45 protein-coding genes, 1 pseudogene and 1 riboswitch (2 of these 47 cut by a window edge) are annotated in these 57,671 nt (G+C 51.4%); of the genes and pseudogenes, 13 read left to right on the plus strand and 33 right to left on the minus strand.

From position 1 onward, the window contains the following. From FE783_RS07895 to FE783_RS07905, 3 genes are all read left to right on the plus strand, one after another. On the plus strand, nucleotides 1–227 hold the end of the coding sequence (locus FE783_RS07895; RefSeq protein WP_138878819.1) for an extracellular solute-binding protein. It extends 1,285 nt beyond the left edge of the window; 227 of the gene's 1,512 nt are visible here — the last part of the coding sequence; its start codon lies off the left edge, out of view; it ends in the stop codon at nucleotides 225–227. A gap of 70 nt (nucleotides 228–297) precedes the next feature. Then, nucleotides 298–1,893: a sulfatase family protein gene (locus FE783_RS38190; protein WP_238402935.1), complete on the plus strand. Its 1,596-nt coding sequence runs from the start codon at nucleotides 298–300 to the stop codon at nucleotides 1,891–1,893. 81 nt (nucleotides 1,894–1,974) lie between these two features. Beyond that, complete coding sequence (locus FE783_RS07905; protein ID WP_158301671.1) at nucleotides 1,975–2,481, plus strand: S-layer homology domain-containing protein; 507 nt, start codon at nucleotides 1,975–1,977, stop codon at nucleotides 2,479–2,481. A gap of 151 nt (nucleotides 2,482–2,632) precedes the next feature. Here the strand turns inward: FE783_RS07905 and FE783_RS07910 are convergent, their stop codons facing one another. From FE783_RS07910 to FE783_RS07920, 3 genes are all read right to left on the minus strand, one after another. Then, nucleotides 2,633–3,376: a 3D domain-containing protein gene (locus tag FE783_RS07910; protein ID WP_138878821.1), complete on the minus strand. Its 744-nt coding sequence runs from the start codon at nucleotides 3,374–3,376 to the stop codon at nucleotides 2,633–2,635. Between the two features lie 174 nt (nucleotides 3,377–3,550). After that, a complete protein-coding gene (locus tag FE783_RS07915) occupies nucleotides 3,551–4,318 on the minus strand; it encodes a sporulation protein (RefSeq protein WP_138878822.1) in 768 nt (255 codons plus the stop codon). A gap of 135 nt (nucleotides 4,319–4,453) precedes the next feature. After that, nucleotides 4,454–6,424: a copper amine oxidase N-terminal domain-containing protein gene (locus FE783_RS07920; protein ID WP_138878823.1), complete on the minus strand. Its 1,971-nt coding sequence runs from the start codon at nucleotides 6,422–6,424 to the stop codon at nucleotides 4,454–4,456. A 53-nt stretch (nucleotides 6,425–6,477) separates the two neighbouring features. Continuing rightward, nucleotides 6,478–6,584, minus strand: a riboswitch (cyclic di-GMP riboswitch). Nucleotides 6,585–6,768: 184 nt separating this feature from the next. Here FE783_RS07920 and FE783_RS07925 point away from each other — a divergent pair. The 6 genes and pseudogenes from FE783_RS07925 (at nucleotide 6,769) to FE783_RS38920 (ending at nucleotide 10,635) form a co-directional block, all read left to right on the plus strand. After that, complete coding sequence (locus tag FE783_RS07925) at nucleotides 6,769–7,701, plus strand: hypothetical protein (RefSeq protein ID WP_138878824.1); 933 nt, start codon at nucleotides 6,769–6,771, stop codon at nucleotides 7,699–7,701. Next, nucleotides 7,694–7,969: a CD3324 family protein gene (locus FE783_RS07930; RefSeq protein ID WP_138878825.1), complete on the plus strand. Its 276-nt coding sequence runs from the start codon at nucleotides 7,694–7,696 to the stop codon at nucleotides 7,967–7,969. The genes FE783_RS07925 and FE783_RS07930 overlap by 8 nt, the downstream gene beginning before the upstream one ends. A gap of 184 nt (nucleotides 7,970–8,153) precedes the next feature. Continuing rightward, the gene (locus FE783_RS07935) at nucleotides 8,154–8,741 is read left to right on the plus strand and encodes a hypothetical protein (RefSeq protein ID WP_138878826.1); all 588 of its coding nucleotides are present in this window, start codon (nucleotides 8,154–8,156) and stop codon (nucleotides 8,739–8,741) included. A gap of 130 nt (nucleotides 8,742–8,871) precedes the next feature. Beyond that, nucleotides 8,872–9,483, plus strand: coding sequence for a DUF4304 domain-containing protein (locus tag FE783_RS07940; RefSeq protein ID WP_138878827.1), 612 nt, complete (start codon nucleotides 8,872–8,874; stop codon nucleotides 9,481–9,483). Between the two features lie 99 nt (nucleotides 9,484–9,582). Next, nucleotides 9,583–10,119 (plus strand): DinB family protein, encoded by a 537-nt coding sequence (locus FE783_RS07945; RefSeq protein ID WP_138878828.1) that lies wholly within the window; start codon nucleotides 9,583–9,585, stop codon nucleotides 10,117–10,119. Between the two features lie 56 nt (nucleotides 10,120–10,175). After that, nucleotides 10,176–10,635: pseudogene (locus FE783_RS38920) on the plus strand (shikimate kinase). Between the two features lie 105 nt (nucleotides 10,636–10,740). Here the strand turns inward: FE783_RS38920 and pruA are convergent. Then, the gene (gene pruA, locus FE783_RS07955; protein ID WP_138878829.1) at nucleotides 10,741–12,288 is read right to left on the minus strand and encodes an L-glutamate gamma-semialdehyde dehydrogenase; all 1,548 of its coding nucleotides are present in this window, start codon (nucleotides 12,286–12,288) and stop codon (nucleotides 10,741–10,743) included. 190 nt (nucleotides 12,289–12,478) lie between these two features. Between pruA and FE783_RS07960 the strand changes: the two genes are divergently transcribed. Beyond that, a complete protein-coding gene (locus tag FE783_RS07960; RefSeq protein ID WP_138878830.1) occupies nucleotides 12,479–13,402 on the plus strand; it encodes a proline dehydrogenase family protein in 924 nt (307 codons plus the stop codon). A gap of 160 nt (nucleotides 13,403–13,562) precedes the next feature. On the opposite strand, the gene FE783_RS07965 is transcribed toward FE783_RS07960, so the two are convergent. The 6 genes from FE783_RS07965 to FE783_RS07990 all read right to left on the minus strand — a co-directional run bounded on the left by FE783_RS07965 (nucleotide 13,563) and on the right by FE783_RS07990 (nucleotide 22,523). Next, the gene (locus tag FE783_RS07965; protein WP_138878831.1) at nucleotides 13,563–15,287 is read right to left on the minus strand and encodes a sigma-54 interaction domain-containing protein; all 1,725 of its coding nucleotides are present in this window, start codon (nucleotides 15,285–15,287) and stop codon (nucleotides 13,563–13,565) included. A 111-nt stretch (nucleotides 15,288–15,398) separates the two neighbouring features. After that, nucleotides 15,399–16,484, minus strand: a complete 1,086-nt coding sequence (locus tag FE783_RS07970; RefSeq protein WP_138878832.1) for a sialidase family protein — start codon at nucleotides 16,482–16,484, stop codon at nucleotides 15,399–15,401. A gap of 24 nt (nucleotides 16,485–16,508) precedes the next feature. Then, on the minus strand, nucleotides 16,509–17,411 hold the full coding sequence (locus tag FE783_RS07975; RefSeq protein WP_238402936.1) for a carbohydrate ABC transporter permease: 903 nt from the start codon (nucleotides 17,409–17,411) through the stop codon (nucleotides 16,509–16,511). A 1-nt stretch (nucleotide 17,412) separates the two neighbouring features. After that, nucleotides 17,413–18,330 carry an ABC transporter permease gene (locus FE783_RS07980; protein ID WP_238402937.1) on the minus strand — a complete coding sequence of 306 codons (918 nt, stop codon included), beginning with the start codon at nucleotides 18,328–18,330 and terminating at the stop codon, nucleotides 17,413–17,415. Nucleotides 18,331–18,421: 91 nt separating this feature from the next. Further along, the gene (locus FE783_RS07985) at nucleotides 18,422–19,975 is read right to left on the minus strand and encodes an extracellular solute-binding protein (protein ID WP_138878833.1); all 1,554 of its coding nucleotides are present in this window, start codon (nucleotides 19,973–19,975) and stop codon (nucleotides 18,422–18,424) included. A 199-nt stretch (nucleotides 19,976–20,174) separates the two neighbouring features. Then, nucleotides 20,175–22,523, minus strand: a complete 2,349-nt coding sequence (locus tag FE783_RS07990; RefSeq protein ID WP_138878834.1) for a helix-turn-helix domain-containing protein — start codon at nucleotides 22,521–22,523, stop codon at nucleotides 20,175–20,177. 423 nt (nucleotides 22,524–22,946) lie between these two features. Between FE783_RS07990 and FE783_RS07995 the strand changes: the two genes are divergently transcribed. Beyond that, nucleotides 22,947–24,302, plus strand: coding sequence for an ABC transporter substrate-binding protein (locus FE783_RS07995; protein ID WP_138878835.1), 1,356 nt, complete (start codon nucleotides 22,947–22,949; stop codon nucleotides 24,300–24,302). A gap of 34 nt (nucleotides 24,303–24,336) precedes the next feature. After that, the gene (locus FE783_RS08000) at nucleotides 24,337–27,063 is read left to right on the plus strand and encodes a hypothetical protein (RefSeq protein WP_138878836.1); all 2,727 of its coding nucleotides are present in this window, start codon (nucleotides 24,337–24,339) and stop codon (nucleotides 27,061–27,063) included. Nucleotides 27,064–27,152: 89 nt separating this feature from the next. On the opposite strand, the gene FE783_RS08005 is transcribed toward FE783_RS08000, so the two are convergent. The 15 genes from FE783_RS08005 to FE783_RS08065 all read right to left on the minus strand — a co-directional run bounded on the left by FE783_RS08005 (nucleotide 27,153) and on the right by FE783_RS08065 (nucleotide 36,870). Beyond that, nucleotides 27,153–27,344, minus strand: a complete 192-nt coding sequence (locus FE783_RS08005) for an amidohydrolase family protein (RefSeq protein ID WP_138878837.1) — start codon at nucleotides 27,342–27,344, stop codon at nucleotides 27,153–27,155. Nucleotides 27,345–27,357: 13 nt separating this feature from the next. Further along, nucleotides 27,358–27,810: an SMI1/KNR4 family protein gene (locus FE783_RS08010; protein WP_158301672.1), complete on the minus strand. Its 453-nt coding sequence runs from the start codon at nucleotides 27,808–27,810 to the stop codon at nucleotides 27,358–27,360. A gap of 910 nt (nucleotides 27,811–28,720) precedes the next feature. Continuing rightward, on the minus strand, nucleotides 28,721–29,146 hold the full coding sequence (locus tag FE783_RS08015) for a hypothetical protein (RefSeq protein ID WP_138878839.1): 426 nt from the start codon (nucleotides 29,144–29,146) through the stop codon (nucleotides 28,721–28,723). Nucleotides 29,147–29,275: 129 nt separating this feature from the next. Next, entirely contained in the window at nucleotides 29,276–30,139 is an 864-nt protein-coding gene (locus FE783_RS08020) for an IS3 family transposase (RefSeq protein WP_238402964.1), read from the minus strand. An 11-nt stretch (nucleotides 30,140–30,150) separates the two neighbouring features. Next, on the minus strand, nucleotides 30,151–30,468 hold the full coding sequence (locus FE783_RS37930) for a transposase (protein ID WP_202916154.1): 318 nt from the start codon (nucleotides 30,466–30,468) through the stop codon (nucleotides 30,151–30,153). 246 nt (nucleotides 30,469–30,714) lie between these two features. Next, nucleotides 30,715–31,068, minus strand: coding sequence for a hypothetical protein (locus tag FE783_RS08025; protein WP_138878840.1), 354 nt, complete (start codon nucleotides 31,066–31,068; stop codon nucleotides 30,715–30,717). A 132-nt stretch (nucleotides 31,069–31,200) separates the two neighbouring features. Then, on the minus strand, nucleotides 31,201–31,728 hold the full coding sequence (locus FE783_RS08030; protein WP_138878841.1) for a hypothetical protein: 528 nt from the start codon (nucleotides 31,726–31,728) through the stop codon (nucleotides 31,201–31,203). Between the two features lie 169 nt (nucleotides 31,729–31,897). Then, nucleotides 31,898–32,353 carry a hypothetical protein gene (locus tag FE783_RS08035; RefSeq protein WP_138878842.1) on the minus strand — a complete coding sequence of 152 codons (456 nt, stop codon included), beginning with the start codon at nucleotides 32,351–32,353 and terminating at the stop codon, nucleotides 31,898–31,900. Nucleotides 32,354–32,714: 361 nt separating this feature from the next. Next, nucleotides 32,715–32,942 carry a hypothetical protein gene (locus FE783_RS08040; protein ID WP_138878843.1) on the minus strand — a complete coding sequence of 76 codons (228 nt, stop codon included), beginning with the start codon at nucleotides 32,940–32,942 and terminating at the stop codon, nucleotides 32,715–32,717. Between the two features lie 314 nt (nucleotides 32,943–33,256). Further along, nucleotides 33,257–33,736 (minus strand): hypothetical protein, encoded by a 480-nt coding sequence (locus tag FE783_RS08045; protein WP_138878844.1) that lies wholly within the window; start codon nucleotides 33,734–33,736, stop codon nucleotides 33,257–33,259. A gap of 161 nt (nucleotides 33,737–33,897) precedes the next feature. After that, nucleotides 33,898–34,440: an SMI1/KNR4 family protein gene (locus tag FE783_RS08050; protein ID WP_138878845.1), complete on the minus strand. Its 543-nt coding sequence runs from the start codon at nucleotides 34,438–34,440 to the stop codon at nucleotides 33,898–33,900. A gap of 107 nt (nucleotides 34,441–34,547) precedes the next feature. Then, nucleotides 34,548–35,018, minus strand: coding sequence for an Imm30 family immunity protein (locus FE783_RS08055; RefSeq protein WP_138878846.1), 471 nt, complete (start codon nucleotides 35,016–35,018; stop codon nucleotides 34,548–34,550). A 300-nt stretch (nucleotides 35,019–35,318) separates the two neighbouring features. Further along, a complete protein-coding gene (locus tag FE783_RS08060; protein ID WP_138878847.1) occupies nucleotides 35,319–35,798 on the minus strand; it encodes an SMI1/KNR4 family protein in 480 nt (159 codons plus the stop codon). A 236-nt stretch (nucleotides 35,799–36,034) separates the two neighbouring features. Next, nucleotides 36,035–36,274, minus strand: coding sequence for a DUF6075 family protein (locus tag FE783_RS38925; protein ID WP_420799723.1), 240 nt, complete (start codon nucleotides 36,272–36,274; stop codon nucleotides 36,035–36,037). A 287-nt stretch (nucleotides 36,275–36,561) separates the two neighbouring features. Continuing rightward, complete coding sequence (locus FE783_RS08065) at nucleotides 36,562–36,870, minus strand: hypothetical protein (protein WP_138878848.1); 309 nt, start codon at nucleotides 36,868–36,870, stop codon at nucleotides 36,562–36,564. A gap of 299 nt (nucleotides 36,871–37,169) precedes the next feature. On the opposite strand from FE783_RS08065, the gene FE783_RS08070 reads away from it, so the two are divergent. After that, the gene (locus tag FE783_RS08070; protein WP_338015836.1) at nucleotides 37,170–37,382 is read left to right on the plus strand and encodes a helix-turn-helix domain-containing protein; all 213 of its coding nucleotides are present in this window, start codon (nucleotides 37,170–37,172) and stop codon (nucleotides 37,380–37,382) included. Between the two features lie 590 nt (nucleotides 37,383–37,972). Here the strand turns inward: FE783_RS08070 and FE783_RS08075 are convergent. From FE783_RS08075 to FE783_RS08105, 8 genes are all read right to left on the minus strand, one after another. Next, nucleotides 37,973–38,470 carry a hypothetical protein gene (locus FE783_RS08075; RefSeq protein WP_138878850.1) on the minus strand — a complete coding sequence of 166 codons (498 nt, stop codon included), beginning with the start codon at nucleotides 38,468–38,470 and terminating at the stop codon, nucleotides 37,973–37,975. Between the two features lie 11 nt (nucleotides 38,471–38,481). Further along, nucleotides 38,482–48,264 carry an RHS repeat-associated core domain-containing protein gene (locus tag FE783_RS08080; RefSeq protein ID WP_158301673.1) on the minus strand — a complete coding sequence of 3,261 codons (9,783 nt, stop codon included), beginning with the start codon at nucleotides 48,262–48,264 and terminating at the stop codon, nucleotides 38,482–38,484. Nucleotides 48,265–48,281: 17 nt separating this feature from the next. Next, nucleotides 48,282–49,112, minus strand: coding sequence for a hypothetical protein (locus FE783_RS08085; protein WP_138878852.1), 831 nt, complete (start codon nucleotides 49,110–49,112; stop codon nucleotides 48,282–48,284). A 12-nt stretch (nucleotides 49,113–49,124) separates the two neighbouring features. Beyond that, nucleotides 49,125–50,111, minus strand: a complete 987-nt coding sequence (locus tag FE783_RS08090; protein ID WP_138878853.1) for a hypothetical protein — start codon at nucleotides 50,109–50,111, stop codon at nucleotides 49,125–49,127. Between the two features lie 53 nt (nucleotides 50,112–50,164). Continuing rightward, nucleotides 50,165–53,158: a fibronectin type III domain-containing protein gene (locus tag FE783_RS08095; RefSeq protein WP_138878854.1), complete on the minus strand. Its 2,994-nt coding sequence runs from the start codon at nucleotides 53,156–53,158 to the stop codon at nucleotides 50,165–50,167. A gap of 123 nt (nucleotides 53,159–53,281) precedes the next feature. Beyond that, on the minus strand, nucleotides 53,282–53,449 hold the full coding sequence (locus tag FE783_RS37415) for a hypothetical protein (protein ID WP_158301674.1): 168 nt from the start codon (nucleotides 53,447–53,449) through the stop codon (nucleotides 53,282–53,284). 302 nt (nucleotides 53,450–53,751) lie between these two features. After that, a complete protein-coding gene (locus tag FE783_RS08100) occupies nucleotides 53,752–56,949 on the minus strand; it encodes a fibronectin type III domain-containing protein (RefSeq protein ID WP_138878855.1) in 3,198 nt (1,065 codons plus the stop codon). A gap of 35 nt (nucleotides 56,950–56,984) precedes the next feature. Then, nucleotides 56,985–57,671, minus strand: partial view of a fibronectin type III domain-containing protein gene (locus tag FE783_RS08105; RefSeq protein WP_158301675.1) — the final stretch only. Its footprint extends 3,540 nt past the window's final position; 687 of the gene's 4,227 nt are visible here — the last part of the coding sequence; its start codon lies beyond the right edge, outside the window — the gene reads right to left on this strand; it ends in the stop codon at nucleotides 56,985–56,987.

Below are 57,671 nucleotides of genomic sequence, written 5' to 3' on the forward strand. Positions count from 1 at the left end.
AGATCGCCTCGAAGTATATGGTGCCGAACCTCGTCAACGTCACGACGAACGCCGAGACCGAATTCGGCGGAGTCGTCAAGGAGCTGTACAATCAGACGTTCATGAACATCTTGACCGGCAAAACGGATATCGACGCTGGGATCGCCGAGCTGTCCAAGAAGTGGCGCGATCAAGGCGGCAACAAAATATTGGACGAAGTAAACAAAGCTTATAAGGAAAAGAAATAACTGCTCGGCAAAAGGAAATCGGCAAAGGCTCTCCGCGATAGGGGGGCCTTGACCGGCTGGAGGGAAACGAATGGAACAACGCGGGCAACGACCGAATATCGTTTTTATTTTATCCGATGATCAAGGCGCCTGGGCGATGGGCAATGCCGGCAATCGCGAGATCATCACCCCCAATCTGGACCGGCTGGCAGAGACGGGCATCCGGTTCGACAATTTCTTCTGCGCCTCTCCCGTATGCTCGCCGGCCCGCGCCTCGCTCATGACCGGCAAAATTCCGTCCCAGCACGGCGTGCACGACTGGATCCGGGAAGGCAACGTGGGCGAACGCGCCGTCCCTTATTTGCAGGGCCATCGGACCTATGTCGAGGAATTGGCCGAGAACGGGTACGTGTGCGGCCTAAGCGGGAAATGGCATTTGGGCGACAACCAGAAAGCCGCGCCCGGCTTCTCCTTCTGGTACGCCCACCAGACCGGGGGAAGCCCTTACTACAACGCCCCGATGGTCCGGGACGGCCAGTTGTACAACGAGCCCGGCTACGTGACCGACGTCATTACAGACGAAGCGCTCCGCTTCCTCGACGCGCAGAACGGCGGACAGCCTTTTTATTTGAGCGTCCATTATACCGCCCCGCACAGCCCGTGGATCGGCAACCACCCGGAGGAAATCGTCCGGATGTATGACGATTGCCCGTTCGAGTCGTGCCCTCAGGAGCCTAAGCATCCGTGGTCGATCCCGAACCCGCCGTGGGGCGAAGACTGGAAAGCGAACCTGAAAGGCTATTACGCTGCCGTGACGGCCATGGACCTGCAAATCGGACGGATCCTGGACAAGCTGGAGCAAATGGGAGAGCGCAACAATACCCTCGTCGTCTTCATGAGCGACAACGGCTTCAGCTGCGGGCAGCACGGCTTCTGGGGCAAAGGAAACGGTACGTTTCCGCAAAACATGTACGACAGCTCCGTCAAAGTCCCGGCAATATTCAGCCACCCAGGGCATATTCCGGAAGGCGTCGTCAGCGATGCGCTGCTGAGCGCCTACGACTTCATGCCGACGATACTCGAGTACGCCGGGATCGGCAGACGGAGCGGATCTGCAGTGGCAGCGGCGGGTGATTCTTCGGAGGGAAGCTCCGCTTCAGCGGCAGGCGTACTGACCGGTGCGGGAACAGGTGCGAGAGCAGATACGACGGCGAATACGGAAACTGATGGGGCAGCTGGCACAAAGGCAAGTACGGCTGCAGGAATCCCTGACGGCATGCCGCCGCAATACCGGTCACTGCCGGGACGCAGCTTCTCTCCGCTGCTGACCGGACAGCCGCACGAGGTGCGAGACGATGTAGTCGTCTATGACGAGTACGGGCCGGTGCGGATGGTCCGCTCGAAGACGCGGAAGTACATTCACCGCTACCCGTACGGCCCGCATGAGCTGTACGATCTTGCCGCCGATCCGGTCGAGAAGCGCAATTTGGCGTACGAGTCCTCCTATGCCGAAACGTTGACGGCCATGAAAGCGAAGCTGGACGATTGGTTCGTCCGTTACGCCGATCCGGCCGTAGACGGTACCCGAGAGCCCGTTACCGGCGCCGGTCAGCTCGGCTTGGCCGGTGTGAGGAGCCAAGGAGCCGTCTCGTTCGCGCAGTTGAACCGCGGATTTGCGAAGCCGTAGTGAGCAAGGAGTCGGTCCGATCGTTTGAATGCGGTCGGGCCGGCTCCTTGTTCTTTTTTAGTTTGAGAAATAACAGTCTTTTTGGCCATAGCACGAATTGTAAACAGCGTAGATGAAACATCCTTCAAACCGGATTCCAACATGACGAGGGCACAATTCGTAACGTTGCTCTCCCGGGCCTTGCAATTGCAAAGCAGCGGTACCGTCGGCACATTCAGCGACGTCTCCGCTGACGCCTGGTACAACAAAGCGGTATATGCCGCCCGCGAAGCGAATATCGTGAGCGGTGTAAGCGAGAAGGAGTTCGCTCCTGACGCCTTCATTACCCGCGAACAAATGGCTGTCATGATGGTGAACGCCTACTTGTTCGCGACAGGCAAGAAGTTGTCCGATCTCGTCATCACGCAGGAAGTGAAGTACTCAGACGAAGGCAGCATTAGCGACTGGGCCAGAACCTACGTCCGTGCGTCTTCCGGACTCGGACTCGTGAACGGAACCGATGCGGGGAATTTCGCCCCGGCCGACAACAGTACAAGAGCCCAAGCGGCCGTAGTGCTTCATCTCATGCTGGCCAAACTGAACAAGTAATCGTTCGAAGCGGTGGCGCCTTCTGTGCCATCGACAAAAAGACGCTTTCATCTCCACTTCTAAAGTGGTTTTGAAGGCGTCTTTTTCACCTGGTTTGGATTGCCTTATTGCTCATGCTGACCGCGTCCGATCAGCGTCGCATACACGGAGACTACACGCTGCTCTCCTCGAGCACGAACACCTTCACGTTTTTCTTCACACCGAACTCCACCGCTTCATTCAAATTGTTCATATATACGTCAATGCGCGCCCCGCGGATCGCGGAACCGGTGTCCTCGGCTTTGCGTATGCCGATGCCTTCGATCAATACAGTGGAGCCTAGCGGGATAATGGATGGGTCTACCGCGACCGTCCGGCCTTCCTCCGCCTTGCTGCCGCTGCGCGTTATTCCGTAGGCAGGATGAGCGGGAGTTTTGCCCGTGGACTCCTTGCCGGCCGTGTAGGCGGTCAAGGTGGAGCTCAGCACGCGCTGCACGACCGGCCTTTCGCTGCCGCCGTTCCAGCCGGTTTCGAGCTGTGGAATATCGATCCGTTGTCCGACGCTCAGCCGGTTCGGGTTATCGAGCGAGTTCGCTGCGAGCAGCTCGTCTACTGTAATGCCGAAAGCACGGGATATTTTATACAGCGTATCGCCTGAGTTTACTTGGTATTGCAGTATGCTGATTCCCGGCAGAGCGTTATCCATCCCGGTCGCCTGCGCATCGGCTCCGGCTTTCGCTTCCGCTTCCCGCTCCGCGGAGGTGCGGTACACCCAAGCTTCACCCGCGTACGTCCAGTTGTCGGCTATCGCCAACTCCTCTTCCTGGCTGTTGTACGCCGAAGCTTTCGGACCGGCCCCGGTCATTACCGTTATGGCTGCAACGATGGCCATGCACCATTTCATCCTGTTTTGCATTCTAGCAACATCCTCCTCGTTTCGTCGAAGTGATAGATTTGGATGTTACTAGAGTTGCCCGCAAGCGGCGGTTTTATACGTTAGGCTTTCGTAAGCGGCCTTCGCGCCATCAGGCGCACCAAAAAAGCGGCCCCGCCCCAATGGCGAAACCGCTCGTCGTATGCCGTCCCAGGATTACAGGTTGTCTTCGATCGTTTCCCGGAGGAAATCGGTCAGATGGTCCATATCCTCGATATCTTCGTAAGTCAGCGTAAACCGCGCATACCGTTCATCCAGATCGAACTGCTCCTCCAGCAGACCGAGCAGCCCTCTCGCCCGGCGGTCGATCTCCATGTAGAACTCCACCTCGTCTTCATGGACTACATAGAACAGCTCCAGCTCCTCCAGATTGGACCGATACTGCGGCTTCATCTCGAACTCCTGCACGAACGGAAACTCCAAACCGAGGCGCGGCACGTGCATAAGCGACACTTCCGTCGCTCGCAGTCCGAGACGGCTTAGTGACTCAAACACGGCGCCCACGATCGGATGAGGCTGGATGTGAATGAAGTCTTTGTCCCTTTGGTCGATCGCCTTCTCGACGTCGAGCTCGGTAACGACCCATATTTTCGAAGTGCCGATCGTAATCGGCGTCGACAGCGGAATCGGGAAGCTGAATCCGAACTGCCGCTCCTCGCCGGGCTCGATCGTGAAATGCTCGTCCAGATGGAACCGCGCGATTATACCGCTTTCTTCGACGATTTGCCCTTCCTTCTCCCGGAAATAGTTGGAGTACAGGCAGAAGTGAATTCTCGTAATCTCTTGGGCAAGCTTGCCACCGGTTACATAAACCGTTCCGTGAAGCTCGTCTCCGACCCGAACCCCGTCGGCATTATCCAGAACCGCGTTCACTTTAACGCCGCCGATGCCTACACTGGCCATCATTTTCTTGAAAAACGACATGGACGAACCGCTCCTCTACACATTGGGATAGACTTTAGACCCATATTCTATGGTAAGGGCAATGGGTAAAGTTGGCAACCGTTTTCTAAGTATCCAATTCCGCTATGTACTTCAACACCGTCTCGATGGTCTAATTTAAAATATCGACTTACCTTGAAACAAATCCGAATCCTCGATTTTCCATATCCCTTCCGGCGTCAGCTTAAGCACATACCTCCAGGTGCCGACTTTGTCGAGGATTTGTTTGAAATCAAAGCTCCGGTTCCTCTGCACAGTCTCCACCACATAGTAGTCCGGACCGTCGGAACGAGCGGTCATCGAAACGATATCGCTTCTCCACTGCTTTCGTACGAAAGCTGGAACGAGCGACGGCACCCGCTCGAACAAGTTCAACTCCGAATCGGTCAAGTCGGCTCTCGCTTTATGATCGTCGCCCTGCTCCACATGCTTGAGAAACCGGACGACCGCCTGTCGGGCCAGTTGTTCCGGACTGCCGATCCGCACCTCCCGGTTTACGGCGTCCCACTCCACCTGAAGGCCAAGCGCTTCGCCAACGAAACGGGCCGGTACAAATACAGTTCCATCAATCAACTGGGAAGCGATCGGCAAAGGCAAAGCTTGCCCGTTGACAACTCCGTCGGGCTGGCCGACCTGTACACGAATATTCGTACTTGGCTTCGCCCCGACTACCGTCTGAGTCGCATCGTCCCGTTGTACGTCGAAACCAAGCCGTTCCAAGACCGGTCCGAACGGAACGAACGCCTCCCCGTCCTGCAGGAAAGGCCGGTCTTCGAGTGAACTGGGCTTGCCCTCTATCGTAACGGCGATCCCGCTTTTCGCTATCCGAAACATGCCGATGTTTTCCGTCGTCCCCAGCACACCCCCGTCGGGGGTCAAGCTAAGTTGCACTGTCGTCCTATCCGGGTTATTGCGAATCAGACGGAAGATCTCATTCCCCTCCGAATCCACCCCGTATACATTCCCGCCGTTGTCCGAGAAGAACACGTCTCCGTCCCGGTTGACGATCACGTTGCTCGGGTGGCCGTATTGGGCCTCGGGCGTATAGTAGGTCCACCGCACATTGCCGTCGAGATCCTTCGCAACCAGATTGTTCTCTTCCTCGGTAGTCGAATAGCTGCCTTGGGCCCACTTCACATCGTATTGCGTCCAGTAAGGCGGTTTCGGCCTGTTGTTGTGAACGGCGATCATTTGTTCAGCGGTCAGCCGCTCCTCTCCCCACCAATAGAAGCCGTCCTCCCCTTGCGTGACCACCAGAAAATTCCTTTCCCCGGTCTGCAAACTCGTTTTGCGCGCTCTCTGAACGTCTACGATAGTGCCACTGGCGTTAATCAGTCGGTATACGCCATCCGATGTAAATAGAGCGATAGCGCCATCTTCCCCGCGCTCCAAGGCGTCCACGTTCGTATACCATTGCTTGCCTTCATCCTGCGATAGCCGGACATTGTCGGTAATCGTCCACAGCTTCCGACCGTTCGTGTCATAGCAGACGAGACCTTCCTCTGATTGAAAGACGAGCCGTCCGCCTGCCGTAAGCAGATTTGCGCCCCCCACGTTAGGGTTAAACAGCCATTGATCCAGCAGCTTATTGCCTTCCTTGTCGTATACAATTACCCGATTCGTCGTAGTAGGTTTGACGCGACTGCCGGTGACGTTGATGGTGGTGATTTCAGGGTTGAGTACAAGCAGCAGATTCCCGTTTTCCGTCCTGTTCAAGGATACGATCTTCTGCGGGAATGGCTCCGACATCCATAGGTGTTCGTGTTCCGACGTTACGGCGTGGACGATATTGCTGTAATCGTAGTAATAGAAAGTACCGTTCCCGTCGCTAATGAGTTTCTTATAACCGTTTCCTTTGTTGATCCATTTCCACTCGTATTCGCCTTTCGTGCGGAATATCGGCTGGTTGTTCACAGGCCGATCCGCATTTTTGTTCCGAAACAACGACATCGGCAAAGGCTGATCATACTCCGCCCCAATCTCCGACCCTGCGCCAAGCGCATGCCCTTCTACAGCTCCCGTCAACAAAAGCACGGCCGCCAACCCCGCCGCTCCGCACGCTCGAATGATGCCTAGACTTACTTTCACAGCGCATCCCCCAATTTTAGTTCGAATATTTGAACGCAAAAAAGCCGATCGTTCCCAGCAACCCGGCTATCGTACCGGCTTTTACCCGAATCGGGAAAAGCGAGGCTGTAGACCCGTGGCTTTGCGTCCCTGCCTTTCGACAGGTTTGCCTTTTTTAGTTCCAATCAGCTGCATAAATTAGGATATAGTTCCTAATCCGTAACACATTTCGACAAGAGAGGCCTTTTTCCTCCTTTATAAACATAAGCTCACTTGTTCGATTATTTTTATAAAAAAATACAAGATTTCCCTAGTTCTGTATCCCGCATAATAAAATCATCCTAGACCAAAAGGAGAGGATTGGATTGGAATTTCAGCCGCGGTATTCGATTAGGGAGCTTAGAGAAGGGGATAACTTTGAACGTGTATGTAATCTGATGGCAAACAGGCCAATTCAGGCTTTTCCCATCCGTAACCCGGACCGAGTTCGAAGCTTGTTTTTTCCAAACGGGCAGGAAACGAGGCTGAACCTTAAAGGATTTGTCGCGGAAGCGGAATCTAAGATTATCGCTTTCCTGAGCGTTGAATTTCGTGGTACAGATGGGCACATTATGTACTTCATCAAAGACGAGGATTCCCAGCCAATCCTGTCCGAGTTAGTGGAAAGATGTGCGAAGTCCGTGATCGAAAACGGGGGGAAACGGCTGACATACTTTGTCTTCACGGAATTCGGTCAAATTTATAACCAAGAAATTGCTTCGCTGGATCGTCTAGGTTTTCGCAACATCGATCCGTATTTGCGCGTTTCCGCTCAACTTCTATTGAACGAATGGAACCCCCCTGAGCTTCTGGACACCGAATCGATTCAAACGGAATCGCTGAGCCTGGATGATATACATCGGATGCTGCTAGACGATGGTAGCGTAACTAATGCGTATATATTTAAATTCCAGTTTCGAACGGTCAAGCCCAGTAACGTGGTGCTGACGATGAGAAACACAGAAAACGAGATTACCTCTGTCGCTTATTACAAAGTCATAGAGAAACCGAACGGCCAGCTTTTGGGAGCCGCCTTTAACGTCCATTTTAGACCCAAATTCGAACTCCCTCGCGCGGAAAAGCGGCGATTCCTGCAAGGAGCGTTATGGTCGATGAAGCAGCTGGATTTGCACGCCGTTAACTCGCTCATGTCTTTGAAGGAAGTCGATACGTTTACGCTCATGGTTCGGGAAGGCTTCGACCAAATCAACAGTCACTTCTTCGGGCTGGCTAAAATGCTCGAAACGGGACATGAGTAAATACAAAAACGCACGCGACGTGCTGCCCGAAAGCTTGATTCGAGAAATTCAGAAATATGTGCGAGGCGAGCATTTGTATATCCCTCAAACCGAAAGGACCGGGTGGGGAAAAAAGAGCGGCTCGCGTGCCGAAATCGAACATAGAAACAACGAAATTTACCGTCAATATATGGACGGCATACGCGTAGCGGAGCTGGCGGAAATGTATTATTTGAGCGAGGAGCGAATAAGAGGAATCTTGTACGAACAGCATACCGAATTATCGTAGATCAAAAGACGGGAGCTGCCGGATAACTCGGCAAATCCTCTTTTCGTTTGCTGAAGTAACAGTAGTTGCGCAACCTTCCAGTTATTGGGGAGTAAAATGAATAAAACGGAGACCTTAGCGCTGTCATCCTGCGAACGTCATTTCTTACAAAGGGAAATGGATTGATTTTAGGGAGGTTCCCATCATGAGAAAAGCAATGGTTCATAAAGTATTGCTTTCCTTGTTATTCTTCATCGTGTCTTTATCGATTGCTCCAAAAATGAGCTTCGCTTGTTGGTGCACGAAACTGGATCCGAAAGCGGAACTGGATCGGGCTGAGGAAGTTTTTTCCGGCAACGTGATTGAGATTGGATATGAACAGGAGAACAGCGAGGCATCTATGGGTACCAGTAGACGCGCCAATGTATTTGAAGTGGATCAGGCCTGGAAGGGCGTTGAACAATCCCGAACGATCGTTTACAGCAACGGAGGCTCCTGCGGGTTCATGTTTGAAGAAGGCAAGTCTTACATGGTGTACACGTACGATAAAAACGGAGAATCTTACACCAATTTTTGCAACCGAACCGTGGAATTATCACAGGCCGGGGAAGATATAAAGGCATTAGGCAATGGGCGCGAAATAGAAAAACAATCTCGCCTTGAAGCTGCCGAAGCGGAAACATTCGGAAACAAAGAACAAGAATACGATACAGAGCTCTTAGTCGATTTGCTCTCTGTCGCAGCCTTTGCTCTTACAGTATGGGCTGTTCAAAGGAGGAGGCGAAAGCGGTGAAAAAGCATGTAATCATGATCATTAACCGACGGATCGATCGGCGGCCTCGCGACGAATACGAGCTAGTATTATTTAGAGGCAGCAATAAAAGAAAAGATCTTCGATCAATAGTAATCTTCTAGGAGGGATCATGTTGCAGCAACTCTTTAACGATATGATTAAGCAGGACGTAAAGCCGTTCCTTTCCAACCGCGGCTTTGCAAAGAAGAATTTGAATTTCCATAAGACAACAGAAAACCTTATCTACATGTTCAATTTCCAAAAATCCTCTGGCAATTCAGCGGATAATGTAATGTTTTATGTGAACTGCGGTATTTATGCAGCGGAGTTGGCACAGATACAATCGAGAGAGGTTCTGACGGCGCCCCAAGAAGCGGAGTGTCACTTCAGAGCAAGAATTGGGGAAATTGCCGAGTCTGTTCCAGATCGATTTTCAATCGCTCCCGATACGAATAGGGATGAATTAAGAAAAACGCTTCTAAGTGGATTAGAAGAGGTTATTCATTTCTATGATACTAAGACCAGTGCCCGATCCCTTGTTGATTATTACACTTCGGGTCCATTTTTGCATCTGGGCGAAGAGAGCTTTCATTTGCTATTACAATCCAATGATGTAGCAGCGGCTAAACATTATTTGAATGCTTTGCAGGAAAAGTACGGAACAGAGCATCGATGGACCATATTCGAAAATAAATATGAGGCCATCTTCAATAAATACGGAGTGGAATTTGATAAGCTATAAGTAAGTATATAAGAATGTTAAATAACACTATCGTATATATTCGGTTAATCCGGTGCAGCCGGCTTGTTCCGGAACTTTGGATAATGATGGGGGAAGGTTATGGCTTTGAAATTAAACTCTTTGGTTCTAAATGAAATGAACAAACAGCTAAGAAGAATTGAAACCTGTATAAACCTCTTGTCAGAAGTACAGATCTGGCACAAACTTAAACCAAACATGAATAGCATCGGTAACTTATGTCTACATTTGGCAGGAAATGAATATCAACACTTTGTCAGCGGTATAGGTAACATGCCTTTTAATCGAACGAGATCAAGAGAATTCACTGAAAACAATGGAATGTCTGGCATAGATCTATTACAACTACTTAACGACGTAAGGCGGCAATCATCTAGCATAATTGTAGGGTTGACGGAATCTGATCTACAAAGAAGCGTAACCATACATTATTCGATCGAAGATTGGAACAAAATGGCTGTACGTCCTACTTTTGAAACGGAAACCAAGTATTCAAGGGATATTGAAACAATGCTAGTTCATGTGTGTGAACATTATAGTTATCATGCTGGTCAAATTGTTGTTCTAACAAAATTATTGAGTGATAATCAGGACAATATTACTGGAACTTATCATTAAAGTTCTTAGAAAATGAAACTAAAGCGAGGAACAATATGAATATAGTTCTTATAGGTATGTCCGGAGCCGGTAAAAGCACTTTAGGCGTTTTGCTTGCAAAAGCTCTGGGAATGGATTACGTGGATACAGATATTGTGATACAACAACATGAAGGCAGGTTGTTACAAGATATAATTGATCACGATGGTGTCGAAACATTTATGTTGCATCATATCTACAGGCGGAAGCGTTGTATACTCGGAAAAAGCTATGAATGTCCTTAAACAAGACGGTCAGATGATTTATTTACATGTCCCCTATGAAGAAATTCAAAAGAGACTAGTGAACATAACAACCAGAGGCATTGTAATAAAAAAAGGAAATAGTCTTAAGGACCTTTACGAGGAAAGAGTTCCTCTATACATGAAGCATAGCGATAAAAATGTTGATTGCTCCAATAAGGATATAGAACAGTGTGTTAGTGAAATTATAGAGAAAATACAAGAAAGTCACTGCGGCAATTCAAACAACACATAAAGATAGTCCGATCATCAACGGCAACAAGGCTGCCTACAGGAAAGGCAGCCTTAGTTGTAAACATCTCAGATGAACCTCTCTTCAATCGTTCGCCGTTCGTCGCCCCTAAAACTTCTCCGAAACCATCTTGGCTTGCGTGAAGAGCAGCAAATAATCGCGCCCACCCGCTTTCGAATCGGTTCCCGACATGTTGAAGCCGCCGAACGGATGGGTTCCGACCAAAGCTCCCGTACATTTGCGGTTGAAATACAGGTTGCCGACGTGAAATTCGCGTCTCGCCCGCTCCAAATGCGCACGGTTGTTGGAAATAACAGCCCCGGTCAAGCCGTAATCCGTATTGTTGGCGATTTCCAGCGCCTCGTCGAACGATTTCGCTTTTATGAACGCGACGACCGGACCGAAAATTTCTTCCTGCGCGATACGCGCGTTGGCGCCGATGTCGGCAAAAATAGTCGGCTCGATAAAATATCCTTCCGGATTGCCGGTCTTCCCGCCATGAACGAGACGTCCTTCCGTTTTGCCGATCTCCACATATTCCATAATTTTGCGGTATGCTTTCTCATCGATAACCGGTCCGACGTACGCCGCGCGTTCGGCAGGGTCGCCCATCACTAATTTTTGCGCGCGTTCAATCACTTTGGCCAGAACTGCATCATACACTTGCTCATGAATAATGGCTCGCGAACAAGCGGAGCATTTTTGCCCGGAGAAGCCGAAGGCGGATGCCGTAATCGCATCTGCCGCCACTTCCGGATCCGCATCGCTATCTACGATAATCGAATCTTTGCCGCCCATTTCCGCGATGACGCGCTTTATCCATTTCTGACCCGGGGCGGTTTTGGCCGCACGCTCGTTAATGCGTAAGCCTACGTCGCGGGAGCCAGTGAAGCTGATGAAGCGGGTCAGCCGATGGTCGACCAAATAATCGCCGACTTCGCCGCCCGGACCCGGCAAATAGTTCACGACTCCGGCCGGCACGCCCGCTTCCCGCAGCAGCTCGACGAATTTGGCGGCGATTACCGGCGTCGGACTCGCAGGCTTCAGAACGACCGTGTTGCCCGATACGATTGCGGCCGTCGTCATGCCGGCCATGATGGCAAGCGGGAAGTTCCACGGCGGAATGACAATGCCTACTCCGAGCGGAATGTAGTAAAGCTCGTTTTCCTCCTCTTCGATGGTGGTCAGCGGCTGGGGCGCACTCAAGCGCTGCATTTCACGCGCATAAAATTCCATAAAGTCGATCGCTTCCGCCGTATCGGCATCCGCTTCGGCCCGCGTCTTGCCCGCTTCAAAGGTGAGCCAAGCCGAGAATTCGTGCTTCCGACGGCGCATGATCGCCGCCGCTCTGTAGAGATAGCGAGCGCGCTCTTTCGGATCGGTGTGCTTCCACGTTTCGAACGTATGCGCGGCGGTTTGGATCGCTTTCTCCGCCAAATCGGTGTCGGCCTGCGAAACGACGCCGATCACCTGCCCGGTCCGCGCCGGATTGATCGACTTTGATTGACGTTCTGTCGTGATGCGCTCGTCGCCGATCAGGATGGAGTACGGCTGCCCCAGCTCCGTCTCCACTTTTTTCAGGGCCGCTTCAAATGCTTGATTGTTCCTATCATCCTTAAAATCGGTAAACGCTTCATTTCGAAATGGTGTTCTCATCCGTTGTTCAACCTCCATCATATTGTTCCGGGAAATGCCGTGAACGAACCGGCTTCCGAGTCGACATGAATCTAATAAGCAAATTTCATGCCAAAGTTCAAAGCCATTCGACCGATTGGCACGATTATTGCTTCCTACTCCATTGTATTCATACCTAGACAAACGACTTCTCGAAAGGAGTGCCATTTCCATGGATTTCGGCACAAAGCTGTATCGCAAAACTTTACTGACGATCGCGGGCAACAAATTCGTCGAATCATTATCCGTCAAATACGGCAAAAAATTGGCTGGCAAGTTTATTGCGGGCGACAACCTGTCGGATGCGCTGAAGGAAATCGAAGCGTTGAACAACAAAGGCATCATGGCCACGCTCGACCACCTTGGCGAAGGGATCAAGCATTTGCACGAAGCGGCAGGCTACAGGGATGAATATATCCGGCTTGTAGAAGGGATCGCCCGGACGCGGGCGGATTCGAACATTTCCTTGAAGCCTACCCAGATGGGGCTCGCGCTGGATGCCAAGACGTGCTACGCCAATATCCGAGCGGTCGTCGCCAAAGCGAAAGAAACGGGCAATTACGTCCGAATTGACATGGAAGACTCGCCTTTCACCCAAGCTACTCTCGATATTATCCACCGGCTTCATGCGGAAGGGTTGACGAATGTCGGCACCGTTCTGCAAGCGTACTTGTACCGGACCGAACAGGACGTCGAAGACATGATTCAAGCCGATATCCGCTTGCGGCTGGTGAAGGGCGCTTATAAGGAACCGGCTTCCGTCGCTTACCAGAATGCCGCGGATGTCATCGACAATTTCAAGAAAATCATCAGAAGGCATCTGGATCACGGCATCTATACGGCCATCGCTTCGCACGACGACCGCATTATCGATTGGGTCAAAGCGTATGCCGAGCAGCATCGCATACCGAAGGATGCTTTCGAATTCCAAATGCTCTACGGTCTCCGAATGAACGACCAGGCCCGGCTCGCCGCGGAAGGCTACAGAGTTCGCTGCTACGTCCCCTACGGCGCCATGTGGTATCCGTATTATACGCGCCGGCTAGCGGAGAAACCGGCTAACCTATGGATGGTTCTAAAAAATATGTTCAGTTAACGGAACAAATGCAAAAAGCCCCATGGCAACAGTCCTCCGGACGGATGCGATGGGGCTTTGAGGTGTCTAAGTTTTTGTACACAACTATAGAATGCTTTCTATTCGCATCCAAGTTTTTGGACACAAGCGCGATTCGATTCCATCCCTATCCTTTCATCCTTCACAGCCCAAGACGCTTCAGCCTGTTATAAAGCGTCGCTCTCGACATGCCGAGCCGCTTGGCGATGGCAAGCTTGTTGCCGTTCTCCAGCTCGAGCGATTGGAGAAGCAGCTCCTTCTCGTAAGCGTCCAGCTTCTCCTGGAAGGAAAGCGGCTCCGGCTCCTTGACGCCTGCTGCAGGAACGGGCGGCCGCTTGCTCCCGGAATAAATGGAGGAAGGCAAATATTCCCGCAGTACGTTGCCGTCGGCAGCGAATATGACGAGCCGTTCGATCGCATTTCTCAATTCCCGTATGTTGCCCGGCCATTCGTATTGAAGCAAGTCTTGAACGATCTCCCGGGGAAAACTCAGAATCGGCCGGTCATACAGAAGCGAGAACTCGTGCAGAAACGATTGTGCCAGCTCGTAAATATCTTCTTTGCGGTCGCGCAGAGGCGGGATGTCGATCGACACGACGTTCAGACGGTAATACAAGTCTTCGCGAAACTTCGCTTCGGCGATCATCCCCTTCAAGTCGCGATTGGTAGCCGTGACGATCCGGCAGGTAGCCGTTTTCAATTGAGTGCCGCCTACGGGGAAATACGTTTTTTCCTGCAGCACCCGAAGCAGCTTCACCTGCATGTCCAAAGGCATCTCGCCGATTTCGTCCAGAAACAAAGTGCCGCCGCCCGCAAGCTCGATCTTCCCTTTCTTCCCCCTCGGATCGGCCCCGGAGAAAGCGCCTCTTTCGTAGCCGAACAGCTCGCTCTCGAACAGCGACGGCGGGATCGCGCCGCAATTGATCGCGATGAACGGAGCGCCGCTTTGCTCGCGCGAGTCATGGATCGCTTTGGCGACCAGCTCTTTGCCGGTGCCGCTTTCCCCTTGAATCAGGACGGTCGCCTTGCTGGCGCTTATTTTCTTGATCGCCTCGATACAGCGCTTGATGGCGCCGCTCGTTCCTTGGATTTTCCGGAAGGGGTCGCTGGACGGGTCAAGCTTGGCTACTTCCTGCTGCAAATGATGAACCTTCGTCGACATATGCAGCAGCTCCTGATGAAGGCGAATTTGCGTCGTAATGTCGATCTCCGCGGCGACCGCACCGATAATGCCGCCGTCCAGCATAACCGGCTTCGCGTTAATGAGAACGAACAAATCCGATCTCGGTTGGTGCTGCTGTCTGTACACGGACTCGCCGGTCCGCAGCGTTCGCAATGATTGCAGCCTGTCGACCGGGAAAAAGTCCGAGGCCGGCTTCCCGATGATGTTCTCCTTCGGAATCGAGAAAATATGCTCCGCTCCCGCCGTCCATACGGCTACCTTGCTTTCGTCGTTAATCAAAGTCACCGCCGTGTCGGTGTCCATCATGTCCAATGTCGTTTCGAAATAAGCGTTCAAATAACGGTAAGACTGGATGACCGCCTGTGTGAAGTCGGCGGAGGTAACATAACCGATCGGCTCATTCCCGGCTTCGACGAGCAGCATAGGGCCGTTTGCAAAAGCTGCAGCGATGGACGAAAGGGGCGCATCGCTCGAAACCGCTTCCACTTTCCAACTTGGAAGCCGGACCGCCGCATCGTCGTGCTCATTTGCATTCGGTATATAATAATAGTCCTGCCCGGATTTAAGGAATTTCACATTTGCACCGCAACTGCTGTCCTCGGAAGCTCCCGGGCCGTTCGACGAATGAAGCACGACAAAATCCGTCTTTGCCAACTGTTCGATACGCGGTAAAAGATGGTTCACTCTTCCGCCCCCCTGCCATTTCACGTATAGTCGAGGCTTTGCCCGCCAATTCGTCTATACTGTCATTATATAGGCCGGGACTTGAAGTGTACAATATTTTAGACACGCCTATCAGCCCTGCAGCTCGGAAAGCGCGATTTTGCGAACCTTCAGCCGTGTCAGGCAAATGCCGTCCTCCGCCTCGCCCGCACAGTACGCAAGCAGCACGGCACTGCCGGTAAAATGGATCGCGACGTAGCAGCAGCCGTTGCCGTCCTCTTCCCGCTCGACCGCGAAGTGGCCGCTCCACGTCCGGCCCTCGTCCTTGCTGACCGCTCCGATGAGCGGCGTCCGGCCCCAGCTGTGCTTCTCCAGCTTGCGCGTATTGTAGGCCGGTATCGGGTTCCATACGGCCAGCAGCTCGCCGTTTAGCGGATTGCGCTTCATGGACAGCGGCGAGCACGGCGATGTGAAGACGGACGGCATCGGCGCGCTCCACGACTCGCCCCCGTCATGGGAGAACGTCTCGTACTGGCAGCCGAGATCGGTGCGCGCCCAGCCCCAGAGCGTACCGTTCGCAAGCTCGATCAAGCCCGGCTCCTGCATGTCGCTGCGCGAATTCGGCGAGCCGATCGAAACAAAATTGCGCGCTTCGCGCCAAGTCGCCCCGTCGTCGTCGGACAGGAAGAAGAACGCAACCGATCGGCCGTCGAATTTCCCCCATTCGGTATTGCCCGTTTTCATCCGGTGATAGCCTGCCGGGACGACCAGCCTGCCGGACGAAAGCCGGACGACCCGGTCGTTGTTCGTCACATAATAGCCCATGGCCGGCACGCAGCATACCGGATCGCCCCATGTCGCGCCTTCGTCGGACGAACGCCGCACATGCAGCCGCATATCGTGCCAGCCGTAGCGCAGCAAATAAAACAGCCCGATATCCCCGTTGCGCATCCGCAGCAGCGATACGCTCATAATGTTGAGGGCGTCATGATCTTCCGGCTGCGCGATGACGGCGTCGCCCGTCCACGAATCGCCTCCGTCGGACGAATAGCGCACCGTGATGCACGCTTTCGCATAATCGTCGGCGGAATCGCCGGTAAAACGGCTGTAGGCGAACATCAGCCTGCCGTCCTTCAGCTCCAGGAAAGCCCCTTCGCTGTTTCGCGGATTTCCCGGTCCGGGACGCAAATCCAATACGATCGTACCCAACTGCTTCATGTTTTCTCCACTCCCTCGGTTGATTCAGCCCTTCAGCGAGCCGGTCAATACGCCTTTCACAAAATGCTTCTGCAGAAACGGATAAACGAACAAAATCGGCAACGTCGTCACCACGATCATCGCGCCCCGCAAGCTTTGCGCCGTCGGTTTCTGGGCCACCCCGTTCAGCATCTCCGCATCGAGATCCTGGCTGGAGAAAGACAGCACGATCCGTCTCAGCAGCACCTGCACCGGCATCAGCTTCGAATCGTTGATGTAGATGGTGGCGTCGAACCAGGCGTTCCAATGCCCGACGGCGTAAAATAAACCGATCGTCGCGAACGTAGGCAGACTGAGCGGAAAGACGACGCGCGCAAGAACGGTCAGCGGCCTCGCCCCGTCGATCGTCGCCGATTCGATCAAGCTTTCGGGAATTTGCGCGAAAAAGTTTTTCATAATCAGCAAGTTCCAGGCGCTGATGAGTCCGGGCACGATCATGACCCAGAACGTATCGGTCAAGTGCAGAAACTTGAGCAGCAAATAGGTCGGAATCAAGCCGCCGCCGAACAGCATTGTAATAAACACGACCGTAATGAACCCGTTGCGTCCCGGCATATCTTTTCTGGACAAGCCGTACGCGAGCATAGATGTAAACAGCAGGTTGAGCGACGTGCCGACGACGACCCGCAGGAGCGTAATCCCGTAGGCGTGATACAGCATCGAGCCTTCCGACAGCAGCACCTTGTAGGCGCTTAAATCGATCCGCTCCGGGATCAGGATGAAATTCCCCCTCCGGATCAGCTCGTTTTCCCCGACGAACGACGTGGAGACGATCGCCAGAAAAGGAACGATGAACGCCAGCGACAACAGAACGAGGAACGCGTAGTTGAACGCCTGAAAGGCGGTTTCGCCGCCGCCCGGACGTATTCGGGCCATTTTCGCCTTCATGCTACCAGATCCCCTCCTGCCCGAATTTTTTGGCCAAATAGTTCGTGCCCACGACGAGAATGAGCGCGATCACCGATTTGAACAAGCCGACCGCGGAAGCGAACGAATAGTTGACCTCGACGAGTCCTTTCCTGTACACATACGTATCGATAATATCGGCGACCTCGTACACCGGCGGCGAATAGAGCAGAAACACTTGCTCGAAGCCGGCATCCATAATATGGCCGATCGACAAAATAAGCAAAATGATCGCGATATGGCTAATTCCGGGAAGCGTAATATGCCATATTTGCTTGATGCGCCCCGCTCCGTCGACTTTCGCCGCCTCGTACAGCTGCTGATCGACGCCGGCGATGGCCGCCAAATAAATGATCGTGCTCCAGCCGACTTCCTTCCAGATGCCCGATACGACAAGCACCGAGCGGAAATACGCCGAATCGGTCAAAAAAGGAATCGGCTCGACGCCGAACTGCTGCAGCAGTCCCTTGATAAAGCCGTCGTCCGCGCTCAGCAAAGCCGTCAGCAAGCCGGCCACGATGACCATCGACAAAAAATGAGGCAAATACGAGATCGTTTGCACGACCCGTTTAAAACCCGCGTTCCGCACCTCGTTGATGAGCAGGGCGAGCAGGATCGGCGCCGGAAAGCCGAATGCGATCCGATAAAAGCTGATCGTCAGCGTGTTCCCCATAATATCCCAGAAATAATAGGATGAAGCGAAATCGCGAAAATGTTTCAGCCCTACCCATTCCGCCGAAAAGATGCCCTTCCAGCCGTCGAACGGCGCTACCTGCTTGAACGCGATAATGATGCCGTACATCGGACCGTAATGAAAAATAAGAAAATATAACATGCCCGGAATGACAAGCGCATAATGCAGTTTATGCTTCCGGATCAATCGCAACGTCTTTGCATTCAATGGCTGACCATCTCCGTTTCCTCCCGTCAAAGCCGGCCCGCTTCAAGCTCGGAGGAGGGCCGCCGGCCGAAGCCCCCTCCGCTTGCCGGCATTATTTGCCCTTTACCCGGTTATATTCCGCCGTATACGCTTCGATCCACTTGTCGAGCCCGGCTTTGGCAAGCTCTTCAAGGAACTTGTCGTACTCACCGATCGGTCTGGCCCCGGTAATGAACTTGATCGTTTCCTGTTCGATCATGCGGGAGATATCTCCGGACGTCGGCACTTTGTCGCTGATCGTCTTCGCATTGAACTTGTATTCCGTATCGGCGAGGCCGGTCTTTTTCACCCGGTTCATGTTCGTAATATATTTCCGGATAAAGTCGAACTGCGGTCCGAACGAAGGATCGTTCTTCTCGTATTGCACCGTATAGGCGAACGTCAATCCCGGTATTAAATCCCCCACGTAGTCGGTATTCAAGCCTTCGATTATCTTTTTGTCCTTATCCGTATATTTCCAGTGTTTGCCTTGGATGCCGAAGAAGAGTGTGAAGTAATTTTCGATATCCGAGTGCACCCAGTCGATCAGCTTGATGGCCGCTTCCGGGTTTTTGGCATTCTTGTTGATCATGATTCCGCCCGTGCTGACGCCTCCGAGCGTCGTCAAATTGCCGGCCGGTCCTTTCAGCTCCGCGGCTACGCCATACTTCGCTTCCGGGACGTTTTGCCTGAGCAGATGCTCATTGGCGGTAATCGTTGTATTCCATACGACGCCCGAGGCGACGCGGTTTTGCTTCACAAGCTCGATCTGGCGGGTCCGGTTGGAGGAGAACGCCTCTTTGAAAATATAGCCTTTCTTGTACCAGTCGGCCATTTTGGCGACAAACTCGCGGTAGCCGGGATGCAGCTGCGGCGGCTTCACTTTGCCGTCCTTGTCGACCCAGTTGCCGTAGCCGATATCCATGAAGCCCGCGGCAAACCCGCCGTTCAAGGAAGCGAGGTCGGTAAGCAGCGGGATCGTCTGGCCTGCGCCCGCAGGGTCTTGATCCTTAAACGCCTTCAGTACGTTTTCATATTCGTCGATCGTCTTCGGCATTTGCAGATTGAGCTTCTTCAGCCAGTCTTCGCGCAGAAGCACGCCGTTGCCTGCGACCGGAGCGCCCGTCGGGATCCCCCAAATTTTCCCGTCCGAAGTAGTCAGCGCATCCCACGACATTTTCCAGTCGGCCGGCCACAGCTTGCGGATGTTGCTCCCGTATTTGTCCAGTAGATCGCCGATCGGCCGGACCGCTCCGTTCGCCTGATGGGTCGTCATCGAGCCCGCGAATATATCGAGCGGCTCGTTGGAGCCGAGCAGCACGTTCAATTTGTCCGCCTCCGAACCTTTAGGCGGAATGATCGGTACGATTTCGATGCCGATTTTATCCATGACGGCCTTCTTGACTTCCTCCACCGCTTCCGGTTTGCTGACCGTGTTGCTGCTGGCCAGATTGCCGAAGTTGGCGTACACGTACACTTTTTCGATTTTTTTGGCGGCGCCCGGACTCGTCCCGGTTCCGGATGCTCCCGGTTTTCCCTCTTCTTTGTTGCCGGACGTACATCCCGCGACGGCACCCGCCAGCAGCACCGCTACCGCTGCCGAAATGATCTTCTTTCTGCCCAACATGCCCGCAGCCCCTTTCGTAATCGTTTTCAATCTTGCAAGCAATGCGTTTCGCGACGACGCACAGTGCACTGTGATTGCAAGTATAGGCCATGGGGCGCCACCAGGAAATGCCGAAGCGATGACCCCGGCCCCCTCGCGATGACTTATCTTATCATCGTGGTATGCATGTCATCGTTGCGGTATCCGCCAATCGGACGATTTACGCCTCGCTTCGCGCCTTGCGGTACTCGCCGGGGGTCATGCCGACGCATTCGCGGAACAGCTTGATGAAATAGTCGCTTTTCAAATAGCCGACCCGTTCGCCGATTTCCTTGATTTTCAAATCCGTTTCGAGCAGAAGCTCCTTTCCTTTGTCCATGCGCGCTTTCGTCATATAATCGGTAAACGATTGCCCGGTATTTTCCTTGAAAATCCGGCTCAAATACGACGGATTGAGACGAAGCCTGTCGGCGATCTGGACGAGCGACAGCGGCTTGTCGAGCTCGCTTGCGATGATTCGAACCGCTTGGTCGACGTACCGGTTGTTTTTCTCCCGAAAAGCCGTACCGAAGCCGGAAGCCAGCGCCGCAACCAGCTTGCGCAGCCACTGCACCGCTTCTTGAAGATCGTCTTTATGGAGAAGCGCTTCGTATAGGTTGTTCTTCTCGCCGGCGAGCGCGGACAGATCGATGTTCGACCGGCCCGAGGTCGCGACCAGACTGCCGAGTAGCCGCATGAGCGCGTATTGGATTTGGCGGACGTGCACCCTTCCTTTCTCCCCGCTGATCTCCCTGACGATCTGATCGAGCAGCCGCAGCGCCTGATCCGCATCCCCGTTCACGATGTGCGTGTTCAGCGCCTCTTCCTTGTCGGACGGATAATGGAGCGGCGCGGTCCCTTCCAGCCTGACGTCCTCGATATAAATGACTTGGCCCGTTCCGACGATTCCCCGGTACCGCAGCGCCTCGACCGCCTCCGCGTATGCCCTGTCGAGTTCGCCGGCGTGAGCGCACGACTTGCCGATGCCGATGGAGCAGCCGATCCCGAGCCGTTCCCCGATCGTGCGGATCAGCAGGTCCGCGCTTGCGAACAAGTCGGATAACGCGTCGGGGCGGCCGTTGACGATCACGACGAATGTCCCGTCCGCGGCTTCGCACACCATCCGTTTCCAGTCCGCGGGAAGGACCGATCCGATCGCATCCTTCAGGCGCACCTTGTTCAAGCTTTCGCTTTCCGCATCGGCCTGCCGGCTGTCCGAGCGTTCCGGTACTACGGCCATCAGCAGCAGCTGCTCCAATTCGATGTCGAAGCCGAGATAGTCGAGCCGCTCCCTCATATATTCGTTCTCGTATGCATGCTGGCGGAGCAGCGAGCGGACGAACGTTTCTTTATAGGCGGGCAAGCTTTCCTTGAGCCGGTGCCGCAAGCTCGAGCGGTCCTCGAACGCCTCTTCGAAGCTGCTGCGGATCACTTGCCATTCGCCCGTCGTGACGGTTGCGTAGCGGTCGTCCGTGCTTTTGATAAACTGCAGCATGCGGCGGATCGGCGCATAGATATGACGCGCGAGCAGCAGCGCCAGAAGGCAAGCGGCGGCGGCCAGCACGCAGCAGTACAGCACGATCATGCTCTTCACCTTGGCGACGCTGCGGTACAACTCGCCGAGCGGCGAAGCGAACACGAACGTCCAGCCGAGCCGATCCGATTTGACCCATGTGACGAACAGACGCTCCCCTTCCGCCTCCTCCTCGAAAAAGCTCGGCCCGTCGCCGTTATCGTTTTGCCAGAACGGGCTGTTGCCGATCCGGACGTTCATCGGATTCCCGGAATCGTAGAGCATCGGCTTACCGCCCGACGACAAGACGAAGAAGGGGCGGTTCGTTTCGCTGCCCGTCTTGCCCGCGAAGCTCTCGTAAATTCGATCCGCGTCGAGGTTGATGACGAGCACGTTTCCTTGGATCGACGTTTTGTATACGAGCGGAATTACATTCAGGGCGGCGCCCTCCGCCGTCTTGGCGCTCCTCATGTCGAGAATCATCGGCAGCGCCGGATCGCCGGCCGGGAACCGGTTCCAGCCTTCGTCGTAGAAGCGGCTGGGATCGTACACCAGCGAATCGGACGTCATGATCAGTTTTTTGACGCTGTCGAAGTAATAGACCGAATGGATGAACTCGTTCGACAGCTTCAAGGCGCGCAAGTTGCTTAGCGCCTGTTTTTTGCCGTTCAAGTAAGATTCCAGCGCGGGCAAGTCCTCGTCCTTCAGCTCCCCCGTCAGCATCTCGTAGTACGCGCCGCGCGGAAACAGCTCGAATTGGCGCATCGTCGTGCCTTCCAGCGTCAGCTGTCGGAAGCTGTTCCCGATTTGATCGATCATCATTTCCATCGCATTGGCGGTCTGGTTCAAATAGTTGCCGTTGGCCTGGCGCAGCTCCTGCTGGACGGTGGATTTGACGTTCTGGTAATACACGATGCTGGTTGCGAGCATAGGCAGCAAAGACAAGATCAGCGTAACGACGATCACTTTGTAGTAAAAATGGCGCGTTTGAACGTTATGAAGCCATTTCATCCGCATATGGGCGTCACCTCGAATCCGTTTACAATGTAAGCGATTGCAACATGGTTGATGAACATTCCCAAGCCGCCCCCGCCCCTTCTATATGATGGTATGACCAAAAATTTGGCGTTATTCTAAGAGTAGCCTATCGGCCGGAAGGACGCAACCGTGGAATCGTCGTTTCGTACGGTATATCCCGATAAATCGTCCGATTTGCGGATACCGCAACGATGACATGCATACCACGATGATGAGAAAGTCATCGCGAAGGGGTCCGGAGTCATCGCTGCGGCATTCCCTTGTGAAGCCCTGCGACCTATACTGCAATCACAGTGCACTGTGCGTCGTCGCGAAACGCATTGTTGGCAGGTTTGAAAACGATTACGTAAGGAGCTGCGGGGCGAATCACCCGCAAATCAACTGTTTGGGGGGTAACAAGTCATGCTCAGTAAAATCAAAGGAAAGATGATGATCGTTCTCATGCCGATGTGTCTCGTTTCGACGCTGGCGGGTTGCGGTAAAGGAGCAGACCGGCCGGCACAGCCTTCCGCGAACCCACCGGCGGGTATGGGCGTGCAGGAAGCGCAGAAGATCGCCGACAAACCGTCGGAAGTGACGATTACCTATCCGGCCACCGGAGAAAAAACCGATCTGCTCATCGAAAGATACGGCAACCAAATCCAGAAGAAATTTCCGAACTATAGGTTGAAGTACATTCCGAGGGTGGCGGCGGAGGGTACGAATTATTACGCATCCGTGCTCGCGAACAAGGAGCCGATCGACATTTTGATCGCTTCGCTTCCCACGACCAGCATTTTTCTCACGAACCTGAAGCTGGAGAACGATATCAGCGACCTTATCAAAAAGTATAACTACGACTTGTCCAAGCTCGAGCCGTCGCTTGTGGATATTCAGCGGAAGATAGCGGGCGGAGGGATTTACGGGCTTCCGTCGACAGTCGGAAACATAGTGTTTCTTTATAACAAGGCGCTGTTCGACAAATTCGGCGTTCCTTACCCGAAGGACGGGATGACGTGGGATGACATATACGATCTCGCGCGCCGAATGACCCGCACGGAAGACGGCCGGGAGTACAAAGGAATCGTGTTTGAATTTGACCAGTTGATGGACCGCAACCAGTTGTCGGCCCCGTATTTCGAGGAGAAAACATACAAAGCGATGTTTATGGAGGATCACTTTATCCGGGCATTCGACAATTTGGCCCGCTTTTACAAAATTCCCGGAAACGGTCTGCCGAACAACAAGTACAGCAGTCCGATCAATCTGTTCACCGACAGCCAGACGGCGGCCATGTTCATGGGCCCGAGCGGCCACGTCCGAGCGGCGGCGCAGAAAATACCGGACTGGAACGCAGTATCTGTGCCGGTTTTCAAGGACAAACCGGGTGTAGGTTTTCAGTCGACTCCGGAGTATTTTTATATTACGAGCACGAGCAAAGAGCGGGATGCGGCGTTCCAGGTGCTCGCTTACATCGCTTCGGATGAGTTCCAGGAATGGATGGGAAGATCGCTCGCTTTAATGCCCGGGATGAAAAATACGGACCGCATCATGCAAAGTTTCGGCGCGGAGCTGCCCGGGTTCCAAGGAAAGAACGTCAAATCGCTCGTTCCTCCCAAGAATGCGGCTATGGCCGTGCCGACGCCGTTCACGATTACGGGGAACACGGAAATGCAAAAAGCGATCAGCGAATACAGCTCGGGCAATGACGTGAACACCGTGCTGCGGGAAGCCGCCGAACGGGCAGACAAGCAAATTGCCGCCACGTCAGGTAAATAAACCGTAAGGAATAATGAATACGGAGGTTGTTGCGATGTCAGAAAATAGGGATGACAAACCGATGTCGAACGAAGAAAGCCCTCTGATCTCGAGAAGAACGATGCTGGCATCGATCGGATTGTCCGGGATGGCTTTGGCGATGGGCAGCACACTCGGAGGAGCAGTTGGGGCTGATTCTCATACTGTAACCGCTGCTAGTTATGGCACAGGCAAGTATCTTGATTCGGTAATTATAACCGTAGATTCAATTGCGGCATTGCGTCAATTCGCGCCAAAAAGCGGCTATAGCGTTGTGCGAACTGCATCCTACTACGCCGGAATGGGCAAGGGCGGAAACGAGTTCGTTTGGGCTGCAAGTTCGACGGAACCCGACAATGGAGGTTCTATTATCGCAGTAGACGGCCTTGCAGCAGGTCGCTGGAAATCGACGCAGTACAAGCTGAATCCATTCCAGTTTGGCGCTTATGGCGATCTGCTCATAGACCAATCTGTAGAAGTGTTTACTAACGCTAATATAATTAGCGGGCATGATGATACGGATGCGTTTCAGCGAATGTTAAATACGGTTCAATATACAGCGTACCGAAACAACATCTCTAAAATGAAGTACGGTGCAACTGTAAATCATGTATTTGAAGTGCATGATGCTGCTTATTATGTGCGCGACACATTGTATGTCCGGTCCGGCACTGACATTGAATTTTTGGGTAATGCCGCGATTTTCTTCGACCCGACGACATCCAAGGATTTATTTAGTCCGAATTATCAAGAAATGGCAGTCGCCTTTGCTGTAAAAACCGGATGGAATGCGCAAACGATAGTAGGCATTCGGCTCAAAGGCGGGGTTTACGTCGGAAACGTCACCAAGACATCAACGGTTCACGCTAACCGATGTTTTAATGGCGCGAATGCTTACAAATGGGTAATCGATAATGTGCTTGTCGAACGATTTGCAATCGGCTGTCATCTGTACCCGCTGGATACTTCCCCGTGGACCGGCACCCGTCGAGGCAACTTCTATGAAAATGAATTGCGAAACTGCGCATTCCACGAATGCTTGCTAGGGTTCTGGAACCAAGCAAACGTAACACAATGCACCAATTTAACAGTTGGCGGCGGTTATATTGTCGGCGGCGCAGGTGCTGCAAACATTGCAGACTACTACGTACGCAACGAGGGCGGGGGTTTATCCGTAAACGGTTTTAATGTTGCACCTGCCGGAGCTGCTGTAAAACCTGCCAAGGCGGTTGTTTATGATACGTGTGCCGGCTCTTTCTGGGGAGGAGGTTATACCGAGTATTTCAATTACTTCTTTGAATTAAACCCGGTGCATCGCTGGGGCGGTTTTTCTTTCAAGTCGAATGTGACTTATAAAGAAACGGAAGATTGCTACATTAAATTCACGGAAGGCTACTTCGCCAAGTATGACTATGCTGCAAAAACTTGGACAGAGACGGATAACCCTACCGAGGGGCACAACCAATTATTAATGTCTTCCGCTTTCGACTTCGGACGAAACCCGCAGCTTATTGACGATTTTTTCGAGTTCCTGCCTCAGTACGATTTCAAATACGGCATGTATGGCGTTCGCATGAACGGTAATACCGTCAATAAAAAGCTTGTTTATGATGTAAAGCGTTTTGAATCCGTATGGACAGGTTTTACAAGCAGGAACGGTATTCGCTTGTGGAATAAAGGGAGCGAGGGTGCAGAACTTGCCTTCCCTATCAAAAACAAGCAGTTGGACGCATATGTTTGCATTCTTTACAGAGAAATAGCGCCTTTCGACCCGCGTAACTTTAAGCTGAACGTTCTGGAGTACAACGGCACAAACAAACGAATAACCGTGGGTGATGATGTGGTTGATTACGGCAACGGGTGGAAATTGGCGACAGTTCGCAATGTCAACGAGCTTGTAAACAAAGGCAATTTTATCATCACTTTGCCGGTCGGCACTCGTATCGAAATCGAGCACATCGGAGCTTACGCAAGCGGATTCCCGATTGCTCCGGTGTATATGCAGTATGAACCGAAGGTCGATAGCCGAAACGCATTTAGTCTGAATACGAATTACAGCGGCGGCAAGTTTGCGGTCGGCGACTTCATGTATCCGGTCAATACGACAAACTCAAGCAATGTCGCACTTAACGAGCAAAAGATTAACTTCAGTCTTTGTGTCCAAGAAGGCACATTAAAGCCGGCAACCGATATGGCGCAATACAGCAGCTTGGCAACAGCTGCGACAGTCGCAACAGAGGCCCCGAATCTTATCAATCTGGCAACCGGTTCGTTTGTGCTTGATACTTATTATGGTGTTGGAGATTGGATTGCCGTAACACAAAACGGAACAACGCAGCAATGCAAGATTGTCGGGCGTGTCTTCGATGCGAACGGTCAACCGACAAGCCAAGTGATCATTGATAAAACCATTAACAACGGGACCGCTACAGTAGCACTAGGCCAAGCACCGATTTATAGAAATGTATTTCAAAAGATAGTTAGACGCTCTCTGCCTTTCGCCCCGCCTTCCGTAGCCGCGAACACGACCAACTCGTCTAATGTTGCTCAGTCGTTTGCGTCGGTCGGTAACGTAGTAGATTCGTTTTTTGAAGGCGACCTAAAAGGCACACGAATGTATGCGAAAGTAACCGCTGCCAACACCATCACGGTTTATCATGAGAACCCGACATCGGCTGCTGTAGATGTGTCCGCAGCGACGTTAACGCTGGTTATCTATACAAGCGGGAATGAGATGGCTTAGCCATAGCAGATGCAACGTAACCGAGAAAACAAAAAGAAACCTTGAGAGGCATACAGCCGATCAAGGTTTCTTTTTTACATTCCTATAAATCAGGCACCTCCCGCTTTGCTCGCAGGAGCAGGGAGACGATACAAGTCCGCGGCATTTTGGTAAAAAATCCGCAGTTTCATTTCGCTGTCCATCTTCGGAAACGCAAGCAGCGGCGAATCGAAGTCCCAGTGCGGGTAGTCGCTGGCAAACATCAAATTTTCGCGGGCGCTGATCGCTTCCATCATCGGCATGAACAGCTCTATATTACTGGAATTCCTCGTCTTCTAACGCATCTAAGAGTCTATTTATAAAAAATTGCGCAAAACCAGGAGATCTTTTAGTGCTCTTAGCATGTGCTTTATTCCAGACCAAAACTGGCGCTTCATTTGATTCGGGATCAACGGTATCTGTATCCACGCAGTATAAAAATTCATCGCAATCTTCAACTACAACGTAAGAAGAGGGAAGTCCGTGGCTATAGTACCTCTCGGTCTCTTTTACCACCGAAGCAAGATCCCCTTTACCCCATCCTAAAATATCTACGCCGAACAGACCTCCCCGACCGTAATTTTTAAGAAACCATGTATAGCTATCAGGCAATTTGACATGCAACTCTTCTTCGATTTTCATTACCTTCTCGTCGGTAATACCACCTGTAAAATCTGTTCCTTTCCGATGTTTGTCAATTAACTCTTTAAGTTGATCAAGAGTAGTCATAGGGCGCACTATTGGCTCCATTTCTGAAAGTTTATAATCTCTGTTTCATCGATCGCCATCCAATATTTAATCGCCTTACTTGCAGTATGCGTCCTGCTCAGTAAAGCTCGACAAACAACTTAATCGTTTGATCTCCCCCCTACTTTAACCAGTCATAATCCATCTTAACAATTGAAGCTTCATTGTAGCTGGATCCTTTGGTTTGAAGTAACGTGCTTAAATCGCGGAAATTATTAATCGATATTATTTCGTCTTCCCATGACGCCTCACATTCATCACAAACGTAAAGAACAAGTTCTAATTCAACAACTTTGCACCTATAAACCAAGCCATTCCCATCACACCGAGGACATACTACTTTCCCATTAAATATTTGCAAAGTTAACACCTCGTAACTACATAGCCCATAGTTTTCTATTGTTTTTCAAAAAGATGACATTATGAATAAAAAAACAATTAGAATTAGCGCGACTATTACTAGGGCTTTCATCTGCGTCCTATCTTTAATTAATGAACTTCCGTAATAGTAACCAACAGAACCAATTATTCCGAGCACCGAAACTGAAATAATAATACGCGGTTCCCCGTAAAATCTAAATAACAATATTGCTAGCATTGACATTAATATACCGAGTAGAGCGTACAGCAGTATATTAAGCCAAATCTTTTTAATATTTAATCTTTGCAGAGGCCCACTTACAATTACACCCAATACAATAAATGGCATCGAGAACATGGCGATTCCGTTTACAGATATCATTGCTTTTTAAAATCAATTTGGTTATGTGAAAATACAGTTAATTTAAAAGAAAAGACTGAAATAAGTATTAGCGAAAAACTGATTCCTGTAATTTTATTTAGCAAATAACCACCGCCATTTTTTTCTATAGAACCTACAAAACTTCTGTTTCTACTGGCCCATTACACTATTAAGCCATTCGGCATAGTATTTTGACTGTTTGTCTATATCAACAAATTCAAATCTCTCATCGCAGTCAAAAATATCGACCACATTCGAGATTTTAGCTTGTTGACCCATACTTAACTTATAGGCTTTTCTTCCACTTCCCATAGACAATTGCATTCTTGATGGATACACACATTTTGCCGAACCATTGCATACAATTTGAATGTTCTCTTTTTCCAATTGCCTTCTTAGTGCTAATAGTGCCGAAAAGAAATTTTCACTTTTGAATTTCATTTCCTTTCCCATAACATTTGTCTCTACGAGAACCATGTCTTCATCATCAGGTGCTTCTTCATATAGAATTAACTCCTTATAAATTGTTCTTTCTCTATTTAGAAGAAATTTAACGGTCTTTTTTTCAATCTCCATTTAATTGCCTCCATTGAATCCTTTGTTAGGAGTGTATTCTCCTTTGTGGGTACCATCTAAGTAGATAATTTCTTATTTCTGAAGAACAAATGGACCTCTGTCAAGAAAGTGGACACAAAATAAGAGAACTTAGCAGATATTTTTGTAGTACTGCTCTTCAAATCGATCCGGTGATAAGTACCCCAAAGCACTGTGAATTCGTTTGCGATTGTAGAAGAGCTCGATGTATTCAAATACTTCTTGTTGAGCCTGAGCCTTTGTATGAAATTTCGTACAGTAAATAAACTCTTTCTTGAGTACGCTGTGAAACGATTCGATGACGGCGTTGTCGTAGCAGTTGCCTTTGCGACTCATACTGGCCTCCATCCGGTACTTCTGCAGCCTGGCTCGATAGGGTTCCGAAGCATACTGCGAACCCCGATCCGAGTGGTGGATGAGCCCCTTAGGAGGCTTCTGAGCCTTATACGCTTGATCCAGTGCAGCGAGTACGAGATCGGTTGTCATCCGCTCTGCAAGCTTCCATCCGACGATCTTACGCGTAAACAAGTCGAGAACGCTAGCCAGGTACAGTCGTCCTTCACGGCACGGTACGTAGGTGATATCAGTGACCCAAATCTGATTTGGAGCGGTTGCGGTAAAGACCTGATTCAGCACATTGGGCGCCACCGGGTAGGCGTGATTCGAATCGGTCGTGGACACACGGAACTTTTTGAATACACACGAACGTAAACCGTTTTCCCTCATCAGTTTACCAACTAAGCGTTCGGATACCGTCCACCCTTCTCGCCGGAGGAGCCTCGTAATTTTGGGGCTTCCGTACCGTTTATGAGAGTCCATGAAGAACCAAGCGATGCGCGCTAACAGTAAGGCTCTACGATTCTTATAGCTGTTCTCGCTCGCTTTCTCTTTGAGCCATTTGTAATACCCGCTCCGGGACACAGCCAAGACTTCGCACATCTTCTCCACTCGAAACTCGGAACGATGAGCTTCGATGAATTGGAATCTTACTTCCTTGGTTTGCTGAAGATGTGCACCGCCTTTTTTACGATGGCCAGCTGCTCCTCCACATCTGCCAGTTGTTGATCTTTGGCCTGGAGTTGCTGCTCTTTTTCCTGTAAGAGTCGTTCCAGCTCGCGGATCTTCTCAGCACTAGCAATAGGTTCACTCTCGAATTTACGATACTTGGCTTTCCATTGATGGAGGGTTTTCACCGGTATGTTGAGCTCCTGTGCAATTTCCGGCATCGTCTTCGTCTGTTCTTGAATATATTTCACCGTTTGCTGTTTAAATGCTTCGTTAAACCGTTGTCGTTGTTCACCCATGTGAACACCTCCTCGTTAAGTTTATTATTGTGTTTCTCTTAACGGGTGTCTACTTTTTATTCTAACAGCAAAATCATAGTAGTTCTTGTCGGTACGGGGGCATTTGTAACACCTGCTGCCCCGACGAAGTCAACTTCAGCTCTGGATGAACTACTCGTCTTAGTTTCGTGAAAGAATCATTCGGTACTTGGTAACCTCGCAAAAAAACCTTGATAGACAAACCAATCAAGGTATTAAAAGTGTTATTTATTCTAAGTCTTTTTTTGCTAAATCAAGAGCAACAGTCAATTTAATTTGACTCATTTTGCTTAGCCCGATGACGTAATCTCGAAGAGATATAACAACAACATTTGGTTTTATATCGTGGTTATACCGATTCATCTCAATTCTAGCAATAGTATCAGTATTAATAAGTATTGTATAAAGGTCTTCCTCCTGCTCTGGTGTGTGCCCAATAAAATATGCTGTCCTCATATCAGGGAAAGAATTTCGCAACACGCTTAAAAGCCTTTCGTTCGATTTTTCTTGAAATAAAGATTTATGCGAGTTGATTAGTCGAACTCTAAAGTCCTGTTCCGTTTTACTTCTGATAAGTTTCATTTGACCACCTCAGTCATAATGGAAGTATGCTTCATCTCGATTCATTTCTTTCACCTCACTTATTAATTGCCACTGAGAGAGTTCGAGTCGAGTTACTTTGTATCCAGACATTGCTGTACTCCTTAGGATGCATCAAATATCATCAAATTTATCCAGATAGTACCCACTATATCCGTTGTACTGGTTCACTTGAATTCTCTTTATATCAGATATAAGGAGCGCGCTCTCTCCGAAAGTATTATAAAGAAACTCCTTTACATCTGACATTGTATTTCCATCAAGTACAAAGACATCACAATCATATATCTGAGGGACATATATAGGGTTATTTAATAATGGTGAGAAGCTTAAACATACCCTTCGTAACCAAAGTTGAATTTCTTGATTTTCAGTAAAATCATCCCATCTACTTACGTGATATAATTCACATAAATATTTTCCAAATATAATTTTCAAGTTAGAAGGTCCTGTCAGAGTTATAAAACCGTGGATCTCATAGTGTAGGATGGTGTCAGCGTCATGTAGCCACTGCCATTCGCCATTATTTGTTAAACCTCTTAGATCTTCGAAGCTTCTATCACTATTAAGCATGTTGGGTAACCCCATCAAACCAATAATATTTAAGCTATGTTCAAGTATAGCACTAAAATTTACTCCCATTATTAATCACCTCGCATTTGAACTAATAGTGGCCGATTAATTATAAATGGCCACTACGTCTGGATACAGTTGGTTAGTATATTCCACCCGTCCTCGCCAAAATGTAAACCTTGAAAGCCATTAAGCCTTTAAAGACTTTTGGGATTACAGTTCCGCAAGACTCAAAATCTTAGGATAGAGGTGTACCACCTTCCCCGTTTAATGTGGTTAGGGATTCTTTTGCAGACCCTGCAACTTCTATCGCATACCAATTTACTGCAATTAGGAAATCGGATTTTTCATTAGATACAAAGTACTCCATTCCATATGAGTTTTCCATTAAATTCCCAATCAATTTAGTATCTTTTACTGTAACAACTGTATTCCTATCACGACTTTCTTGATCAAAGAAAATGTAAGCCGGTTCACTTTTTAAGTATTTTGAGTATGAAAATTCGTTTCCCTCCAATGGAATAGTCAGAGTTCCTTCACCAATCGATAAGTGTCCAGTAATTTTAAAAGGTTTAAATAGTTCGATTACTCTTTTAATGTATTGTTTAGAATCATTCTCATCCAATATTACTATGTCTACACCTAAACTCCTGCCAGTTTGAGTTAATTCCTGAGTATTGGGTTTGGCATTCATATACTCATCTCCTTGTAACAGGAACATAGTCTACAATATATATCTCCCACGTTCTATTAATACATTTTCCAGATGTTTGATAACCTACGTACGGTTGATGATTTCCTTCCCCTAAAGCTCCATTTGGTTAGCATTACTCCATTCTGGTATGTCTATGTTACATTTATTCTACCAAGCTTATCCACCCATTAGTTCCGTAACGTAACAATGACAGTTGAATGATAGGTTCATTCTGCACCGTGTAACCCCTAAACCAAATATTCCCGAATTATTCTTTTAATTTTTTCAACGTCCTGCAATATTTTTTTAATATCCTCAGATTCTAACTCTTCCTTCATTGGGATTGATGAAACATCAACTATCATAAAATCCAATTCATTCTTATATCCTCTCTAAGATAACCTTTATCGAGACAAAGGAGAGCAATTGTCAGATAAACAACTAGCTTTTCAACTTTACTATTGACAGTCCCGCGATGATATTCGACAAGCAATTTATCTGTTACTTGTGATAATGATAACCCCTCGTCTAAAAATTCTTCGAAATCTTCAACAATATACTGCTCAAGTTCCTTATAACTGCTTAACATTAGCATCATTCACCACTCTAACCGGACGGATAATGAAGTCCTAAGAAAAATTCTGACTGCAGCGGCCAGCGGGAGCAGAGCGAACCCGAGAACGGGTGCGGCCGCGATAAAGCAAATAGTCCTTTCCGAGAGGACGAGATAGGGGCGGCGGCCGGATATTTGCGCTTCACGATGGCTACCGTTATATGGCTACCGCGAGCGCGGCCAGGCTTTGCCATCCGGCGAGACTCCAGCTTTCGCTCCCGAACAACCGATCAGAAGCGTTGCGGCTATTGTAAACAATATATGTGTGTAAAGTTCACACAATGAAAGCGCTACTTATTTTCAACCCAAATTGCATACCTCGGGAGCCCCCTTCCACAGTATGGGCAATTGACTTTAGGAATTTTCCATGCTGCGTCTAATACTGCTTTCTCACTAGGCAATCCCCAGTAAAGGTCCGGTATGGTTGGATTTGCAGAATATCCATTCCAACCACACGATTCACACGTCAGATGTTCTAGTTGAAATCTTTGTAGCTTACCTTCCTTCAATTTGATTAAGTTGATAAAGCTCCACCTACGCCTAGTTGGATACTGTCTACAAAATACCACTGACATTTCTGGGTATCTACATAATATCTCTAGGTTTCTAAGCAGAATTTTCTTTGTGCTTTCACTATTAGGCGGCAATAGATACTCCCCATCAATAATGGGGTTATCTCCTATCAACTTTTTCCAATCCATCATATTCGGTAAATAAACCATTTGCCCATCTACATTCTCTTCATTAATTTCGAAGTTATTAACGATCATTTAAAACCTCCTGCGCCAAATAGAATTAAGTATTCACTCTTCCCAGACTTTGTTTTTTAGCAATATCCCACAATCCCCCATTGTACGAAAATAATGAACGTTTACTTTAATCCATAATAAGCGTGGCTATTTAGGTTGTTCCACAAGCTTTTTTTGCATAGCTATAGTTCCCATCCGACATCTACCGGTACAAATTCAGGTACATCACTTGGAAAATCATCCGGGAATGCATCACACACTAATTGTCTTGTTATTATTTGATATAAAAAGTCCATCATATTAAGCGGGTAAGTATAACTCTCAGGCGATCTTGATTCGTACACTACGATTTTCCATTCGTCCAGCTTTCCTTCGGTTAACCAGTACAATTCGTCGCCGTTATCAGTGTATGCCCAAGGAAGAAGCCCTCCGGCTGATGGGTAAACATTATGCTTATAAAACTGGGGGAAATTTGTCTTTGATTGAATATAAGCATCAGTTATCTCTTTTTGCCTGCTCAAGAAGTTTACGTTCTTATCCTTTACAAATGGAGTTAATATCCATAAGAAATTGTCAATCCCGCCAGTTCCGTAGGTTTGAATAAATCTCATATAGTCTGAGGGTAGTTTTGTTCCGATAATATTAAAAATCCCCTGCCATTGCTCTTCATTTCCAGTGTTATGCGGATTTTCAGGGGGAATGAGCGTTTTCAGCAATTTATCCATAACAACATACCTCATCTTCTTATATTTGCTATCCCCTCATCCCCTACAAGATGCAAATTCTGCTTTAGATGGCTAGACTCACCTGTATACCTGGAATCTTAACGATTTTACCGCTTTACAAGCGAAACGAAATCCAATACTGAAGTCCCGAACTTTTGGGAATTTCTGTTCTTAATCTCATTAACAAGCCGAAAAACAATGTCTTGAATACTACCATCGACGCTCGAAATTACTTCAGCATATATTCTTCGAGCTAGGTCATGGTTCAGTAATCGTCTATGCAGAGTTTTCGCCCATTCTTGCGCATGCGGTAACATATTGGGCAACGATTCAGCCAATCTTTTTAAAGGTATTTCTAAACCAAAAGTTTTATCATACGATTCAATTGCATGTATCAAACCAAACATAACCCCATCATTTTCTGTTGCATCTTCAAATCCCAAACACAAATTTTTAATATGGTCAACCTCATTCATCTCCAAGATGCTCGAAATGGCTTGTTCGAATTGTTGTATTTCATGGTGTGTCCTAAGCAGCCGATTATCTATTAACTCCTGGGTTTTGTTGTTAATATTCAATCAATTTCGGACTCCTTTCCATTACTAGTGTAATAAATTCGAATTCATTTGAATAACAGCCTTCAGGCTTCCTTATTTCTGGAGTGTACAATCCATCTTTCTGGTAAATGCTACGCACATCCCATAAGAGGCCGTTCAATGGGAATGGCCAACATTTTAAAAAACAGGTCAATCATGGTGGTATTGACCATAATCGACCTGTTCAAAGTAACGGAACTGGTTATATAGGGTATAAAATTCACTTATTGAACTGCGTACAAAAATAGTGAAATCTTTGATACTGATTGGCCCACCTTACGCTTATAACGGAATAATACCCTCCTTAATAGACTGAGCGCAAGAGTTTATAGACTTTTTCAGAAAAGTACTAAAGCTATCCCAAACTAAAACAGGTGGACCATCTCCTTCCACATACTGGTACACTGGAGGGTTGTTTCCTTCCGATACAATGAAATAATTGAACTCGTAGCCTTGGTGCATTGAATACACAAACGCATCAGATGGTAAATTAAAATCTTCTTCATTTTCATTAAGCAAATCATCAGCTGCTTTTCTTAATTCTAGTAGACCTTCTACATTTTGAAATAAGACATCTGTCCCTTGAAATAGTAATCCGGCCTTGTGACCAACCGATAACAGAAATTCACGATACTGGTGTGGTAAATGAAAACCTATTGCTTGTTCACACTGCTCTACTTCCAACTCGGTAAAGCCCTCTATTTCATTAGGCTTTGCTATACCAGATTGTATTAATGAATTAACTATTTCTATTTTATCCATTGAGATCACCTGCTTTTGCTTTGGTCCATGACTTATTATTACCTTCACATTAGGAAACTCTTTCTTAACCTGTTGTATCACACTCGAACAAGACTTATCTTAAGATTCTTCGACTGAACGAGGACCTATTTTAAATGCTTTGCCTGTCTTCTCAAACAAGCTCGAACCTATCATACCATCTTCTGGCAAGTAACCTTCATAACCTTCCCCGCACGGTCGCAGCCACAGCGTCGTTTTTACATTTCGTTAGCTTTTTGCTTCGCTCCCTTGTCCTTGACAAGCATATTCTCTCTTATACGTTGAATCTCCGCAAGGCGCCGCTGGAGTATTGGGCTTTCATCAATCAGACCATCGCGGATCTTTTGACGAAAACGATATTCCAGCCAAGTGCAAACAATGAGATTGTGGGCGCGGGTATCCTTTGACATGCCCAGTGTGTAAAACAATGCTCGATGGTAGCTGTCGGTACAGCGAATTCCGCTAACATTTGGTAGTAGAAAGCTTCATGCTCGGAGTCGTGAAGAACGGGTGGCTTCATGTTTTCGCTCTCCTCTCAAAATAAAACGGTTAGTCGAAGGGCATCCTGATTGGAGCCTTCTACTAACTGTTTCATTTTGGAGCCCAAATCGGACACCTCTGTTGCAATCACCATAAAAATTATAACGATCTTCGGCTTGAATCCATGTGCGCCCCCGAGTCTGCGGATTGATAGGCATTCAGTAGCTGATCCAATTCCCTTGATATTTACAGGCTCCCCCGCTATTCAGCCCTGTTCTTGCGTTAGCTTGCGTCGCAGCTCCTTGTATAGCTCATCCACAAAAGGCTGATCTACGCTCGCATGCTGTGCGGCCTCCATAATGTCCAGCAATTGCTGTACCGATAATTGTCCGAGCGCTCTGCGCTCACCCTTGTTCCACAGCGTTGTACTGGCTTCCAGAATGACCTCCGCTTCGATTCGCTGGAAATTCGAAATGTACCGCGCAATTTCATCCGCCAAGGTAAGCGTATCTTCATAAGTAAGCCCCAACCGCTCCCGTTTCAGATAAAGGACAGTCAGGACTGCCGTTTTCATAGAATGCGTTGCAACCATCTCCTTTGTCCTTTCCCTGACCTTTCCCGTGACCTTTCCCGGAAAGCCGTCGTGTTGGTAAGAGCCTTCTCATCCTACCGATGGGAGCAACCGGTGTCCGCAGCCCCTTGCAGGCGAGTACTTTGATCCCATTCACTTCTACTTCAAAAGGAATTTCCTGTATAAAAAGGGCGCATACAAGAAATACTAGTGTATAACACACTAAAAGTAAAGAGTGGATTATCCACTGAACTATACTCATCTTGAGGTGAGTGCTTATGGTCTATGAACGAATACGGAACATGCGTGAAGATAAGGATCTATCACAAGAGAAACTGTGCGAGTATCTGAATTGCAAGCAGCGAACCTACAGCGATTACGAACGAGGGAAGTTGGATATTCCGACAGCGCTCTTAATTGCATTAGCAGATTTCCATCAAACGAGCATCGATTATTTGCTTGGCCGCACGGATCAAAAAACGCCTTATCCACCTCGCGCCAAAAAACGTTCTTGAACTCCGCCATTTCCCCTGCATGGCTCAATGCTTGAAGGCGCAGCCTGTATAATCCAGTCTACTACTCACCCCTTCTCCGTATATGCCCGCGGATCATATTCCTTGCTCCGGTTGCCGGGCGCATCATACTCGTAGCCGATTATGACTTGGATTTTGCCTGGCGCCTCGGCATCCCTCAAAAATGGCAGGTTCGGCCAGTTCGTAGCGCCGGCCAAATCCTCTTAATCGACAAGCCGAATTCGCTCCACCAACCGGTTGCGGACATCGTACACCTCCTCTATCGAAACGGCATATTGTACAGTTGCGATGGATTTTGAAAAAACTGCTAGAAAACGAAGATAACAAAAGGGCGATTATGGTGGCATCTGACCATAATCGCCCTTTTCAATGTAACGGAAAACGTTATTAAGGTATAAATTAAAGCATTTATGTGCGTACAATCAATATGACAGAATTTTATACGGGTATTACATGGGTAATATGTGTTATTGGTTGAATGATGGGTTAAATCGTCACTGGGTAGCCCCCACCAAAAAAGAAAAACCTTGAAGGGCAATAAGCCAATCAAGGTGTGATATTTGAATAACCCCTTAATATACCACTAGATTCCCGTTTTTTGGATATTCACCTTCCCAACCACATGGGAAATTCCCGTTCTCGTAAACCAAAAGTAAATCAAGGAAGAATAATGGAAGTTTCTTGCAGTCTAAGTAGGCGAACTCCATAATAGCATGAAGCACATCCCATTTAACACAATCAACAAAGACGTTATCAAGATTATTTTGCTTACTGTAGGCTTGTAACTTAGCAGAAAGAGATGATTTAATAAACCCCTTTACTTCTCTTACAGTGCTATTCCATTCCAAATAATTATTGGGATATTTATTATGCAAAAATTCAGTAAGAGTATTTCTCGCCTCTAATGTTGTGTTTTCCCAATTAGCATCTGAGTACCATATTTTTGCTTGTTCCCAGTTGCTAACAAGAATAATGTTTCGGTTAATATTCTCATTTGTTAGAGGAGAACCACAATTTGTAAACCACTTAATGTTATCGATTCTTTCGAAAATCTGTCTTTTGATTTTCAATACAAAGCACCTCACTCTAAGGGTCTTGGACTCTGATTGATTTTACTAGGTATCCTTGGCACTGGCATGCCTCCAAGCAACCCATGTTCGACACGCTGTTCAATGGCTTTAGCTGTAATTTGCATCGCTTCCTCTTGAGGATACCCGGCGGCTTTCAAAGAATCAACCATAGCCTTTGAATATTCCAAATTTGTAGGCACTTCACCATATTTTTCTCCACCCCGTCTGTATTGATTCCAAAACTGTTCTAGACTTTCGTGTGCATTATAATGTGGGGAACCTACTTCTGAAAAAGCGTTGCCTTCTAACTTTGTCGACATTCCTTTATTTGTTGGAATAACGTCCCTATATGCGGCGTCTTGGTTTAAATGATGGGCTTGCCCTGGAATACTTGTATCTTTCTTCAAAATACCGTACTCGTCCACAACAGGATTACCCGTCCCCTCAGCATCCCCAGATGTCGAAGGTTTGCTCTTTTCAGCAGGGGGATTGACAAAATCAGCGGGGTCACTTCCACCACCCGATTTAGTAGGTACAGATTCACCCGTCCCAGCATCCCCAGATGAACTACTAGAAAAACTCTGGACCAAGTCCTCGACGTCGCCACTAATATGACCATATGAACTTGCAATCAATCCGACACCTGCATAAGCAGCACTAGCTGCAGCAACTGCGCCTACTCCTGTGGGACTGAAAAACACGGTTCCCGCTGTTCCTCCAGCAGCAAGCTCTGTTCCTAGGAGTGCCGAAGTAACATCTCCGAACAACTCTCCCAATGCATAGGTTGTGGTATGTTCACTTTCAGGTTCGTGATCAGGCAACAAACCAAATGACATGTTTCTTACTAAGGCGGAAGATGCACCTTCTAAGAAGGCATCGACATACTCATCTGCCTCAGTCCCATATTCGACTGCATAATTCCAAGTATCAGAAACCACTTCGCTCGCTACTTCGCCCCAATTATCCAACTTGGTCTCTACGTAATCCCGAGTATCGGAAACCGTTTCGCTCGCTATTTCGCTCCAATTATCCAACTTGGTCTCTACGTAATCCCGAGTATCGGAAATCGCTTCCCTCGCTACTTCGCTCCAATTATCCAACTTGGTCTCTACGTAATCCCGAGTATCGGAAATCGCTTCCCTCGCTACTTCGCTCCAATTATCCAACTTGGTCTCTACGTAATTCCAAGTATCGGAAACTACTTCACTCGCTACTTCATTCGCTTCTTCACTCCAATAATCCCATTTGCTCTTAACTATATCAACAAAATCGGCAGTCTTTTCCGATACGAGGTCTATCGTATCTTTAGCAAAATTTTTAATTGCATCAAAAATACTGTGCCCCGTAGGATCAACAAACATCAACGGATTATTGTGCGCATACGTATACCGATTCAAACTAAGCGGATTCGCATCCTCGCCCCAATAGCTGTCCTCCGAGATAAACCGTCCCGTATACGGGTTGTAGTACCGCGCACGCAGGTAGTACAAGCCCACTTCCGCGTCGAAAAATTCGCCCGCGTAGCGGATTGCGCTGCTGTATTCGCTCTCTACGGTCAGCGTTGCATTACCGAATACGTCGTAGTCGTATTGGTTCTCGACTTCCCCTGACTCGCTCACGGTCTGCACGACGTCGCCGTGGCCGTTGTACAGATAATACGACAGCTTCGCGGAAGCATCCATCCGGGCGATGTAATTGATGCCGCGCACGTAACGTACGGCTACGCTACCCGACGCATCGCTTTCCAAGATAACATGCTGCCGGTCGTACAGGTAGTTCGTTGTCTTGGCCGCGTAGCTCTCTTTGGAGCTGCGGACCACTTTCTGCGTTCGCAAGTCGTCGCCGTCGTAGACGTAGTCGACCGTGACGCGCTCGCCCGCCTTGATCCGCTCCGTCTGCTTCAGACGGTTGAAGCCGTCGAACACATTGCTTACCTTCTCGATCAGCGGCGTCAAGTCCGCGTCTGCGTCGTCTCCGACCGCGTTGCCGCCGGTCACTTGCCTCATGCTCCGCTTGTGCGGGCGAATGTAGCTGACTTGCTGGCGCAGCTCGTTGCCGTTGTCGTCGTACAGGTAGAGCACCGTTTTCTCCAGCACTTCTTGGCCCGTGCCGTCCGCCATCTTCTCGATCAGCTTCTGCAGCTGGTTCGAGGCGGTGTACACGTACTCGCTCTTCTTGACGAGGTACGTCAGCTCGGTTTCGGTGCCCGGGTCCACGTAGCCGCTCGGCTGGGCCGACGTGTATGTCTCCTGCTGCGATTGCCGGTTCCCCGCACGGTCGTAGCCGTACAGCGTCGTTTTGCCCGGGGCGTTGACCTTGAGCAGGCGGCCCGCCTCATCGTAGGCGTAGTCGGTCGTGCCGAAGCTGTCGGTCTTACTCGTCTGCTGTCCGGCTTCGTCGTAGGTGTAGCGGTATGACGACAGGACGCTGCTGTCCGGTTTCTTGTTCGTCAGGCCAATCAACCGGCTATTGCGGTCGAACTCGTATTGCTCCGTTACGCCGCCGCCATAGACGATCGCTTTCCGGTTGCCGTTGTCGTCGTATTGGTACGTCGTCACTTTGCCTTGGAACGTTACGGTTTCCAGGCGGCTCGACTTGTCGTATGTGTACGACGTGGTAAAACCGGTCGAGTCGGTGACGGTCTCGATGTTGCCGACGGCGTCGTACGTGTACGTGATCCGTGCCACTCCGTCCTTTGTAATTCGCAGCAGACGGTTGTTTTTGTCGTACGCGTAGCTGCTCGTTCCGCTGGTGTCGGTCATCGAGATGCGGTTGCCCGCTTCGTCGTAGCCGTACCCGATGCTGTCCCCGGTTTCCGTCACCGAGCGGCTGGTCAGCAAGTTGCGGTTATCGTAGGCGTAGACGGTGTGATTTCCGTTGCGGTCGGTCATCTCCGCTACGCTCAGAGCGAGATTATACCGGTAGACGATCGGCTTCCGCGTCGGATCGGTTGCGCTGCGCAGCAGGCCGAATGCGCCGTATGTGTAGGACGTCGCTTTGCCGCGTCCGTCGGTCATCCCTGTCTTGTTGCCCGCCCGGTCGTAGCTGTATGCTACGCTGACGCCTTGCGGGTCGGTGACTTGCAGCAGCCGTCCCGCTCCGTCGTACGCGTAGCTCGTCGAATGCCCGAGTGCGTTCGTTTCCTTGATCTTTTCCCCGGCCGGGTTATAGCGGTACGTCCAGGTGGACAGCTCCGGCTTGTTCTTCGCCGCAAGCTCCGGATCGAGCACCCGCACGAGACGGTTGGCCAAGTCGTACGTATACGTCCAGCCGTAGCGCTCTTCGTCGGAATTGGCCGATTGGTAGCCGACCGCATCGATTTTCTTGACCGCATTGCCATTCACGTCGAGCACGTTCCGGGTCACGACTTTGTTGTACGGGTCGGTCACCGTGACTAGCCGGTTCAGTTGATCGTAGCCGTAGGTCATCGTATGTCCCTTGGCGTTCGTCTCGGTCACTTTGTTGCCGGCCAAATCGTAGCCGTACGTGAAGGTGTGCTGTTCGGGATCGGTCATCGTCAAGACGCGGTTCATCCGGTCGTACGTGTATTTGGTTTCAAACCCGCGTTCGTTGCGCATGGAGATACGGTTCCCGACCTCATCGTAGGCGTACTGCTGGTACACGTCCGTCCCGCCGTACTTGCGGATCACCTTATCGACTCGGTTCAATGCGTCGTACGTGTAACTGACCGCATATTGCTCCCGATTCGCTGTATCCTGCTCCGCATAAGCCCGCGGATCATATTCCTTGATCCGATTGCCGAGCGCGTCGTACTCGTAGCCGGTTATGACTTGGATTTTGCCGGGAGCCTCGGCATCCCTCAAAAATGGTAGGTTCGGCCAGTCGGCCGCACCGGCCAAATCCGCTTGGTCGACTAGCCGAATCCGCTTCACCAAACGGTTCCGGATATCGTACACGAGCTTCTCGACATCCGCTTCCGACGCATCGCGCAGTTTCTCGGTCCGGACGAGATTGCCGTTCTTGTCGTACCCGTTCGTCGTTACTGCTCCGCTCGAATCGGCCGACGTATGGAGCAGGTTGTTGTCAAAGTACGTATAGGTCTGCTCCCGCACAAAGGCGCGGTCGTTCGTGCCGGTCAAGCTTTTCTTGACGATATTGCCGATCGAATCGTAAGCGTACGATTCGATGGAGTAGATGACGCTGCCGCTCGCATCCAGATCGAGAGGCGTCCGCTTCTCGGTCATCCGCTTATTTGCATCATACTTGAACAGCGTGACGCTGCCGCGCTTATCTTTGACGCTAACGAGATTTCCATTTAGGTCGTATTTCGACTCCACCGTATTCCCGTACGGATCGGTCGCCGTCTTCTCTTGTCCGAAAGCGTTGTAACGGTACGCCTTCGTGTTGCCAAGCGCGCCGGTCTCCGATAGTTTCCGCCCCAGCTTGTCGTAGGTGTAGCTGGTGCCTCCGCCGTCGGGGTAGGATACTCCGGCCAACGTGCGGTCGGCGTTATATGCATACTCCGTCGCATGGCCGCGGGCATCAGTCTTCTTCGTTACGTTCCCCAGTACATCATAGACAAAGCTCGTCCGGTAGCCGAGTGCATCGGTCTGCGCGATCAGACGGCCAAGTCCGTCATACTCGTAGACCGTTCCTGCCGAGCCGTCCAAATTGCCCGTGTACCGCAGCCCATCTACCGATTTACGTACAAGTCCGCGGGCATCGTACCCCAAGTATTGGATTCCCGCACCGTCGGGAGCCACTGTCGCCGTACGGCGGTTCATCGCGTCGTAGGTGTATGCCATTCCCGGCATGGACATGACCGCCGCCGGAGTATCCAATGAGGCATTGTACTCGTTCGGCGAAATTTCCTTCAACAAATTGCCGACCGCATCGAAGACGTATCTCGTGATCGCCCGGCTTCCGTCTGCGGCGGGAGCGTTCTTGCGGATCAGGCGATCCAGCGCGTCGTACTCGTACAGCACCGACATGCCTTTCGGGTTGATCTCGGCCGTTAGCCGCCCCTTCGCATCATAGCGGTATTCGGTGATCGCCGACATCGGGTCGGTTTTCTTGAGCAGGTGCCCGTCGTAGTCGTACTCGTAACGGGTTACACCGCCCAGCGGATCGGTTCGGCTCTTCAACTGACCGTTCTTCGTGTACGCAAGGACAGTCGCCGATACGACACGATCGGCGTATTCGTTATCGAACTTTGCTCCGGCCAAACTATTGGAATGAAGATCGGACGTCTTCACGAGCAAAGATTCCGTCACGAGTCTGGAGCGCGTATCGTACGCATAGCGTCTGACTTCGTAGTCCCCGTCGGCGACTTTGGCCAGCTTGGTGATGACGTTGCCGGCCTGGTCGAATCGCTGCACCGTCTCCCTGCCGAACGGACCGGCCCGGCGGACGAGCCTGCCCGCTTTATCGTACTCCATGTTGACACGGTCTCCGGCCGAAGCCGTTTGCTCTACGGCTCCCGATACGCCCGAAACTTTCACGAGAAACGTCTCGCTGGCGACCGGGCGATTCGCTTCGTCGTAAGCCGTTTCCGTTCTCTTGAAGTTCGAGTAGAAGCCCTCCGCGCCGATTTCCTCCATCTTGGCCGTGACGTTGCCGGAGGAGTCGTATTCGTAACGTTTCGCCATCCCGGCCGCGTCGTAGCTTTCGATCAACTCTCCTTTGGCAGAGTATTCGAACCTCTCTACGCCACCGTCCGCATTTTCCACCCTATATGGCTTGTCGAAAATGTTGTGGTACGTTCTCGTCTCCCGCCCTAACCGGTCGATCCGAACGGACATCGCTTTGCCGGTCAGGTCGTAGTCGTAGCGTTCCGCGGCGCTTTCGGCGTTCGTCGCTTGCTTCAGCTTGCCGTTCAAATAGTACGTATACGTCGTCGTGTATCCGAGAGCGTCGGTTTCGCTCCTGACGCGCCCCGAGCCATCGTAAGCTATTGTGCGGGTCGCTTGCGAACCGCCGCTCTGCCCGTTCCTCGCCGACGTCTGGGCGGAAATGATTTTCACCTTGCGGTTATCCGCATCGTATTCCATCACGATACCGATCGATCTTTCCGGCTGGGCGTCACTATAGCCTTCCCCGTCCGCTTCTTTGACCACATTGCCGCGGCCGTCGTATTGACGGAACATCGTCACTTCCCGAGACGTACCGTCGAAGGCGATAGCCTTCACCGGACGATTCAGCGCATCGTACTCCGTTATCGTACCCGGAGCCGCTTCTTCGGTCAAAGCCGCATATCTCGCGTCGATCTCCTTGATCTTATTGCCGCTGTCGTCGTATACGTAACGGGTCGTGTTACCGAGCGGGTCGATCCGCTTGACCATCCTTGCCAGCCCGTCATACATGTAGGTGACGTCGGCCTCGATTCCCCCGACTGTCAACGTCTCGCCGGTACGGTTGCCGACTTTGTCGTACCGGTACCGGGTTTCCTTCGACGCTTGCCTGCCGTACGGCTCCTTCTTGGAGATGACCCGGTTGCCCGCATCGTACGCGAACTCCATCGTATCCCATCCGCCGCCGTTCTGTACGGACTGCCGGGTCACGTTACCCGCGTAGTCGCGCTGCGTCGTTTTCCGGTAGCTTCCGTAATCCCGGAATCCGCCCGGCCCGTCCGTTTCCCGGTAAACGCCGCTTTCTTCCTTCAATTGACCGGCATAATCGAACGAATATGCATACATCCGGTACTTCGTCTCCGCAGCATCGGCGTATTCCACCATGCCGGTCCGGTTGCCGTTCCCGTCGTAGAAGTAGCGGACATGCGCCGTTCGGCTGTCGTCCACCTTCCGGTATTCGTCCGTCTGCCGGAGCCTCGTATCGTAAGCATAGGACGTATCCGACGATACCTCATCGACTCCCGCTCGCACGCCCCCCTGCTTCTCCCGCAACACGTTCCCCGCAAGGTCGTACTCATAGGCCGTGTAGGTATAGTCTTGGGAGCCTCGCCGGGACGTCTTCCTCATCGCAATAAGTCCGAGGGCGCTGAAGAGGAACTCGGTCGTCCTGTCCCCTGGCTCGTTGTGCAAGGCTACGCGGTTTAAGGCGTTGTAGCCATACGACGTTTCATACCCGAGCGCATCCGTTCGCTTTACGAGCCTTCCCAATCCGTCGTAACCGTAACTTGTCGTGTAACCGCGCGGATTCGTCTCCGTCAGTTTGTTGCCGACGTAATCGTATGTGTATGTCATAGAGACAAACCGGGCCTTGTCCGGAGTCGCCTCCACTTTCCGCAGACGGTCCAAGATGTCATAGTGCATCTTCTTCACATAGCCTTCTTCATCCGTTACCGTCACCAGAAGAGGCGTATCTGCGCTTGCGCCGAGCCGGTACTGCAGCGTCAACGTGCCTTTGTCCACCGTATCGTTCTCGTATCTGGACTTGCGCACGAGCCTGTTCTTGCTGTCGTACTCGTAGCGGGTGCTGTGGCCGTTCGCGTCGATTTCCTTGGTTTTATTGCCTTTGCCGTCATATTCCATCGTCTTTAGTACGTTCCATGCCCCGTTATCCCATACGCTAGCCCGCACTAGCGTGCCGGTAATATCGTATTCGTACGTGAAGACGTTCTGCACCTGGTCCGTGTAGCGCACGAGCATATTCGCGTAAGGAGATTCCTCGAAGCTGTACGTCTTGGCACTCTGGTCGGCGTAAACGGTCTTGATCGGGCGATTCAAAATGTCGTACTCGTACGCGGTCCGGTTTCCGTTCGGATCGATCTCCGCCGTCCGGTTGCCCGTGTTCCAGTCGTAGCCGTATACCGTTGCCGATTGCCTGCCGTCTTCCAGCAGCTTGTATTGCTTGGTCAAATAAGCGCCCTGCACATTCGTGCCGCCGGCGTCGATCCCGTACTCGTAATAAGTCACGAAGGAGCCGCCGTCGGATGAAACGGTCTTCGCCGTCACATTGCCGAAGCTGTCATAAGCATAGTCCGTCACGACTCTGCCGCCTCTGTCCGACATGGTCGTTTCTTTGAGCACATTGCCGTTTGCATCGACTTCAAAAACGTTTTGGTTCGTCGTCTGCGCATCCTGCTTCCATGTTTTCAGCGTCAGCACGTGGTACTTGTCGTAGGCGTAGGAGTACACGACGGTATGCTCGGTATCAACCGGATAGCCGTTCGCGTCCCGTACCGCTTCGGGCCCCGTGTAGTTGGTCATGTTCCCGTATTCGTCGTAACGGTAATTCTCGATCCGCTTCACCGGCTCCCCGGCCGCTTGTCCATTTACTATGGGATAGGACCATGTTTCTTTTTTCTTGACCAGCTTCATCTCGTCGCGCTCGGTCAGCAGCGTTTCCTTATGGTCGGCGCCCTTCAGCTCTGTGATCAGCAATTGATGAAGACCGTCATACGTATACTTCGTTTCATTGCCGGAAACGTCTGTCGTTACCGTGTAGTATTTGTACGTATCGCGCAAATAAGCGTCATTGCCGGCGTTGTAGCCGGGATAGCCGAAGCCGTCCGCTTCGTTCGTATACGCGTAGTTCGTCTTGTTCTTCGCCTCGGTCGCGAACTTGTCCGGAAAGCCGCTTTTCGTCGCATCGTAACCGGTCTTGACCAAATCTTTCTTCTCGAACACTTTGCGATACTGCATGCTGCCCTGGTGCAGCGTCTTCGTGAAATTGTCATACGCGTACCGCTTCATCCGGTTCGTCTTCGCATAATCGATCTGGATGAGATTCTCGTAGCGGTTATAGGCCGAGTACTGCGTGCCGTTCATATAAGTAAAGCCGAGATCGGGCTGCTCGTACCAGAAATGGTATTTAGGCTTGCCGTCCGCATCGAACACGCGCTGCAGTCTCGTACGCATGACTTGCTTGGAGGAGTTTACGAGTACGGCCGACTTGTCGTACACGATCGATTTGTCTCCAGGCAAGCGGACGATCACCTGAAACTTGCCCTGCAAATCGCCGGAGTCCGTATTGTTCGGATTCTGCGACGCTTTCCAGCTTTCCTCGGCGGATAAGGGAGTGTTTGCGATTGGACCGACGGTAAAGGCGTGATCCTCCTTGTACTCGATTGTGGTAGTCCGGCCTACCGTATCGGTAATTTTGGACATTAACCGTTTCTTCACGGTTTGCCCATTCACTGTATACGACAAATCGGCATATTCGAACGATATCGTGTTCCCGTACCGGTCGCGAATACCAAGAAGCCTGCCGTCGGCGGCGAAGTACGTTTTCTTGCCGTCTTTCCCGGTCAGGACGTATTTCGAGGTGCCGTCGGTTTGGCCGTTGCTGTACTCCGCCGTTTCCTTGACCACCGCGTCTTTGATGGTCTGGCCTTCCGGAAGGTAAGCGTATTGCCCGTCAACCAACTGGTACTTCAGACGGTATACGTCTCCGCTCTCGGTATGCAGAAACTTGTGGCTCGTCCCGTCGCTGTTCGTTCTTACTTCCATTTGCGGGAACGAGAACCGCATGCCGATCCCGAGATTGTAGCGGTCCTCGTAGAAGGAGGAGGTCAAGGCGTCGGAATATACATAGTCCACCCACGCCCCGTCCACGTACTCTACCTTCATCTCCTGCACATTGGAAACGCCGCTCTTGTAAATCCGCTTGAGCTCCACATCGAGCCCGTTCCGACCGGGAAGAACGTAGTCGGTTTGGGTGAGGCTGAGTTCCCCGCTTTGCGGGCTTATATATTCTTCCGTTTCATTCGTGCGCAAGTAGACGGGCGACAGCATCGTGTTGTACTGCTGCTTCGGCCCGATCAAATTGTTGAGCTGCTCCTCCAGCGTTTCGGCTGACGCCGGCCGGTCCGGGATGATGCAGAGCAATATTCCCAGAAGCAAAATTCGGATACCGTGCTTGATCAATGGCATTCTCGCTTCCCTCTCCATCACCGATATTTCTGTTCGTAGCTTTCTGCGAATACGGCTTCCGGGCTATAGCCTTCTTTCAGCTTCCCGACGACGGTTTCCGCGGTTTTGCCGACTTTATGGGCAATGACGAACGCTTCGGCGATTCGTGCCGCCGACAGTCCGCTTTCGCTTTGGAACGCTTGCAGCTGCTCGTTCTTGATCTGAACGCGAGGCAGCTTGTCCCCGCCGAACAAAATGCCCGCCTTGGCGGTAATGCCGCGCCACTCCGGCGACGTCAGCTTCTCCTCGATAATCTCTTCGAACGGTCTGCCGGTCGCGTTGGCGAGCCGGTCCGCGATCATAATGTCGTCGGCGGTCAAGCCCGGGGTGCTCATCAGCTTCTCCAAATAGTCGGATGGGAAGGAGCGGGGCTTGAATACGGGCTGATTGCGGTTATATTCGGTAAAAAGCCGCTCCCACGAAGCCCCGGCTGCCTGCTGAACGGCAAAAGAACGCAAATCGGCAACCGTCCCGAAGCTGTGGTACAAAAACTCGCAGCCTATCAAAATTTCCGGAAGCGCGTAGCCGTCCAAGACGAGCTTCTCGATCTCTTGCCGGATCGAGTCATGGATGCCGAGCTTGACGAGTAGTGCCTTGTAATCGGCGACATGCCGATCGTAGTTGGCCGGGTCTGCGGCCCGGATACGATCCAGCACCGCTTGGGAGATGACTAGATCGTTCGTGGTTTGGCCCGTGGAGCCCGTCTGCCCCGCTGCGCCGCCGTCTTCGGCAGCGAATGCCGCTATCCCGGCATATACCGCCATTCCGAGTATCAGTAAGATGGACAATAGTTTGGAATACGTCTTCACGCAGGTATCTCCTTATCGGCCGTTGGCCGGTATATTGGGGTCGATCCTTCTCAGCTCTTCCTTGACGGCTTCCGCCGGATTAGCCGGCTTGACGTCCTTGACTTTGGGTGTCGGCGCTTCGGGAAGCGGGCTGACCGCCGCATCGGAAGACGGCTTCGCCGTTGAAGCGGTGGCCGCCTGGACAGCGGATGCTTCCCTCCCGGAGGCGTTCTCCTCGCGAATCCGGTCAAGCAATCTGCGTTCGATTTCGCTAAGCGTCAGGTCGACCCGCCAGACTTTCTCCATTTTTTTCTGCTGCTTGTCCTTCTCGTAGCGCGTTTTGTCCGCCGCATATTCATCCAGATTCAAACCGAGCTGCAGGGCGGTCAAATATTCGTCCAAGACAGCCTCGTAGCTTCCGAACTCCCGCTTCAGCGACAGCATGAGCCGAACGGCGGTTTCCAGCTCGAGCTGCTCGGCGACGGAGCGAAGCTCCGCCACGAACGATTCTTTATCCTCGGACGGCATGCCGCCGTTCGAGAGCGCGGTCGGCGCCGGTATTTTCGGAGCTTCCGGCATGTCTTCCTCGACTAGCTGGTTGATCTGTAGAGCGATCCTCTCGGCCAGCAGCTTGGCGGCGGCAATATCGGTCTGTGCGTAGCCCAGAGCTGCGAGCCGGGCAACAGCTTCCTCTCCGAGCCCTGCCCCGAGCAGCCCCAGACTGCGCTTCTCTTTGGACGCGCTATCGCGCTGTCCGTCCGTGGTCTTTAACGACTCCATAATGTCGTTCCAAGACTTGCCCGATGCTTTCATGCTCAATATCCGCTCCGCCTCTACCCCCGACATGTTGGATAGCTCGGCGGCGATTCTCCGGTCGTCGCTATTGTCTGCTTCGAGAGGAGTCGCACTTCCTTCCGAACCGATGCCCCCAACCGAATACAGTATGATTTCGCCGATCAGTGCGAGCAAAACCGTGATGACGATCAGCTTGCGCGGCGGCCTCCTCCATTTGATTCCCATAAACCTCTCTCACGCCCCCATTTAGAACTATCACGTAATGACCTGATAGTTCGTTATTCCATCGTTGCGTTCAGGACCGTCTGACCGTCCTGCTTCGCCTTGAACTTGATCGTAGTAATCTCGCCCGACCAGGACGTACCTGGCACGATATTCCGGCTCACCATGTACTCGATGCGCCCGGGCGTTACGGCGACGGTCAGAAGAGATCCGGCAATGCTGCCCGAGCCCGTTTCCAGCGCCGGAGTGAAGTCGTATAAGTCTACAATCTCTACCGCATCGGGATCATACGTCACGACGAACATTTTCTCCCAGAAGTCCTGAACGTTGTGAGCAAACAGCATCAAGTCGAACGGTTGGTCTCGCTCGGCCTGAACGACATATGCCGGATTGGTCGTGCTTTTCACTACGGCGGGACTCCACGCCGTTACGCCTGTCACGTTCTTCGCCCTCAGCCTGTACGTATGGGATGTGCCAGGCGCCAAATTTCTGTGTACGTAATTGGTTCCGCCGTCAATACCGACCTTGCTACCGTCGATCTCGAGATCGTATCCGCTCGCGCCGTCGACCCTCTCCCAACGCAGCTCGATCAACCGGTCCGAAGCGATAGCCTTCAGCTCCTTCGGGGCGTCCGGCGGATTCGGCAGCGTCGAAAGAGACATGATGGCGACCCAGCCGCCGTCCACTCCGCCAATCCGTACGCGAACTTTATACGTATGGAATTCGTTCGCTGTCAGCCCCGCGTGGTAATAAATCGTTTCCTTGCCGATGTTTTGCAGCACGCCATCGACTTCAATATCGTATTCGGCATCGCGGGCGACCGTGTCCCAGGAGAACGTGATGGTCGTATTCGTCACAATCGCCGCCATGTTGGTCAGCGAGAACGAATGCTGCTCGGCGGGCAAAGTCGAGATGGCGATAGCTCCGCTCCATTCGCTGTAACCGCTGATGTTCTTCGCTCTTACCTTGTACGTATGGGGGGTTCCCTCGGCCAAGCCGGAATGGACGTAGCGCGTCTCGGCCCCGCTCGGCACGATCTGGCCGTCTATCTCCACCTCGTAGCTGTCCGCATGAAGCACTTGGTACCACATGATCGTTATCGTCGTCTCGTCCGACGTCGCCATCAGGTTCGTCGGGATGGCCGGCTTCTCCGGATGGGTCGTCACATCCAGCGGTGCGCTCCATGCACTTTTGCCCCCCGCATTGGTGGCGCGCACCCGGTACGTATGACCGCTTAACGGCTCAAGCCCCTCGTGCACATAAGTCGTACTCGTACCGTTGTCCACGATCAGGTCGTCCACTTCGATTTCGTATGCCGCTGCCCGTGCGGCTTCGGCCCAATGGACGGTAACGGTATGGATCGACAGATCGGCACGTAATTGCCCGGGCGTTTCGGGCGGATAAGGCAATGTCGTCATTGCAAGCGGAGTGCTCCAGACGCTTGCTCCGCCGATATTTATGGCGCGGACCCGGTACGTGTGGGCGGTTTCCGGCTGCAATCCGGAATGCGTGTAAGTCATTTGATTACCGACCCCGACAGTATGACCGTCCACTTCGAGCTCGTAGCCGTCCGCTTTTGCAGCCGCTTCCCAAACCAAGGTTACGGCCGTCTGCGTGGAATTCCCTGCAAGTCCGGCAGGCGTCCCCGGCGGGTTCGGCAGCGTAAATACGGTCAACGGCTGGCTCCAGCCGCTTCCGCCGCCTGCATTATGCACCCGCACCCGATACGTATGGCGGGATTCGGGAGACAGCCCCGAATGCGTGTAGCTCGCAGCCGTTCCATTCGGGACGACGGCTCCGTCGACCTCGATGTCATAGCCGGTTGCCCCGCTTGTTGCCGGCCAGCTTATCGTTATTGCGGATTGGGTTCTTGATGATACCGCGATCGTCGGGGGAGCCGCTGTAGTCGTCCCGACTACAGTGCCGCTCCAGCTTGTTGCCGTTCCTTCTTGATTGGCAGCCATCGCTTGAATAGGGTAAGCTGTATTGGCGGTTAGCCCGTTAACCAAGATATGTTTGTTGGCCGGCGTTATCCAGGTCGGAGTTGTCGCGAGACTTCCCCCCGTGCTTACGAATCGATCCCCTACCTTAATTTGATAAGAAGTCGTCGAAGGGTTGCTATCCGTCAGTCGAATGCCCAAGGATGATTCCGTTGACTGAAACACGGCTGCTGCCGGCGTTTGAGCTTTGGTATAGACGGTTTGTTGCTTGGTAGCGATATGTCCCATGCTGTCCCTTGCCTCAACCTTTACGTCATATCCCGTGTCGGGCGTTAGATTGGGGATAAGGTACGTATCCGCAGTCCAAGAACTTGCCATCGTGCCGACGGTGTATCGATAAGGTTCCGCTGCCATTCCAGCACCGCTGTCTGTTGCCGTTCCCGAAACGCTAATTGTTGTTTCTGTCGAGGAAGCTTGAATATTTCCCATTACCGGCGGAGACTTGTCTACCCGAAATGCAACCGTTTGGATCACAGGGGCGGTTTCATTATCAGTTACTTCTACTTTCAGCATATGGTCCCCGTCCGTCAATTCATCGAATCCAATAGCATTGAAAGCAACTACCTGCGCTGTCTCTGTGTTGGATATAGTCCTGCTATCGCGCGGAACGGTTTCTCCGTCCAAAAAATAACGGGACACCAGTGTATCGCCATCCGGATCCGTAACGGAGATTTTTAACAAAAAATCCATTCCCGGCTGACCCAACATTTGATTGGGCTGAGGCGATAAAATGGTTAATGCAGGGGGATCTCCAGGCGACAGTACATACCAGTAACCGTCACTCGCTTGCCCATCCACAGGGTATGTGCCCGCCGGCGCAGTGACAGTGCCGATGTAGCTGCCGCGATAATAATCGGTGTATTCAACCTTACGAGTCTCGTAGATAGGCTCGGACCATACTGTTCTGCAAGTGGTATGGGACCAGGTTCCCCCATTCTCATACACTCCGGACTCCGTCGTACATTCGTATTGCGCTCCACCGCCAACTTGGACTAATTCATCGTTCTCATACGTGTTCGAGTCGGTGTAGTACTGCAGCCAGACATTCATACCCGTGGCTCCGGCTGCTTCCGGGGAGTTTACAAGCCCCATCGACAACATGACGAACAAAAAAATTACAAGTCTCTTAAAGTATCGGATCTCCCTCTCCTCCTGTCACCGAACACTTTACTCCTACGTATGCGTCGAGAACGGAGCGAGTCCACCATGAGTGAATGTCGTGTTCAGCCCGTTATCGTGTCCCGCTGCGCTGCCGTCCTCGGCGGCGAATGCTGCGATCCCGGCATATACCGCCATTCCGAGCATCAGTAGGATGAGCAATAGTTTGGAATACCTCTTCACGCAGGTGTCTCCTTATCGGCCGACGGCCGGGATATTGGGATCGATCCTGCTCAGGTCTTCCTTAACGGCTTCCGCCCGGAGCATTCTCCTCGCGAATCCGGTCGAGCAGTCTCCGTTCGATTTCGCTAAGCGTCAAGTCGATCCGCCCGACCTTCCCAATTTTTTCCACTGCTTGTCCTTTTCGTGGAGCTGTTTATCCGCCGCATACTTATCAGCTTGCGTGGCGGTCTCCTCCATTTGATTCCCATAAACCTTTTTTCACGCCCCCGTTAAGAACTGCCACGTATTTGCATGATAGTTCCTTATTCCATCGTTGCGTTCAGGATCGTCTGACCGTCCTGCTTCGCCTTGAACTTGATCGTCGTAATCTCGCCCGACCAGGACGTACCCGGCACGATATTCCGGCCCACCTTGTACTCGATGCGTCCAGGCGTTACGGCGACGGTCAGAAGAGATCCGGCAATGCTGCCCGAGCCCGTTTCCAGCGCCGGAGTGAAGTCGTATAAGTCTACAATCTCTACCGCATCGGGATCATACGTCACGACGAACATTTTCTCCCAGAAGTCCTGAACGTTGTGAGCAAACAGCATCAAGTCGAACGGTTGGTCTCGCTCGGCCTGAACGACATATGCCGGATTGGTCGTGCTTTTCACTACGGCGGGACTCCACGCCGTTACGCCTGTCACGTTCTTCGCCCTCAGCCTGTACGTATGGGATGTGCCAGGCGCCAAATTTCTGTGTACGTAATTGGTTCCGCCGTCAATACCGACCTTGCTACCGTCGATCTCGAGATCGTATCCGCTCGCGCCGTCGACCCTCTCCCAACGCAGCTCGATCAACCGGTCCGAAGCGATAGCCTTCAGCTCCTTCGGGGCGTCCGGCGGATTCGGCAGCGTCGAAAGAGACATGATGGCGACCCAGCCGCCGTCCACTCCGCCAATCCGTACGCGAACTTTATACGTATGGAATTCGTTCGCTGTCAGCCCCGCGTGGTAATAAATCGTTTCCTTGCCGATGTTTTGCAGCACGCCATCGACTTCAATATCGTATTCGGCATCGCGGGCGACCGTGTCCCAGGAGAACGTGATGGTCGTATTCGTCACAATCGCCGCCATGTTGGTCAGCGAGAACGAATGCTGCTCGGCGGGCAAAGTCGAGATGGCGATAGCTCCGCTCCATTCGCTGTAACCGCTGATGTTCTTCGCTCTTACCTTGTACGTATGGGGGGTTCCCTCGGCCAAGCCGGAATGGACGTAGCGCGTCTCGGCCCCGCTCGGCACGATCTGGCCGTCTATCTCCACCTCGTAGCTGTCCGCATGAAGCACTTGGTACCACATGATCGTTATCGTCGTCTCGTCCGACGTCGCCATCAGGTTCGTCGGGATGGCCGGCTTCTCCGGATGGGTCGTCACATCCAGCGGTGCGCTCCATGCACTTTTGCCCCCCGCATTGGTGGCGCGCACCCGGTACGTATGACCGCTTAACGGCTCAAGCCCCTCGTGCACATAAGTCGTACTCGTACCGTTGTCCACGATCAGGTCGTCCACTTCGATTTCGTATGCCGCTGCCCGTGCGGCTTCGGCCCAATGGACGGTAACGGTATGGATCGACAGATCGGCACGTAATTGCCCCGGCGTTTCGGGCGGATAAGGCAATGTCGTTACTGCGAGCGGAGCGCTCCAGGCGCTTGCGCCGCCGATATTTACGGCACGGACCCGGTATGTGTGGGCCGTTTCCGGCTGTAATCCGAAATGCGTGTAAGTCGTTTGATTGCCGACCCCGATAATATTACCGCCGTCCACTTCGATATCGTAGCTGTCTGCCTTCGCTGCTGTTTCCCAAACCAAGGTTACGGCCGTCTGCGTGGAATTCCCTGCAAGTCCGGCAGGCGTCCCCGGCGGGTTCGGCAACGTAAATACGGTCGACGGCTGGCTCCAGCCGCTTCCGCCTCCGGCGTTATGCACGCGTACACGATACGTATGGCGGGTTTCGGGGAACAGCCCCGAATGCGTGTAGCTTACAGCCGTTCCATTCGGGACGACGGCTCCGTCGACCTCAATGTCATAGCCGGTCGCTCCGATTGTGGCCGGCCAGCTTATGGTAATCGCGGATTGGGTTCTTGATGACGTCAAGTTTGCAGGAGCATTGGCCAGCGTCGTGACGGACGCCGCATTGCTCCAACCCGTTGCCTCCCCTCCACCGTTCAGCGCCAGCGCTTGAATACCGTATGTCGTATTGGCGGCGAGTCCGTAGATGCCGATCTCTTTATTCATGAGCGTTATCGAGGTCGGAACGCTTGTGAGAGCTCCTGATGCCGTGACGTATTGATTCCCTACCCGAATCTGATACAAAGTAGAAGCCGGGTTTGCGTCGGTCAGCCTGATGCCGACGGATGATTCCGTCGACTGGGATATGGCGACCGATGGGGTTTGGGCTTTGGTGTAGACAATCCGTTGCCTTGCGGCGGTATGACCCAGTCTATCTCTTGCCTCTATATTGACACTGTAAGCTGTATTGGGCACCAAAGCTTGGGCTGTAAACGAAGGACTCGATACCCATGTACTTCCAGTCCCACCCACACCGAAACGATAAGGCTCGTCTGCCAATCCGATTCCCCCGTCCACTGCTGCCGCCGTAACCGTAATGGCTGTTTCTGTGGATGATGTCTGAAAGTTTGTCAAGACGGGGGGTGTCTTGTCGACGACGAAAGAAATCGTCTGTTCGATCGGCTGGTTCGAACGATCGGTTACCTCGACTCGAAGCACATGTCCCCCATCCGCCAAGCCGTCCACAGCCAGCGACTGGAACGTGACGACTTGGGGCGTTGCCGTGTTGGATATCGTTCTGGTGTCGCGCGGGCTAGCTTCCCCGTCCAAATAGTAACGAGTGTCCAAGATGTCGGCGTTACGATCGGATACCGATACTTGAACCGCCAGTTCCGTCCCGGACTGCCCGAATATTTGGTTTTGCACGGGGGACAGGATCGTAAGCGACGGAAAATTGGCAGGATTGACAAAAACGTACCAATAGCCGGACCAGGCGTGATAACCATTTACTGGATAGGACCAAATAGGAGCTGTTACCCGTTCCATAAAGTCGCCCTTTAAATAAACAGTAACTAGTTCGGGGACTGTCCATTCATACGTCCCATCCGTATAGGGCACATCCACCCACTCGGTGTCTGTGACAACCGTATATTTCTCCCAAGTCTGAAGAAGAACGTACCAGTAGCCGTCCCATTGATGATCATTTTCGGGATAGGTCCCTTCAGGAGCTGTGACCCATTCTATAAAGGTACCCTTTGAATAGAAGGTAAACGGGAAGAGCCCTGGTTCGATACCCCAAGGATCCGGCATCCACTGGGTCTCCTCTTCCACCGTATATTTCTCCCAAGTCTGAAGCACCGGTGCCGATGCTTGCACAGGCTGCGGATCGATGAATGAAAATCCCAACCCCAACAGCACTAACAAAAACGCCAGAATTCCCTTAATTTTGCTCAATGACGTCCCTCCATTAACCCGGTGAAGAAAGGATGCTACTCAACTGTATAAGTAATCTTCGAATACTCGTTCGTCTTCGACATGAATTTAATAATGTTAACGGTCGTCTTATCCGCGTTCGAAACGGTGTATACGATTCGCCCGTTCGAGAACTCGCTGACCGAGATATTCGTTCCGCGAATCGGGCCGGCCGCCAGCTCCGTCTCGGGGGTCGAGGCGCTTAAATCCAACACTTCCAGCTCCTCGGGGTTGTAAACGACCGTGATTTTCCGCTCAAGCGCGTCCGGCTTCTTCGGCGCCATGACGACAAAATTGAACATCGTATCCTGCCCCACATTGACGGTCAACTCCGGTGTCGTCCGCTGCTCCAACTGCCCCGACCACCCGCTGGCGCCGCCGCTATTCAGAGCTCTGATCCGATACGTATGCATCGTATTGGGCGTAAGGCCTTGGTGAACATAACTTGTCCCGGTAATTCCGGCGACCGTTCTGCCGTCGATATCCAGTTCATAGCTCCGGCTGCCCGCCGCTGCCTCCCATCGGAGCGTGATGGAATCGGTCGCCGCCTCGGCCGTCAGGGATCTGGGAATTTCGGGCGCTGTCGCTTGGGTCGCAAGAGTGCTCCATTCGCTCGATTCGCTCCACTCGCTTACCCCGTTCCCGTTCAAAGCTCTCACTCGGTACGTATGGCTGCTGTTCGAAGACAAGCCCGTATGGAGGAA

The organism is Paenibacillus mesophilus (assembly GCF_005938385.1).
Lineage (GTDB): Bacteria > Bacillota > Bacilli > Paenibacillales > NBRC-103111 > Paenibacillus_AB > Paenibacillus_AB mesophilus.

Coding starts and splice junctions, on each gene's coding strand:
- FE783_RS38190 (WP_238402935.1), top strand. CDS start 298: ATGGAACAACGCGGGCAACGACCGAATATCGTTTTTATTTTATCCGAT.
- FE783_RS07910 (WP_138878821.1), bottom strand. CDS start 3,376: ATGCAAAACAGGATGAAATGGTGCATGGCCATCGTTGCAGCCATAACG.
- FE783_RS07915 (WP_138878822.1), bottom strand. CDS start 4,318: ATGTCGTTTTTCAAGAAAATGATGGCCAGTGTAGGCATCGGCGGCGTT.
- FE783_RS07930 (WP_138878825.1), top strand. CDS start 7,694: ATGAGTAAATACAAAAACGCACGCGACGTGCTGCCCGAAAGCTTGATT.
- FE783_RS07935 (WP_138878826.1), top strand. CDS start 8,154: ATGAGAAAAGCAATGGTTCATAAAGTATTGCTTTCCTTGTTATTCTTC.
- FE783_RS07940 (WP_138878827.1), top strand. CDS start 8,872: ATGTTGCAGCAACTCTTTAACGATATGATTAAGCAGGACGTAAAGCCG.
- FE783_RS07945 (WP_138878828.1), top strand. CDS start 9,583: ATGGCTTTGAAATTAAACTCTTTGGTTCTAAATGAAATGAACAAACAG.
- pruA (WP_138878829.1), bottom strand. CDS start 12,288: ATGAGAACACCATTTCGAAATGAAGCGTTTACCGATTTTAAGGATGAT.
- FE783_RS07960 (WP_138878830.1), top strand. CDS start 12,479: ATGGATTTCGGCACAAAGCTGTATCGCAAAACTTTACTGACGATCGCG.
- FE783_RS07970 (WP_138878832.1), bottom strand. CDS start 16,484: ATGAAGCAGTTGGGTACGATCGTATTGGATTTGCGTCCCGGACCGGGA.
- FE783_RS07975 (WP_238402936.1), bottom strand. CDS start 17,411: ATGAAGGCGAAAATGGCCCGAATACGTCCGGGCGGCGGCGAAACCGCC.
- FE783_RS07985 (WP_138878833.1), bottom strand. CDS start 19,975: ATGTTGGGCAGAAAGAAGATCATTTCGGCAGCGGTAGCGGTGCTGCTG.
- FE783_RS07990 (WP_138878834.1), bottom strand. CDS start 22,523: ATGCGGATGAAATGGCTTCATAACGTTCAAACGCGCCATTTTTACTAC.
- FE783_RS07995 (WP_138878835.1), top strand. CDS start 22,947: ATGCTCAGTAAAATCAAAGGAAAGATGATGATCGTTCTCATGCCGATG.
- FE783_RS08000 (WP_138878836.1), top strand. CDS start 24,337: ATGTCAGAAAATAGGGATGACAAACCGATGTCGAACGAAGAAAGCCCT.
- FE783_RS08005 (WP_138878837.1), bottom strand. CDS start 27,344: ATGCCGATGATGGAAGCGATCAGCGCCCGCGAAAATTTGATGTTTGCC.
- FE783_RS08010 (WP_158301672.1), bottom strand. CDS start 27,810: ATGACTACTCTTGATCAACTTAAAGAGTTAATTGACAAACATCGGAAA.
- FE783_RS08015 (WP_138878839.1), bottom strand. CDS start 29,146: ATGGAGATTGAAAAAAAGACCGTTAAATTTCTTCTAAATAGAGAAAGA.
- FE783_RS37930 (WP_202916154.1), bottom strand. CDS start 30,468: ATGGGTGAACAACGACAACGGTTTAACGAAGCATTTAAACAGCAAACG.
- FE783_RS08025 (WP_138878840.1), bottom strand. CDS start 31,068: ATGAAACTTATCAGAAGTAAAACGGAACAGGACTTTAGAGTTCGACTA.
- FE783_RS08030 (WP_138878841.1), bottom strand. CDS start 31,728: ATGGGAGTAAATTTTAGTGCTATACTTGAACATAGCTTAAATATTATT.
- FE783_RS08035 (WP_138878842.1), bottom strand. CDS start 32,353: ATGAATGCCAAACCCAATACTCAGGAATTAACTCAAACTGGCAGGAGT.
- FE783_RS08040 (WP_138878843.1), bottom strand. CDS start 32,942: ATGTTAAGCAGTTATAAGGAACTTGAGCAGTATATTGTTGAAGATTTC.
- FE783_RS08045 (WP_138878844.1), bottom strand. CDS start 33,736: ATGATCGTTAATAACTTCGAAATTAATGAAGAGAATGTAGATGGGCAA.
- FE783_RS08050 (WP_138878845.1), bottom strand. CDS start 34,440: ATGGATAAATTGCTGAAAACGCTCATTCCCCCTGAAAATCCGCATAAC.
- FE783_RS08060 (WP_138878847.1), bottom strand. CDS start 35,798: ATGGATAAAATAGAAATAGTTAATTCATTAATACAATCTGGTATAGCA.
- FE783_RS08065 (WP_138878848.1), bottom strand. CDS start 36,870: ATGAAAACGGCAGTCCTGACTGTCCTTTATCTGAAACGGGAGCGGTTG.
- FE783_RS08070 (WP_338015836.1), top strand. CDS start 37,170: ATGCGTGAAGATAAGGATCTATCACAAGAGAAACTGTGCGAGTATCTG.
- FE783_RS08080 (WP_158301673.1), bottom strand. CDS start 48,264: ATGCCATTGATCAAGCACGGTATCCGAATTTTGCTTCTGGGAATATTG.
- FE783_RS08090 (WP_138878853.1), bottom strand. CDS start 50,111: ATGGGAATCAAATGGAGGAGGCCGCCGCGCAAGCTGATCGTCATCACG.
- FE783_RS08095 (WP_138878854.1), bottom strand. CDS start 53,158: ATGAATGTCTGGCTGCAGTACTACACCGACTCGAACACGTATGAGAAC.